At 55.7% G+C, this 56590-nt stretch carries 57 protein-coding genes and 1 tRNA gene (2 of these 58 cut by a window edge); 38 read left to right on the top strand and 20 right to left on the bottom strand.

The annotated features are described in order from the left end of the window. Window positions 1–850: the end of a sensor domain-containing phosphodiesterase gene (locus SP99_RS15980; RefSeq protein ID WP_047959171.1), read on the top strand. 1340 nt of this gene lie to the left of the window's left edge; 850 of the gene's 2190 nt are visible here — the last part of the coding sequence; the start codon falls outside the window, past its left edge; it ends in the stop codon at window positions 848–850. A 44-nt stretch (window positions 851–894) separates the two neighbouring features. Here the strand turns inward: SP99_RS15980 and SP99_RS15975 are convergent, their stop codons facing one another. Beyond that, on the bottom strand, window positions 895–2082 hold the full coding sequence (locus SP99_RS15975) for a NupC/NupG family nucleoside CNT transporter (protein ID WP_008501591.1): 1188 nt from the start codon (window positions 2080–2082) through the stop codon (window positions 895–897). Between the two features lie 349 nt (window positions 2083–2431). Here SP99_RS15975 and SP99_RS15970 point away from each other — a divergent pair, with 349 nt between their 5' ends. After that, complete coding sequence (locus tag SP99_RS15970; RefSeq protein WP_025758760.1) at window positions 2432–3670, top strand: Nramp family divalent metal transporter; 1239 nt, start codon at window positions 2432–2434, stop codon at window positions 3668–3670. A 29-nt stretch (window positions 3671–3699) separates the two neighbouring features. On the opposite strand, the gene SP99_RS15965 is transcribed toward SP99_RS15970, so the two are convergent. Continuing rightward, window positions 3700–4053, bottom strand: coding sequence for a DUF2502 domain-containing protein (locus tag SP99_RS15965; protein ID WP_045285811.1), 354 nt, complete (start codon window positions 4051–4053; stop codon window positions 3700–3702). 126 nt (window positions 4054–4179) lie between these two features. Continuing rightward, window positions 4180–5178 carry an L-glyceraldehyde 3-phosphate reductase gene (gene mgrA, locus SP99_RS15960; protein WP_047959170.1) on the bottom strand — a complete coding sequence of 333 codons (999 nt, stop codon included), beginning with the start codon at window positions 5176–5178 and terminating at the stop codon, window positions 4180–4182. 185 nt (window positions 5179–5363) lie between these two features. Here mgrA and ipdC point away from each other — a divergent pair, with 185 nt between their 5' ends. Then, the gene (ipdC, locus tag SP99_RS15955; RefSeq protein ID WP_047959169.1) at window positions 5364–7022 is read left to right on the top strand and encodes an indolepyruvate decarboxylase; all 1659 of its coding nucleotides are present in this window, start codon (window positions 5364–5366) and stop codon (window positions 7020–7022) included. Here the strand turns inward: ipdC and SP99_RS15950 are convergent, their stop codons facing one another. Further along, complete coding sequence (locus SP99_RS15950; RefSeq protein WP_047959168.1) at window positions 7023–8258, bottom strand: ion channel protein; 1236 nt, start codon at window positions 8256–8258, stop codon at window positions 7023–7025. Window positions 8259–8464: 206 nt separating this feature from the next. Between SP99_RS15950 and glk the strand changes: the two genes are divergently transcribed. Beyond that, window positions 8465–9430 carry a glucokinase gene (gene glk / locus SP99_RS15945; protein ID WP_045285807.1) on the top strand — a complete coding sequence of 322 codons (966 nt, stop codon included), beginning with the start codon at window positions 8465–8467 and terminating at the stop codon, window positions 9428–9430. Between the two features lie 32 nt (window positions 9431–9462). Here the strand turns inward: glk and SP99_RS15940 are convergent, their stop codons facing one another. Together SP99_RS15940 and SP99_RS15935 are read right to left on the bottom strand one after the other, a co-directional pair. Beyond that, window positions 9463–10194: a LytR/AlgR family response regulator transcription factor gene (locus SP99_RS15940; protein WP_025758755.1), complete on the bottom strand. Its 732-nt coding sequence runs from the start codon at window positions 10192–10194 to the stop codon at window positions 9463–9465. A 1-nt stretch (window position 10195) separates the two neighbouring features. Continuing rightward, complete coding sequence (locus SP99_RS15935) at window positions 10196–11902, bottom strand: sensor histidine kinase (RefSeq protein ID WP_047959167.1); 1707 nt, start codon at window positions 11900–11902, stop codon at window positions 10196–10198. A gap of 386 nt (window positions 11903–12288) precedes the next feature. Here SP99_RS15935 and alaC point away from each other — a divergent pair, with 386 nt between their 5' ends. Beyond that, window positions 12289–13527, top strand: coding sequence for an alanine transaminase (gene alaC / locus SP99_RS15930; RefSeq protein WP_025757135.1), 1239 nt, complete (start codon window positions 12289–12291; stop codon window positions 13525–13527). Between the two features lie 52 nt (window positions 13528–13579). Here the strand turns inward: alaC and ypdK are convergent, their stop codons facing one another. Both ypdK and lpxP read right to left on the bottom strand, forming a co-directional pair. Continuing rightward, window positions 13580–13651, bottom strand: coding sequence for a membrane protein YpdK (ypdK, locus tag SP99_RS24735; protein ID WP_099458937.1), 72 nt, complete (start codon window positions 13649–13651; stop codon window positions 13580–13582). A 358-nt stretch (window positions 13652–14009) separates the two neighbouring features. Continuing rightward, window positions 14010–14930, bottom strand: coding sequence for a kdo(2)-lipid IV(A) palmitoleoyltransferase (gene lpxP, locus SP99_RS15925; protein ID WP_025757136.1), 921 nt, complete (start codon window positions 14928–14930; stop codon window positions 14010–14012). Between the two features lie 12 nt (window positions 14931–14942). Between lpxP and SP99_RS24730 the strand changes: the two genes are divergently transcribed. Together SP99_RS24730 and SP99_RS23910 are read left to right on the top strand one after the other, a co-directional pair. After that, entirely contained in the window at window positions 14943–15080 is a 138-nt protein-coding gene (locus SP99_RS24730; protein WP_154219997.1) for a hypothetical protein, read from the top strand. 178 nt (window positions 15081–15258) lie between these two features. Then, on the top strand, window positions 15259–15930 hold the full coding sequence (locus tag SP99_RS23910; RefSeq protein ID WP_071994035.1) for an ECs1377 family protein: 672 nt from the start codon (window positions 15259–15261) through the stop codon (window positions 15928–15930). Here the strand turns inward: SP99_RS23910 and SP99_RS15920 are convergent. Next, window positions 15890–15964 (bottom strand) — tRNA-Arg (locus SP99_RS15920). The two genes, SP99_RS23910 and SP99_RS15920, sit on opposite strands and share 41 nt — an antisense overlap. Window positions 15965–16039: 75 nt before the next feature. Next, complete coding sequence (locus SP99_RS15915) at window positions 16040–16969, bottom strand: formate/nitrite transporter family protein (RefSeq protein ID WP_047959166.1); 930 nt, start codon at window positions 16967–16969, stop codon at window positions 16040–16042. Between the two features lie 315 nt (window positions 16970–17284). Between SP99_RS15915 and mlaA the strand changes: the two genes are divergently transcribed. Continuing rightward, window positions 17285–18037 (top strand): phospholipid-binding lipoprotein MlaA, encoded by a 753-nt coding sequence (gene mlaA / locus SP99_RS15910; protein ID WP_025757137.1) that lies wholly within the window; start codon window positions 17285–17287, stop codon window positions 18035–18037. Between the two features lie 44 nt (window positions 18038–18081). On the opposite strand, the gene fadL is transcribed toward mlaA, so the two are convergent. Then, a complete protein-coding gene (gene fadL, locus SP99_RS15905; RefSeq protein ID WP_032672454.1) occupies window positions 18082–19404 on the bottom strand; it encodes a long-chain fatty acid transporter FadL in 1323 nt (440 codons plus the stop codon). A 372-nt stretch (window positions 19405–19776) separates the two neighbouring features. Between fadL and SP99_RS15900 the strand changes: the two genes are divergently transcribed. The 4 genes from SP99_RS15900 to sixA all read left to right on the top strand — a co-directional run bounded on the left by SP99_RS15900 (window position 19777) and on the right by sixA (window position 24433). Beyond that, the gene (locus tag SP99_RS15900) at window positions 19777–20061 is read left to right on the top strand and encodes a YfcZ/YiiS family protein (protein ID WP_014832805.1); all 285 of its coding nucleotides are present in this window, start codon (window positions 19777–19779) and stop codon (window positions 20059–20061) included. Between the two features lie 219 nt (window positions 20062–20280). Next, complete coding sequence (gene fadI / locus SP99_RS15895; RefSeq protein WP_047959165.1) at window positions 20281–21591, top strand: acetyl-CoA C-acyltransferase FadI; 1311 nt, start codon at window positions 20281–20283, stop codon at window positions 21589–21591. Then, window positions 21591–23738, top strand: coding sequence for a fatty acid oxidation complex subunit alpha FadJ (gene fadJ, locus SP99_RS15890; protein WP_047959164.1), 2148 nt, complete (start codon window positions 21591–21593; stop codon window positions 23736–23738). The genes fadI and fadJ overlap by 1 nt, the downstream gene beginning before the upstream one ends. 209 nt (window positions 23739–23947) lie before the next feature. After that, window positions 23948–24433: a phosphohistidine phosphatase SixA gene (gene sixA / locus SP99_RS15885; protein ID WP_025757141.1), complete on the top strand. Its 486-nt coding sequence runs from the start codon at window positions 23948–23950 to the stop codon at window positions 24431–24433. A gap of 49 nt (window positions 24434–24482) precedes the next feature. Here the strand turns inward: sixA and smrB are convergent, their stop codons facing one another. Next, window positions 24483–25034: an endonuclease SmrB gene (smrB, locus tag SP99_RS15880; RefSeq protein WP_045285802.1), complete on the bottom strand. Its 552-nt coding sequence runs from the start codon at window positions 25032–25034 to the stop codon at window positions 24483–24485. 145 nt (window positions 25035–25179) lie between these two features. On the opposite strand from smrB, the gene prmB reads away from it, so the two are divergent. From prmB to SP99_RS15850, 6 genes are read left to right on the top strand one after another with little or no spacing between them, the layout of a single operon-like run. After that, window positions 25180–26112: a 50S ribosomal protein L3 N(5)-glutamine methyltransferase gene (gene prmB, locus SP99_RS15875; RefSeq protein WP_025757143.1), complete on the top strand. Its 933-nt coding sequence runs from the start codon at window positions 25180–25182 to the stop codon at window positions 26110–26112. Between the two features lie 60 nt (window positions 26113–26172). Further along, complete coding sequence (gene aroC, locus SP99_RS15870) at window positions 26173–27258, top strand: chorismate synthase (RefSeq protein WP_025757144.1); 1086 nt, start codon at window positions 26173–26175, stop codon at window positions 27256–27258. 2 nt (window positions 27259–27260) lie between these two features. Further along, window positions 27261–28085: a penicillin-insensitive murein endopeptidase gene (gene mepA / locus SP99_RS15865; RefSeq protein ID WP_008502610.1), complete on the top strand. Its 825-nt coding sequence runs from the start codon at window positions 27261–27263 to the stop codon at window positions 28083–28085. Then, window positions 28085–28894, top strand: a complete 810-nt coding sequence (locus SP99_RS15860) for a sulfite exporter TauE/SafE family protein (protein ID WP_025757146.1) — start codon at window positions 28085–28087, stop codon at window positions 28892–28894. Before mepA ends, SP99_RS15860 begins: the two co-directional genes overlap by 1 nt. Then, window positions 28894–29439, top strand: coding sequence for an elongation factor P hydroxylase (locus tag SP99_RS15855; RefSeq protein ID WP_047959163.1), 546 nt, complete (start codon window positions 28894–28896; stop codon window positions 29437–29439). The genes SP99_RS15860 and SP99_RS15855 overlap by 1 nt, the downstream gene beginning before the upstream one ends. 13 nt (window positions 29440–29452) lie before the next feature. Beyond that, window positions 29453–29731 (top strand): YfcL family protein, encoded by a 279-nt coding sequence (locus SP99_RS15850; protein ID WP_047959162.1) that lies wholly within the window; start codon window positions 29453–29455, stop codon window positions 29729–29731. A 455-nt stretch (window positions 29732–30186) separates the two neighbouring features. On the opposite strand, the gene SP99_RS15845 is transcribed toward SP99_RS15850, so the two are convergent. Then, the gene (locus tag SP99_RS15845) at window positions 30187–31329 is read right to left on the bottom strand and encodes an IS481 family transposase (protein ID WP_047957603.1); all 1143 of its coding nucleotides are present in this window, start codon (window positions 31327–31329) and stop codon (window positions 30187–30189) included. A 185-nt stretch (window positions 31330–31514) separates the two neighbouring features. Next, a complete protein-coding gene (gene mnmC / locus SP99_RS15840; RefSeq protein ID WP_047959161.1) occupies window positions 31515–33512 on the bottom strand; it encodes a bifunctional tRNA (5-methylaminomethyl-2-thiouridine)(34)-methyltransferase MnmC2/FAD-dependent 5-carboxymethylaminomethyl-2-thiouridine(34) oxidoreductase MnmC1 in 1998 nt (665 codons plus the stop codon). A gap of 158 nt (window positions 33513–33670) precedes the next feature. Between mnmC and fabB the strand changes: the two genes are divergently transcribed. Next, window positions 33671–34888: a beta-ketoacyl-ACP synthase I gene (gene fabB / locus SP99_RS15835; protein ID WP_047959160.1), complete on the top strand. Its 1218-nt coding sequence runs from the start codon at window positions 33671–33673 to the stop codon at window positions 34886–34888. 207 nt (window positions 34889–35095) lie between these two features. Next, on the top strand, window positions 35096–36274 hold the full coding sequence (locus tag SP99_RS15830) for an MFS transporter (RefSeq protein ID WP_047959159.1): 1179 nt from the start codon (window positions 35096–35098) through the stop codon (window positions 36272–36274). 90 nt (window positions 36275–36364) lie between these two features. Here the strand turns inward: SP99_RS15830 and flk are convergent, their stop codons facing one another. Further along, window positions 36365–37369, bottom strand: a complete 1005-nt coding sequence (gene flk / locus SP99_RS15825) for a flagella biosynthesis regulator Flk (RefSeq protein WP_045285799.1) — start codon at window positions 37367–37369, stop codon at window positions 36365–36367. A 113-nt stretch (window positions 37370–37482) separates the two neighbouring features. On the opposite strand from flk, the gene pdxB reads away from it, so the two are divergent. From pdxB to hisP, 15 genes are all read left to right on the top strand, one after another. Beyond that, window positions 37483–38619 (top strand): 4-phosphoerythronate dehydrogenase PdxB, encoded by a 1137-nt coding sequence (gene pdxB, locus SP99_RS15820; protein WP_025757153.1) that lies wholly within the window; start codon window positions 37483–37485, stop codon window positions 38617–38619. 67 nt (window positions 38620–38686) lie between these two features. After that, a complete protein-coding gene (locus SP99_RS15815; RefSeq protein ID WP_025757154.1) occupies window positions 38687–39700 on the top strand; it encodes an aspartate-semialdehyde dehydrogenase in 1014 nt (337 codons plus the stop codon). Further along, window positions 39700–40512, top strand: coding sequence for a tRNA pseudouridine(38-40) synthase TruA (truA, locus tag SP99_RS15810; RefSeq protein ID WP_025757155.1), 813 nt, complete (start codon window positions 39700–39702; stop codon window positions 40510–40512). Before SP99_RS15815 ends, truA begins: the two co-directional genes overlap by 1 nt. A gap of 28 nt (window positions 40513–40540) precedes the next feature. After that, window positions 40541–41200, top strand: coding sequence for a DedA family protein (locus tag SP99_RS15805; protein WP_045402676.1), 660 nt, complete (start codon window positions 40541–40543; stop codon window positions 41198–41200). A 154-nt stretch (window positions 41201–41354) separates the two neighbouring features. After that, window positions 41355–42260 (top strand): acetyl-CoA carboxylase, carboxyltransferase subunit beta, encoded by a 906-nt coding sequence (gene accD, locus SP99_RS15800; protein WP_025757157.1) that lies wholly within the window; start codon window positions 41355–41357, stop codon window positions 42258–42260. Window positions 42261–42330: 70 nt separating this feature from the next. Beyond that, a complete protein-coding gene (folC, locus tag SP99_RS15795; protein WP_047959158.1) occupies window positions 42331–43599 on the top strand; it encodes a bifunctional tetrahydrofolate synthase/dihydrofolate synthase in 1269 nt (422 codons plus the stop codon). Then, on the top strand, window positions 43589–44287 hold the full coding sequence (dedD, locus tag SP99_RS15790) for a cell division protein DedD (RefSeq protein ID WP_025757159.1): 699 nt from the start codon (window positions 43589–43591) through the stop codon (window positions 44285–44287). Before folC ends, dedD begins: the two co-directional genes overlap by 11 nt. 165 nt (window positions 44288–44452) lie before the next feature. Further along, window positions 44453–44941, top strand: coding sequence for a colicin V production protein (cvpA, locus tag SP99_RS15785; protein ID WP_000262116.1), 489 nt, complete (start codon window positions 44453–44455; stop codon window positions 44939–44941). A gap of 36 nt (window positions 44942–44977) precedes the next feature. Next, window positions 44978–46495 carry an amidophosphoribosyltransferase gene (gene purF, locus SP99_RS15780; RefSeq protein WP_045285794.1) on the top strand — a complete coding sequence of 506 codons (1518 nt, stop codon included), beginning with the start codon at window positions 44978–44980 and terminating at the stop codon, window positions 46493–46495. 88 nt (window positions 46496–46583) lie between these two features. Continuing rightward, window positions 46584–47153, top strand: a complete 570-nt coding sequence (locus SP99_RS15775; protein WP_047959157.1) for a UbiX family flavin prenyltransferase — start codon at window positions 46584–46586, stop codon at window positions 47151–47153. Window positions 47154–47444: 291 nt separating this feature from the next. Further along, window positions 47445–48227: a lysine/arginine/ornithine ABC transporter substrate-binding protein ArgT gene (argT, locus tag SP99_RS15770; RefSeq protein WP_025757162.1), complete on the top strand. Its 783-nt coding sequence runs from the start codon at window positions 47445–47447 to the stop codon at window positions 48225–48227. A gap of 226 nt (window positions 48228–48453) precedes the next feature. Further along, the gene (gene hisJ, locus SP99_RS15765; RefSeq protein WP_023336423.1) at window positions 48454–49236 is read left to right on the top strand and encodes a histidine ABC transporter substrate-binding protein HisJ; all 783 of its coding nucleotides are present in this window, start codon (window positions 48454–48456) and stop codon (window positions 49234–49236) included. Between the two features lie 88 nt (window positions 49237–49324). Continuing rightward, complete coding sequence (locus tag SP99_RS15760; RefSeq protein ID WP_008502591.1) at window positions 49325–50011, top strand: histidine ABC transporter permease HisQ; 687 nt, start codon at window positions 49325–49327, stop codon at window positions 50009–50011. Next, on the top strand, window positions 50008–50724 hold the full coding sequence (locus SP99_RS15755) for an ABC transporter permease (RefSeq protein WP_008502590.1): 717 nt from the start codon (window positions 50008–50010) through the stop codon (window positions 50722–50724). Before SP99_RS15760 ends, SP99_RS15755 begins: the two co-directional genes overlap by 4 nt. 8 nt (window positions 50725–50732) lie before the next feature. Beyond that, window positions 50733–51506, top strand: a complete 774-nt coding sequence (hisP, locus tag SP99_RS15750) for a histidine ABC transporter ATP-binding protein HisP (RefSeq protein WP_014832781.1) — start codon at window positions 50733–50735, stop codon at window positions 51504–51506. A 128-nt stretch (window positions 51507–51634) separates the two neighbouring features. Here hisP and SP99_RS15745 read toward each other — a convergent pair whose 3' ends face one another. The 4 genes from SP99_RS15745 to yfcG all read right to left on the bottom strand — a co-directional run bounded on the left by SP99_RS15745 (window position 51635) and on the right by yfcG (window position 54169). After that, a complete protein-coding gene (locus SP99_RS15745; RefSeq protein ID WP_047959156.1) occupies window positions 51635–52144 on the bottom strand; it encodes a GNAT family N-acetyltransferase in 510 nt (169 codons plus the stop codon). 44 nt (window positions 52145–52188) lie between these two features. After that, on the bottom strand, window positions 52189–53082 hold the full coding sequence (locus tag SP99_RS15740; RefSeq protein ID WP_047959155.1) for a TIGR01777 family oxidoreductase: 894 nt from the start codon (window positions 53080–53082) through the stop codon (window positions 52189–52191). Window positions 53083–53095: 13 nt separating this feature from the next. Next, a complete protein-coding gene (gene folX / locus SP99_RS15735) occupies window positions 53096–53464 on the bottom strand; it encodes a dihydroneopterin triphosphate 2'-epimerase (RefSeq protein ID WP_025757165.1) in 369 nt (122 codons plus the stop codon). 75 nt (window positions 53465–53539) lie between these two features. Continuing rightward, entirely contained in the window at window positions 53540–54169 is a 630-nt protein-coding gene (gene yfcG, locus SP99_RS15730) for a GSH-dependent disulfide bond oxidoreductase (protein WP_047959154.1), read from the bottom strand. 141 nt (window positions 54170–54310) lie between these two features. On the opposite strand from yfcG, the gene yfcF reads away from it, so the two are divergent. From yfcF to yfcD, 3 genes are read left to right on the top strand one after another with little or no spacing between them, the layout of a single operon-like run. After that, complete coding sequence (gene yfcF / locus SP99_RS15725) at window positions 54311–54955, top strand: glutathione transferase (RefSeq protein ID WP_025757167.1); 645 nt, start codon at window positions 54311–54313, stop codon at window positions 54953–54955. Window positions 54956–55011: 56 nt separating this feature from the next. After that, window positions 55012–55563: a phosphodiesterase gene (yfcE, locus tag SP99_RS15720; RefSeq protein ID WP_047959153.1), complete on the top strand. Its 552-nt coding sequence runs from the start codon at window positions 55012–55014 to the stop codon at window positions 55561–55563. Between the two features lie 55 nt (window positions 55564–55618). Then, entirely contained in the window at window positions 55619–56173 is a 555-nt protein-coding gene (gene yfcD / locus SP99_RS15715; protein WP_025757169.1) for an NUDIX hydrolase YfcD, read from the top strand. Window positions 56174–56176: 3 nt separating this feature from the next. On the opposite strand, the gene SP99_RS15710 is transcribed toward yfcD, so the two are convergent. Then, window positions 56177–56590, bottom strand: the 3' portion of a protein-coding gene (locus SP99_RS15710) for a LacI family DNA-binding transcriptional regulator (protein WP_045285787.1). The gene runs 606 nt beyond the window's last position; 414 of the gene's 1020 nt are visible here — the last part of the coding sequence; its start codon lies off the right edge, out of view — the gene reads right to left on this strand; its stop codon occupies window positions 56177–56179.

Raw genomic sequence — 56590 nt, 5'->3', positions numbered from 1 at the left:
GCTGCATCACACGCTGGGCCAGCTGAGCTGGCTGGCAGAACAGGCCTGCGGCGCGCACAACGTGCTTGCGCTCACTAACAGCCTGGAAGCGGCATCAGGGCAAACGACCGAACGCGTACTCATGCTCGCGCGGATTAAGCATGCGCTGGATGCTGGGCAGTTCCATTTATACGCGCAGCCCATCCAGAAGGCGGACGGTAGCGGGTACAACGAGATCCTGGCGCGCATGGAAAGTGAAGGGGAGATCATTACCCCCGATCGCTTTATTCCATTAATTGCCCAGTTTAACCTGAGCCATCGGTTCGATATGTGCATTATGGAAAAGCTACTGATGTGGCTGCGCGCTAATCCTGAAACGCAGGCCGGTGCCCGCTTCTCGGTCAATCTGATGCCGCTGACGCTGATGCAAAAAGAGGTCGCTGGCGAGATTTGTGCGCTCTTTGAACGGTATGGCGTCGCGCCGCAGGCTGTCGTTATTGAAATTACGGAGGAACAGGCTTTCTCAAATTCAGGCAGCAGCATTAACAATATTCAGCAACTGCGGGATTACGGTTTCCGGATTGCGATTGATGATTTTGGTACCGGCTATGCTAACTATGAGCGTCTGCGACGTCTGCAGGCGGACATCATTAAAATTGACGGCTGTTTTGTGAAAGATATTTGTACAGATGACATGGATGCGATGATCGTGCAGTCAATGTGTAATCTGGCGAAGACCAAATCACTGTGCGTCGTCGCGGAATACGTCGAAACACCGGCGCAGCGGGAGATGCTGCTTCGCTGCGGTGTGGATTACCTGCAGGGCTATCTGATCGGCAAACCCAGACCACTGGAAGAGTTACAGGCATAAAAAAACCGGGAGCAGGCTCCCGGTTTTTTGTTTAACACTAAAGGTTACAGTACCAGTGCTGCGATAGACGCAGACAGAACGCTCACCAGGGTAGAGCCGTAAACCAGTTTCAGGCCGAAGCGAGAAACCACGTTACCCTGTTCTTCGTTCAGACCTTTAATCGCACCGGCGATGATACCGATAGACGAGAAGTTCGCGAAGGAGACCAGGAACACGGACAGGATGCCTTCCGCGCGTGGAGAAAGCGTGCTGGCAATTTTCTGCAGATCCATCATCGCAACGAATTCGTTAGAAACCAGTTTGGTCGCCATGATACTGCCCACCTGCAGCGCTTCGTGAGCAGGAACACCCATTACCCATGCAACCGGGTAGAAAATGTAGCCCAGAATGCCCTGGAAGGAGATACCCAGCACCGCGGCGAACAGGGCGTTCAGTGCAGAAATCAGCGCAATAAAGCCGATCAGCATGGCGGCAACGATAATCGCCACTTTGAAACCAGCCAGAATATATTCACCCAGCATTTCGAAGAAGCTCTGACCTTCGTGCAGGTTTGACATCTGGATGTTCTCTTCGCTGGCGTCAACGCGGTACGGGTTGATCAGCGACAGCACAATAAAGGTGCTGAACATGTTCAGAACCAGCGCAGCAACCACGTATTTTGGCTCCAGCATGGTCATATACGCGCCCACGATAGACATGGATACGGTAGACATTGCGGTGGCCGCCATGGTGTACATGCGGTTGCGGGACATCTTGCCGAGAATATCTTTATACGCGATGAAGTTTTCAGACTGACCGAGGATCAGGGAGCTCACGGCGTTGAACGATTCCAGCTTACCCATGCCGTTGACTTTGGATAACAGGAAACCAATGCCACGAATCACAAACGGCAGAACGCGGATGTGCTGCAGAATACCGATCAGCGCAGAGATGAAGACGATAGGGCACAGTACCTTCAGGAAGAAGAATGCCAGACCTTCATCGTTCATCTTACCGAAGACAAAGTTCGTTCCTTCATTGGCGAATCCGAGCAGTTTTTCGAACATTTCGGAGAAGCCTTTCACGAAGCCAAGGCCTACGTTGGAGTTCAGGAAGAACCACGCAAGTAAAACTTCAATGACCAGCAGTTGGACAACATAACGAATACGAATTTTTTTGCGGTCTGTGCTGACCAGCAATGCGAGTGCAGTAACGACAACAAGTGCCAGGACAAAATGAAGGACGCGGTCCATATTTGCTCCAAATATGAGGCAGGTTTAATTTTCGTGCACATTCTATGTAACAAGGGAAAAGAAAACGAGATCAAGGGCACACTATAGTTACATCCTGTGACGAGTCTCAAAAATAGTGATCCACAATACATTTTCGTTATGTTAGGTAAATGAGTGAAAAGTTAAGTTTGTGTGCTAGTCTTCACAAAAGAGCGCGCGATTTCAGTTTCTGTTAGATCGCCCCCGATTACCCGCCCGTCTATCGTTCAAAGCTATCAGAGAAATCACTGTAAACGTCATAAATGATCTTGATAATCATTCTCATTTTGGTAGCATTAAACATAGCAAAGGCTATATTTCAGAGGCAGACATGACAAACAGTCGCGTAGAGGGTAGCAGTGGCAGAGCAGCGCGCAAGTTGCGGTTCGCATTAATGGGACCTGCGTTCATTGCTGCCATTGGCTATATCGATCCAGGTAACTTTGCGACCAATATTCAGGCCGGGGCCAGCTTCGGCTATAAACTGCTGTGGGTGGTCGTCTGGGCGAACCTGATGGCGATGCTGATTCAAATGCTCTCCGCAAAACTGGGCATTGCCACCGGTAAAAACCTGGCGGAGCAAATTCGCGACCACTACCCGCGCCCGGCCGTCTGGCTTTACTGGGTGCAGGCAGAAATCATCGCCATGGCAACGGACCTCGCTGAATTTATCGGCGCGGCAATCGGGTTCAAACTGATTCTGGGCGTGTCGCTGCTACAGGGGGCGGTGCTGACAGGGATCGCCACGTTCCTGATCCTGATGCTGCAGCGTCGTGGCCAAAAACCACTGGAGAAGGTCATCGGCGGTCTGCTGTTGTTTGTCGCGGCGGCGTACATTGTCGAGCTGATTTTCTCCCAGCCGAATCTGGCGCAGCTCGGTAAAGGGATGTTGATCCCAGATTTGCCAACCTCGGAAGCGGTGTTCCTCGCCGCCGGGGTGCTGGGCGCGACCATCATGCCGCATGTGATTTACCTTCACTCCTCATTAACGCAGCATCTGCATGGCGGGACGCGGAAAGAGCGTTACTCTGCGACAAAATGGGATGTGGCCATCGCCATGACCATCGCCGGGTTTGTGAATCTGGCGATGATGGCGACCGCCGCTGCCGCTTTCCACTTTAACGGCCATACCGGCATTGCCGATCTCGACCAGGCTTATCTCACCCTGGAGCCGTTACTGAGCCATGCTGCCGCGACGATATTTGGACTGAGCCTGGTGGCTGCCGGTCTCTCTTCCACCGTTGTGGGCACCCTGGCAGGCCAGGTGGTCATGCAGGGGTTTGTCCGGTTCCATATTCCGTTGTGGGTGCGTCGTACTGTCACCATGCTGCCGTCATTTATCGTGATTCTGATGGGGCTCGATCCTACGCGAATTCTGGTGATGAGCCAGGTGCTATTGAGTTTTGGGATTGCGCTGGCGCTGGTGCCGCTGCTGATCTTTACCAGCAACAAAACCCTGATGGGTGAGCTGGTTAACTCAACGCTGGTGAAAAGGACCGGGTGGGCTATTGTGGTTGTGGTGGTCGCGCTGAACCTGTGGTTGTTGATAGGGACGGCACTAGGGTTATAAAAAAAGGAGCCGGGAGGCTCCTTTTTAGATTAGTGACGGCCATGACCGTGGCCATGACCGTGACCTTTACCGCCGCGATCCCAGCCGCCACGGCGGTCATCACGGTCGTTCCAGCCTTCGCGATAACCGCGCTCATAGGCGTTGTTTTTATACCAGCCGCGATGCAAACCATTATCATGTTTCCACCAGCGATCGCCGCGCCACTCATAGTGACGATGCCAGTAATCACGGTCGCGCCAGTAGCCACCGTCCCAGTATCTGCCGTAGTCGTCACGATCGCCAATTTGTAATTTTACTGATGGCAACAGGGTGATTTCGCCAGCAGTGGCGACCAGCGGGGCCGAAGCCAGTAATACCGCTGCAAGAATCAGTGACCTGAACATACTCTTTCTCCTTCACGATCGGGGCCTTGTGGGGCCTGTTAACGCAATTTTACGAGTTGGTAAAGACTCGTTTCATCGCCTCAACTCCGAATTCAAAAGGGATAGCACTTTTTGCTAAAAGTGTATCTATTTTGAGCCGTTCAGGATCCCGTCAATGGTGGCCAGCTCTTCTGCGCTGAAATGGCGATTCACGAGCATGCCCACCGCATCCTCTATCTGTGTGGTTTTACTGGCACCAATCAGAACAGACGTGACCGCGTCGTGGCGTAATATCCAGGCCAGCGCCATCTGCGAGAGCTTCTGACCACGGCCTTCCGCCATGGCATTGAGCTTTCTTACCGTTTCCAGTTTCTCTTCGGTGATCTGCTCAGGGTTAAGGAACTTACTGTCGCTTGCCGCGCGTGAATCTGCGGGAATACCGTTCAGATAACGGTTGGTCAGTTGCCCGCCGGCGAGCGGCGAGAAGGGAATGCAGCCGACCCCTTTTTCCTGCAGCACCTCCAGCAGCCCCGCTTCCGGCGCACGTTCAAACATGGAGTATTTTGGCTGGTGGATAAGACAGGGCGTACCGAGATCGTTGAGGATATCAATCGCCTTGCGAGCCAGAACAGCCGGATAGTTGGATAACCCGACATACAGGGCTTTTCCCTGACGCACCACATGGTCAAGCGCTTTCATGGTTTCCTGCAGCGGCGTTTGGGGGTCTGGACGGTGGTGATAGAAGATATCCACATACTCCAGCCCCATGCGCTTCAGACTTTGATCGAGGCTTGCCAGCAGATATTTACGTGACCCCCAGTCGCCGTAAGGGCCTTCCCACATCGTATAACCTGCTTTGGTTGAGATAATGAGCTCATCGCGCCAGGGCAGGAAATCTTCCTGCAAAATACGGCCGAAATTACGTTCGGCGGATCCGGGTGGCGGACCATAGTTGTTGGCAAGGTCGAAATGCGTAATGCCCAAATCGAACGCACGCTGTAAAAGTTGACGGCTGTTTTCCAACAGCGTGGCATCGCCAAAATTATGCCACAGCCCAAGCGAGATGGCGGGCAACGATAGCCCGCTTCGTCCGCAGCGGCGATATTCCATTGTCTGATAACGATTTTGGTCCGGCTGATAACCCATTCTGGTGACCTCTGGCGCTGGAGAGAAGAATCAGTGTATGCGTTTACATTTACCTGAAAAAAAACAGCATAGCGCAGCCATTTTTGTAAAGCATTCTTTCCATGCTCTTCTTACTGCCGATTCTGGACAGTCATCACGCTTCTTTAATACTCAAAGTGAGGTCAACATTAGAAGGATACCTGTTCATGCGTACCCCATACTGCGTCGCCGATTACCTGCTGGACCGTCTTACAGAGTGTGGAGCCGATCATCTGTTTGGCGTGCCAGGCGACTACAACCTGCAGTTTCTCGACCACGTGATAGACAGCCCGGATATCTGTTGGGTGGGCTGTGCCAATGAATTAAACGCCTCTTATGCCGCTGACGGCTATGCCCGATGTAAGGGCTTCGCCGCGCTGCTGACGACGTTCGGCGTAGGAGAGTTAAGCGCCATGAACGGCATCGCTGGCAGCTATGCTGAGCACGTTCCGGTATTACATATTGTGGGCGCGCCGGGGACGGCGTCGCAGCAACGAGGGGAACTGCTGCACCATACGCTGGGTGATGGCGAGTTCCGTCACTTTTACCATATGAGCGAGCCGATCACTGCCGCCCAGGCGATCCTGACCGAACAAAACGCCTGTTATGAGATAGACCGGGTACTGACCACCATGCTCCGGGAGCGCCGCCCAGGCTACCTGATGCTGCCTGCTGATGTGGCTAAAAAGGCTGCCACCCCGCCTGTAAACGCTCTCACTCTCAGACATGCGCATGCCGATAGTGCCTGCCTGAAGGCGTTCCGCGATGCCGCTGAGAACAAGCTGGCCATGAGCAAGCGTACCGCGCTGCTGGCTGATTTCCTTGTCCTGCGCCATGGCCTGAAACATGCCCTGCAGAAGTGGGTCAAAGACGTGCCGATGGCGCACGCCACCATGCTGATGGGTAAGGGCATTTTTGACGAGCGTCACGCGGGTTTTTACGGTACGTACAGCGGTTCGGCGAGCGCCGGCGCGGTGAAAGAGGCCATTGAAGGGGCGGACACGGTGCTGTGCATCGGGACGCGATTTACCGATACCCTGACCGCCGGCTTCACCCACCAGTTAACCCCGGCGCAAACCATTGAAGTCCAGCCTCATGCCGCCCGCGTCGGTGATATCTGGTTTACCGGCATTTCTATGCATCAGGCGATTGAGACGCTGGTGGACCTGTGCAAGCAGCACGTACACGGCACGCCTGCACCGTCGTCTCAAAGCGCGATGGCCTACCCGCAGCCGGACGGCTCGCTGACGCAGGAGAATTTCTGGAGAACGCTACAGACGTTTATTCGACCGGGGGACATCATTCTTGCCGATCAGGGGACATCGGCCTTCGGCGCGATCGATCTTCGCCTTCCGGCCGACGTGAATTTTATCGTTCAGCCGCTGTGGGGGTCGATTGGCTACACGCTGGCGGCGGCATTTGGTGCGCAAACGGCCTGCCCGAACCGGCGCGTAATCGTGCTGACCGGGGACGGCGCGGCGCAGCTCACCATTCAGGAGCTCGGCTCGATGCTGCGGGATAAACAGCACCCCATCATTCTGGTGCTTAACAACGAAGGGTACACGGTGGAAAGGGCGATCCACGGGCCTGAGCAGCGGTATAACGACATTGCGCTCTGGAACTGGACGCAAATTCCGCAGGCACTGAGCCTCGATCCTCAGGCCCAGTGCTGGCGGGTCAGTGAAGCGGAGGAACTGGCGGACGTCCTCGAAAAAGTGGCGCACCACGAGCGGCTCTCGCTGGTTGAAGTGATGCTGCCGAAAGCGGACATCCCGCCGCTGCTGGGGGCGATTACCAGGGCGCTGGAGGCGCGCAATAGCGCCTGATTACCTGTCGTTTCGCCAGGCCATCATCATCGGTTTGCCCGCCAGCAGGAGCCAGGCGGGCAACATCACGATGCACAGTAACGGGATAAGGGTAGTATCCGGCACCACCACGGCGGCCATAAACAGACTCAGCCAGGCATCGCGTGTCACCACCAGCACCAGCCCCAGAATCGAACAGGAGACGGTAATCGCCGCCGGCACGGCATCGACATGTTCATGCAACATCAGCCCCAGCGCAACGCCGATAAACACCGCCGGGAAGATGCGTCCACCGCGGAAACCACAGGCAGCAGCCACCACCAGCGCGGCGAGTTTTATCAGCGCAAACAGCAGATAATCGGATACGCTAAACACCTGGCTGAAAGCCAGCTGCTGCATTTCATCCAGACCTTTAAACAGCGTTACCGTCCCGCCGATGGCACCTAAAATACCGAGAATCAAACCGCCGGTTCCCAGAATCAACACCGGGTGTTTGAGCTTATGCACCAGACGGTGCAGGCGTGGAAGGCACCATACCGCCACCATTCCCAGTGCGATGGCAATGGCGACCACGATGGCGCCGCTGAAAATATCGGCGATCTGCATCTGGCCATAGTGGGGCAGGGAGAGTGAAAAATGGGGATGGAAAAACAGGCTGGTCGTCAACGCCCCGGCGGCGGCGGCCATCAGCGGGGCGAAGAGTTTATCCCAGAGCGGAACATCATTATTGCTGCTGAGCGTCTGAGAAAAGATCAGCGCGGCGGCAACAGGCGTGCCGAAAAGCGCCCCGATGGTGCCTGCGGAGGCGAGAATGGTCCAGTCCAGCGCGCTTACGCGGGGCAAAATGCGTGAGCCGAGGAACACCGCCATCCCAATATTCACCGCCATGATGGGGTGCTCAGGGCCCAGGCTGACGCCGCCTGCCAGGCCCATAATCAAGGCAATAATAAGCCCTGGCAGCGCTGAAGGGGGCACCGGGGCACCAATCAGAGGCTCCTGCGCCGGGTCAGGCCCGGCATGCCCGGGGCTGAAACGGATCACCAGGCCTACCGCAACACCGGTCAGCGTTAGCATGATGACGATCCACGCAGGCGAATCAGCGGCGACCCCCAGTTTTACTGGAAGCGCCGTCCATAACATGGTTTGCAGCACCGACGCGACTTTCATCACGACAATGAGCACCAGACTTGAGACCACACCAATGATTAACGCCGGAATGGCCAGCAACAGCATGGTTCTGGCTCGCGGGTGGAGCATGATGATTTCCTTGTACAAAACGCAATGACGTTACTTTGCACATTAAGCCTTATGGCAATAGTGCAAAAGGTGCTGAAACGGTAAAGTTATTCTGTGACGAAGATCGATAATCCACGGGCATTCACCTTCCGGTCGTTGTTGTTATCACGCCTTGAATTTACAGTGTCCCAAAAGATTTATTCTGACTTTAGCGGAGCAGTAGAAGAATGACAAAGTATGCTTTGGTAGGTGATGTGGGCGGCACGAACGCACGCCTCGCATTGTGCGATGTAAGTAGCGGTGAAATTTCCCGGGCGAAAACCTACTCGGGGCTGGATTATCCCTCCCTTGAGGCCGTTGTCCGCGTCTATCTGGAAGAGCATCAGGTCAGCGTCGAAGATGGCTGCATCGCGATTGCCTGCCCGATAACCGGCGACTGGGTCGCCATGACCAACCATACCTGGGCATTCTCCATCGCTGAGATGAAAAAAAACCTCGGTTTTGCGCATCTTGAAATCATCAACGACTTCACCGCGGTCTCCATGGCGATCCCGATGCTGAAGCCTGAGCATCTGATCCAGTTTGGCGGCGCTGAACCGGTCGAAGGCAAGCCGATTGCGGTTTACGGGGCTGGTACGGGCCTGGGCGTTTCGCATCTGGTGCATGTTGCCCAGCGCTGGGTGAGCCTGCCGGGTGAAGGCGGTCACGTGGACTTTGCGCCAAACAGTGAAGAAGAGGGGATTATTCTCGAAGAGTTACGTGCGGAGATCGGCCACGTTTCTGCTGAGCGCGTCCTCTCCGGTCCGGGGCTGGTGAACCTGTACCGGGCGATCGTGAAATCGGATGGTCGTCTGCCGGAAAATCTGCAGCCGAAAGACGTCACCGAACGCGCGCTGGCTGATAGCTGCATTGACTGCCGTCGCGCGCTGTCGCTGTTCTGTGTAATCATGGGACGTTTTGGCGGCAACCTGGCGCTGACGCTGGGCACCTTTGGTGGCGTTTACATTGCCGGCGGCATCGTGCCGCGCTTCCTGGAGTTCTTCAAAGCATCCGGCTTCCGCGGCGGGTTTGAAGATAAAGGGCGTTTCAGAAGCTACGTACAGGACATTCCTGTTTATCTTATTGTGCATGACAACCCTGGCCTGCTTGGCTCGGGTGCCCACCTGCGTCAGGTTCTCGGTCAAATCCTCTGACGACACAGCCCTCTCCCCCCGGAGAGGGGCTTTTACAGATGCATCAGCTGACGGAACTCTTTCACCTTGCTGCGGCTCACCGGCACCTGAAAATCCAGATCCTTTAAGCGCAAAATATAGGTGTTGTTAAACCACGGTTCGATCTCGCGGATCTTGTTTAAATTCACACAGAACGATCGGTGACAGCGGAAAAAGTGTGCCGCGGGCAACTTGCTGCAAAACTCGGTGATGTTCATCGCCATCACGTACGATTCCCGCCGCGTATAGACAAACGTCATTTTTTCATGGGCTTCAGCGTAATAGATATCGTTGACTGGCGTCACGATGATGCGCTCGTCTTTCACCAGGTTGATGGTGTCGTTTTCCCGCACCGTTGGGCTGGCGTTGGCGGGGGCGCTCTGCTGCTGCCATGCGGCTTCCAGTTTTTGCAGCATGCTGACTATTCGCGACTCCTGGTAAGGCTTGAGGATATAGTCAAACGCCTCCAGCTCGAAGGCCTCCACGGCGTGCTCTTTCCAGGCGGTGACGAAAACAATAAACGGCTTATGAGCAAACTGATTGATGTTCTGCGCCAGCAATACGCCGTCCAGCGACGGGATATTGATATCCAGGAAAATGGCGTCGACCCGGTTATGCTGCAGAAATTTCAGTACGTCCAGACCATCATCAAAGGTCCCCACAATCTCCATCCGGCTGTGGGTTTTGATAAGCCAGCTTAGCTCCTGTTGAGCCAGAATTTCATCTTCTACGATGATGACTTTCATATTACTCACCCAACGGTAACAGTGATGGTGATGTATGAACGGGAGTGCGTTCATTCGGGACGTAAAAAGCAATTTCGGTGCCCGGTTCAAGACGGTGAATATGCAGTCCATCGCCATAAAGCAGTTTCACCCGGTGGTGCACATTCAGCAGGCCGATTTTATTTCCGGGCATCTCGTTAGACTCCACGCGCTCAATGACCTTTGGATCAATCCCGTGGCCGGTATCGCGCACGGCAATGCGCACGCGGTTACCGCTTTCGGTGACGCTGATGGTCACAACGCCTTTGCCTTTACAGGGCTGAATACCGTGAACAATCGCGTTCTCGACCAGCGGCTGAATAAGCAGGCTTGGGATCACGCAGTTGACCTCTTCATCAATATCGTAAATAACCGTGAGTTTGTCGCCAAAGCGTGCCTGCTCAATCGCGATGTAGTCTTTGATCTGATACAGCTCTTTTTTGATGTCGATCTGCTCGTCATCTTTCAACTCGATGTTGTAACGCAGGTAACGCGACAGATTGAAAATCAGCTGGCGGGCAGTGTCCGGATTAAGACGTATGGAAGAGGAGATGGCATTCAGGGCGTTAAACAGGAAATGAGGATTGATTTTGCTCTGCAGCGCGCGCAGCTCTGCCTTATTTGCCATTTCACGCAGTTGTTCTGCCCGCGAGACCTCAAGCTGGGTGGAGATAATCTGCGACAGGCCAATGGCCATCTCCTGCAGCGAGGAGGTGATCTGATGCGCGTGACAGTAATAAATTTTCAGCGTGCCCGTCACGACACCTTTCTCCCACAACGGGATCACCAGCATGGAGTGTATTTCCGGCGTTCGGTGGGCTTCATCATTGTTTTTAATAATGATTTTACCGTAGTTGATCGCCTGCCTGGTGGTGGGGCTGATGGTGTCATCATTGTCGCGATAGTTGTGCTCCCCCACGCCGACATAGGCCAGCACCTGGTCGGTATTGGTGATGGCGACAGCATCGGCATGAATGTCGTGGCGGATAATCTCACAGACCTGACGCAGCGATTGGGCATTAACGTGGCGGAAAAGCGGCAGCGTTTTGTTGGCAATATCCAGCGCCAGCTTGGCCTGACGCGCGGCACTGGCCTCTTTTTCCCCTTCAACGCTCTGCACCAGCAGCACGATAAAACCGATGCAGACGCTGCCGAGGATCATAGGAATACCGATTTTCGAGACGATATCCAGCCCCAGCGCGGTGGTGGGGGCCCAGACGACCACCAGGATCATGGTCAGCGTTTCACACACCATGCCCGCGACAATCCCGGCGCGCCAGCGCTGTTTTTTCGGGATTTTGCGGCTGATCCAGCCGGACAGTATCCCGGCGATAATGCTGGTGATAAAGCACGGCACCGCCGTTACGCCGCCGATATCAATCAGGTAGCGATGGGTCCCGGCAATCAGACCGGTGATAACGCCCACCCACGGGCCAAACAAAATTCCGCCTGACATCACGGCGATAATGCGCACGTTAACCAGCGAGCCCTCTACCGGCACGCCGGACCAGGTACTGAACAGGGCGAACAGCGAAAAGATGGCGGTAACGGCCAGCAGCTCCTTAGGCGAGTGTGCAGACTTGTGCAACAGCTCGCGGAACAGGCGAATGCGAATAAGGAAGAACAGGCAAATCAGCATTAATGCCGCACGGTCAAATACCGCCAGCAGCATAGTGAATATTTCGTGCACGAGCAGACCTGGGAAAACGGGAAAGAACCATGATAAAAAACCTGGCGCGTATTGACCAGCTATCCGTCAGGTTTATCAAATGAGGAAAAACCATAATTTGCAAAGGGGATTATCGGGTGAGGATTGACGCGTCCTGACTTGCGATTGTTGGGCCGGCGTCAGGTAACTGTTTTGATATCATTGTGTTAAATAACAGCTATCAGAAAGACAGTCCTGAAACAAAGGCTTCCGCTTTTAGCCACAGCAATGTTCCGGTTTTTGTGCGAACGCTTTTTTTTCATTTCCCTCTCGACAGCATGATTTTTTTCAGGTTATTTTCTAAACACGCCACATCAGTGGCAGCGTCGCTCGGACGGTCCGGGCGCTAACGTTAATCTGAGGAATCTATGGCTGAATTCAGTCCTGAACGCCGTTTTACGCGTATCGATCGTCTCCCCCCTTATGTTTTCAATATCACCGCTGAACTGAAGATGGCTGCACGCCGGCGCGGCGAAGATATTATCGATTTCAGTATGGGTAACCCTGATGGCCCAACGCCAGCGCACATTGTCGAGAAACTCTGCACGGTAGCACAGCGTCCGGATACTCATGGGTACTCCACGTCTCGCGGTATTCCTCGGTTACGTCGCGCGATCTCGCGCTGGTATCAGGATCGCTATCAGGTTGATATCGATCCTGAAAGTGAAGCCATTGTGACCATCGGCTCGAAAGAGGGGCTGGCACACCTGATGCTGGCTACCCTGGATCATGGCGATACGGTGCTGGTACCGAATCCCAGCTACCCAATCCACATCTACGGCGCGGTGATTGCCGGGGCGCAGGTCCGTTCGGTGCCGCTGGTGGAAGGTGTCGATTTCTTTAACGAACTGGAACGTGCGATTCGCGAAAGCTATCCGAAACCCAAGATGATGATCCTCGGTTTCCCGTCGAACCCAACGGCTCAGTGCGTGGAGCTCGATTTCTTCGAGAAAGTGGTTGCGCTGGCGAAGCGTTATGACGTGCTGGTGGTGCACGATTTAGCCTATGCTGACATCGTCTATGATGGCTGGAAAGCGCCATCCATTATGCAGGTCCCGGGCGCGCGTGACGTGGCGGTAGAGTTCTTCACCCTGTCGAAAAGCTACAACATGGCGGGCTGGCGTATTGGCTTTATGGTGGGTAACAAAACGCTGGTGAGTGCACTGGCGCGCATTAAGAGTTACCACGACTACGGTACCTTCACGCCGCTACAGGTTGCGGCTATCGCTGCCCTGGAAGGCGATCAGCAATGCGTTCATGATATTGCTGCCCAGTATAAGCGCCGTCGCGACGTGCTGGTCAAAGGGTTACATGAAGCGGGCTGGATGGTAGAAATGCCGAAAGCGTCCATGTACGTCTGGGCTAAAATTCCGGAGCCGTATGCGGCGATGGGGTCGCTGGAGTTTGCCAAAAAACTGCTCCAGGATGCAAAGGTCTGTGTGTCACCGGGCATTGGCTTTGGTGATTATGGCGATACCCATGTGCGATTTGCCCTGATTGAAAACAGCGACCGTATTCGTCAGGCGGTAAGAGGCATCAAGAGTATGTTCCGCGCCGACGGTCTACTCTCCTCAAAGAGCGTTGCTGAAACCCCCGCGTCGTCATGACATAAAAAAACAGGAGCCAATGGCTCCTGTTTTTTTGACAGCATGTTCTTCACTAGATCATCAGGGCGAAGGTTCCGGCCCAGACTAAAACAATCACCGAAATGCCCATAAAGAAATATTTCACGTTTCATCGCTCCGCGTATCTTGTGGTACGCATTTAAAAACAGAGTCCACCTGATTATAGAGAACTGAAATCCGGTCAAAACGGAAATGAGAATTTTCCCGTTACGCCGCCAACTCCAGTTCAGAATTCTGTGCTTTCCTGATGCCAGACGGCGCTAATGTACGCCTAAAAATGGGGGGTGGCAAGAGGGATTTTTTTAAATAAATTCCGATAGTTACGAGTGTCGTGGAACGGCGACAGTTTGATTTCGCCGCGCAATAAAATCACTTTGAGCGACGCAATGAACGCGGGGAGTGCGGTGTGATGACAGGTGTTTGAAAAGGTTAGTTTCTTAGCGAAACTAACCTTTATAAAGCGATCAAATATAGAGCGAGGCTTCGCCAAGAGGACGCGTTTTGAATCGACGATGCATCCAGAGATACTGCTCTGGCGCACGCATGATTTCAGTTTCAATGACTTTATTGATAAACGCCGCGGCTTCGCACTCGTTTTGTGGATAGTTAGCCATTTCAGGAGAGATGTGCAGGCGGTAGCCTGAATTATCCGCTTTTCTCACCATGGTCACGGTCAGCATGGAGGCACCCGACAGACGCGAAATCACAAAGGTGCCGTTGGTCGTCGCAACGTCTTTAACCGCAAAGAACGGTGCGAAGCTGCTGCCCTTGCGTCCATAATCCTGATCGGGGGCGAACCAGACAGCCTCACCTTTCTTCAGCGCTCCGACCATACCGCGCAGGTTGTTACGGCTGATCATCGCCTTATTGGAACGCATGCGGCCACGCGTCTGCACCCACTCCATCAGCGGACTATTGTGAGGACGATAAGTGGCCATCATGGGCTGACAAAGTCCCATCACGCGGCCACCCAGCTCCAGCGACATAAAATGAACGCCAACAACCATTACGCCGCGTTTTTGCATCTGTGCGTGTTTAAGGTTATCCAGCCCTTCCACGTCAAACCATTTACGGACACGTTCATCCGGCCAGAACCAGGCCATACCGGTTTCAAGCAGCGCCATGCCGATAGACTTGAAGTTTTCAGCGATGAGTTTCTCGCGCTCTTCGGCATTGTACTGTGGAAAGCAAAGCTCAATATTTTTACGCGCGATGGATTCGCGACGTTTCAGGAAATAGCGGGATGCGCTGCCCAGCTTCGACCCCAGCAAACGCAGAACGGGGTAGGGAAGCTGAACCAGCAGCCAGAGAACGCCAAGACCAAACCAGGTAAACCAGTAACGCGGGTGTAAGAACGCACGTTGAAATTTGGATTGAGACAAAATAGTGAAACCTATATGAAGCCTGTAAAGGTAGCGCAGAGTTTGCGATACGACGTGCCGATAAGACCGTTCTTCAAGGTGATGGTTGCAGGCTTTACCGAACTTTACGGCGTTACCTGGCCACTGCTGATTTGGGTGGGCGGCGTAATGTAGCACCGTTATACGATATGTGCTATTACTCGTTTTTGATTAAAAAAGCGGCAGAATGAAAGGTGCTTGATTTTGCAGTTTTTATCGTTCTCAACATTGTCTTGCGTCAGCTCTGGAGCGTAACAATAGAGGCTGGTAAAGTCTGTTTCAGGACGACAACGTAACTGACAGGAATAACCGGGTGACTGAGCGGATCGATTATCAGATTGAAAAGTACAGTTTTACGGAAGTAAATGAATCCCCTCGCCTTACAGAGCAGTGGAGTGATGTTTTGCGCGAGTGCAGGGAGAGTAAAGCCGGGGCAGAGGAGCGCTTGCGTATTGCTTTGCTCAATGTCGATTACGTGACCAGCTTTGAGCTGCCATTCCGCTTGCTGCTTGTTCGCACGCCCCAGTTAATTGCTGGACTGCGTCATGAGCTCCAGCTCAGCCAGAAAAATGTCCTGTTTAACGGGAAACGCTTCGGCTGTGTCTGGAGCGTGAAAACCGATCTGAGCGATGTTCCGGAAAGTTTTCAGTACCGTCTGTCTACCCGTATCCGGCGACTGGGGGCGGCCCGGCAGACCGCGGAACCTTTTTTACTTATTGCGAAAGAGATTAAGTCTCCCGTCGAACGTCTGAAGCGGGCGCTGTTGAGCGGGCTGGACGTGACCGCCCTGGATGCGCTTTTCTGGTTTGGCATTCAGAGGATTGCCGCCGAGGTGTCGCGTCTGAGAAAGTCGGGGATGAGGATTGCAACGGCTGAAACAGAGGTATTTGACAATCTGACCGGAACGACACGGCGCGTGCCGGTTTATCGTTGTGCGGAAAAGATGGTGTCCCCTGCAGGAATCGAACCTGCAACTAGCCCTTAGGAGGGGCTCGTTATATCCATTTAACTAAGGGGACGAGGCGGCACGAGTATAGCGTTATTTACACTTTGCGTTAAGCGCATCGCCGCCTGACTGCTCAAAGAGTCACCATTCAGGTCGATTTTTTTGTCGATTTATCATCGTTTTCCCGCGCCTTAAGCTCAGCTTTGCGTTTGTTAGACATGTCGTTACGGATTTGAGCATGGCTTAACAGCGCGAAGATAAACGTCCCACCGCAGATATTTCCCGCCAGCGTCGGCAGGGCGAACGGCCAGAAAAAATCGCTCCAGTGCAGCGTACCGTTAAAGACCAGATAGAGGATCTCCACGGTACCGACCACAATGTGCGTGGTGTCGGCCAGCGCGATCAGCCAGGTCATCAGGATGATCACCACAATTTTTGCGCTACCGGCAGAAGGAAACATCCAGACCATCGTGGCGATAATCCAGCCGGAGATGATGGCGTTAGAGAACATTTCGACGGGCGTGTTTTTCATCACGTCCATGCCGATTTTCACAAATGCGTCCCGGGTGGGTTCATCAAAAATGGGCATATATTCAAACGCCCAGGCCGCGATGCCGGTACCGATGATGTTGCCCAGCAGCACCACGCTCCACAGACGCATTAACAGACCGAAATTGCCGAGGGTAGGGTTTTGCATCACCGGCAGAACGGCGGTGACAGTGTTTTCGGTAAACAGCTGCTGGCGAGCCATAATGACGATAATAAAACCAAAGGTATAGCCGAGGTTCTCCAGTAAAAAGCCTCCGGGCACACCTTCCAGCTGAACATGAAATATCCCTTTTGCGAGCAGGGACGCCCCCATTGACAGACCCGCAGCGATAGCCGACCAGAAGAGGGCCATAGCATCGCGCTCCATCTCTTTTTCGCCATCCTGGCGTATATGTTCGTGGATGGCCATCGCGCGGGAAGGGAGGCGATCCTCATCAATTTCTATCTTCTCGCCGCGCGCTTTCTCCTCGCTTTCAATTTCAATCTCCTCATTACTCTCGCCAATTTTTTCTTCACCCACTTCTTTCATATCTGCTCCCGGAGGTTGATCTTTCTTTAAAGCGTAGCGGCTTTTATCCGGATGCCTGTGGGGATGGTCTTAAATTGGTGGCAATGACAACAAAGGTGATACATCTCTTTCAAAGACATTATAAAATTGCCAGCGAAACGAATTCCAAAAGCCAGGCTATGCTGAGATCAGAGTCACGGTGGTTACTGCCCGTAATTGTGCTCATAGACATCGGTAAACGTGCTGTTACAATCGCTTGCACGTTTACAGACGGAGCGTCAACGGCTCCGTTACGGATGGCAATCAATGATAGCCATACTGAACAGGGAGATTTTTATGAAACTTCGGCTGTCGGCGCTTGCGCTGGGCGCGACGATGCTTGTGGGCTGCGCCAGCTCCGGGGAGCAAACGGGACGCTCCGATCCTCTCGAAGGATTTAACCGCTCCATGTATAACTTCAACTACAACGTGCTGGACCCGTATGTGGTTCGTCCGGTGGCTGTAGCATGGCGCGATTATGTTCCACAACCTGCGCGTAATGGGTTAAGTAACTTTACCAGCAACCTCGAAGAACCTGCGGTCATGGTGAACTACTTCCTGCAGGGTGACCCGTATCAGGGGATGGTCCACTTTACCCGCTTCTTCCTGAACTCCATATTGGGGATGGGTGGCTTTATCGATGTTGCCGGCATGGCTAACCCGAAACTGCAGCGTGAACAGCCGCACCGTTTCGGCAGCACGCTGGGACATTATGGCGTCGGGTATGGTCCCTACGTGCAATTACCGTTCTACGGTAGCTTTACTCTCCGTGATGACGGCGGCGATATGGTGGATACGCTGTATCCGGTCCTGTCGTGGCTGACCTGGCCGCTGTCGGTGGGTAAATGGACGGTGGAAGGGATTGAAACCCGCGCACAGCTGCTCGACTCCGACGGTCTGCTGCGTCAGTCTTCTGACCCGTACATTATGGTGCGTGAAGCGTACTTCCAGAATCATGACTTTATTGCTAACGGCGGTAAGCTGAAACCGGAAGAGAATCCAAACGCGAAGGCGATCGAGAACGAACTAAAAGATATCGATTCGGAGTAAATAAAAAAGGTGAGCGATGCTCACCTTTTTCAATTCCTGCGCGATTAGAACGCGTAGTTGAAGTTCATACCATACAGCCAGGCCTTACCTTCGGAAGAGAACTCATACGGACCTTCTTTGAAGGAAACTTTTTGACCGTGCATATAAGAGATACCGGCGTCAATTGAGGCATCCTTATTGAAGGCATAGGTCGCACCTGCGCTCAGCCAGAAACGGTCCTGATCAGGAATAGAGATGGAGCGCTTGTCGGCAGGAACCGGGCTGTCATCGAAGGCAATACCGGTACGGAACGTCCAGTTATCATCCATATAATAGGTGGTCCCCAGCGCGATGCGGTAAGCGTCGCGGAAGCTTTCATCTTTATAGAAGAGCGTGTCGCCCTTGCTGTTGGTCGCCTTCAACTCCTGGAACTGGCTCCAGCTGGTGTAGGTCAGGCTATAGTGGATCGCCCACTGCGGTGCCACGCGGTTATAACCGGACAGCTCCCACATTTCCGGCAGGTGCAGGCTCAGAGAACCACCCGTGGTACTGCCGTTGGTACCCAACGGCAGGCCGAAGTTGCCGAGGATCTGGTTATAGGCGGAAGGCAGGCTGCTCTTGTAATCGCCATCAAAGTCGATTTTTACTTCGGAACGGTAGGTAAAGCCGTAACGGTTGTTCTTATCGAGTTCGTACAGGATACCGGCGTTCCAGCCGAAGCCCCATTCGTCACCCTTCAGATAGGCAATCTGGGTGTCTGCCGGGATTCCCGCGACTTGCTGCGCCAGTGGTGGTGGCAGTGCGCCTGAACCCGCGACGATTTTGCCCAGATCACCTGCATAGCGCTCGATTTTCGCTTTGGCGTACACCGCATCAAAGCCCACGCCGAAGCTCCAGTGGCTGTCCAGACGGTAAGCGCCACTCAGGTTCAGGTTCAGGGTTTCAAGGTCAGTTTTACCACCGTAGGCACCTGCTGCGTAGTTATCACCAAACTCGGTCGCTAAACCGTAGTTAGAGGTCACGGAGGCACCCCAGCCAAACTGGTCATTTATAGGCGCCACGAAATGCAGGTTTGGCACCCACGCCGTTGGCGCGATGTTATCTGAATTCAGGCTGGCACCCGTAGGGGAACGGCCCGTAATATCAACGCCCGGGTCGACGAAAATCGCCCCGGCGGAGAAGGTTGGACGATCAAACATCATGATCAATGCCGGGTTACGACTCGCGTTACCCGCATCATCAGCAATAGCACCTTCCCCTGAATACGCGCGGCCAAGGCCAGAGGAAGAAAATTCGTTTAACTGAAAGCCCGCTGACCAGGCGGAAGTAGAGACGATTGCCACTGCGACTGCCAGCGCAGTTTTGTTGAACAGGGTTTTCTGGCTCATGACCATAACCTCATTGAGTTATTTTTATTCAATAATTGTTACATACCGTAACAGGAGCGCGAAGTGTAGGGTCTGAGGTATGACAGACAAATCAGACCAGTGGCGTGAGTATAGGTCCGACCAGCATGAATGTTGCAAGTTTGTTTATTAATATTTTCAAACATGTTTCACGAAACGAGATCTGGTTGGCAAAATTGTGACCATCACAACTCACCCAAAAGGGTGGTTTTTGTTTTAGATCATTTTTTAGTGTGATATTGGTCACTTATCCGCTTTTACGCCATTAACGGCTGGAGAGCGCCCGCGCCGGGGCGTAAAATATCAGCATCGTGTTTATCTCGCGCGCTGCGCGAATACAGAGGAAATTGAGCTATGAGTAAATGCAGTGCTGATGAAACCCCGGTTTGCTGCTGTATGGATGTTGGCACCATCATGGACAACTCCGATTGCACCGCCTCTTACAGCCGTGTATTCACCAATCGTGCCGAAGCGGAAGAGACTCTGGCCGCGCTGAGCAAGCGTGCCCGTGACGTTGAATCCGATCCGTGTGAAATCAAGTCTACCTTCACTGAAGTAGACGGCGGCGTGAAGCTGGATATTGATTTTGTCTTCGCCTGCGAAGCCGAAACGCTGATCTTCCAGCTGGGTCTGCGTTAATTTCTGCGGCCTGATGCCCTCACCCCGACCCTCTCCCGTGGGAGAGGGCGCAAACATTGCACAAATGCCCCTGCCATGCAGGGGCATTTTTCTTTTTCTTCTCTGTGTCTTAGCTCGCACTTTTTCGTTTCCCCGATTGGCTGAATGTAAAAAAATGGTTAAGACTATTATCAGGTCAGACCACTTAACGTTTGCGAAAATTTTTTACAGGGGAGTGTTATGAGTCAGGCATTACCGCTTATTACCCGTCAGGGCGACCGTATTGCCATCGTCAGTGGGTTGCGCACGCCATTTGCTCGTCAGGCTACGGCGTTTCACGGCATACCGGCTGTTGACCTGGGGAAAATGGTAGTGGGGGAGATGCTGGCTCGCAGCGAAATTCCGCCTGAGGTCATCGAACAACTGGTTTTCGGCCAGGTAGTGCAGATGCCGGAAGCCCCCAATATTGCACGAGAAATTGTTCTCGGGACCGGGATGAACGTTCATACCGATGCCTACAGCGTCAGCCGCGCCTGTGCAACCAGTTTCCAGGCCGTGGCTAACGTCACAGAAAGCCTGATGGCGGGTACGATCCGCGCCGGGATTGCAGGTGGGGCGGACTCCTCTTCGGTACTGCCGATTGGGGTCAGCAAAAAGCTGGCGCGCATCCTGGTGGATGCCAACAAAGCCCGCACGACCGGGCAGAAACTGAAACTTTTCTCGCGTTTACGCCTGCGCGATCTCCTGCCTGTGCCACCTGCCGTCGCGGAATATTCCACCGGCCTGCGCATGGGCGATACCGCCGAGCAGATGGCCAAAACGTACGGCATTACCCGCGAACAGCAGGATGCCCTGGCGCATCGTTCACATCAGCTTGCGGCAAAAGCCTGGTCGGAAGGGAAACTCACCGACGAGGTCATGACCGCCTATATTCCTCCTTTCCGTGAACCGCTCGCGGAGGATAACAATATTCGCGGCACCTCGACGCTGGCGGATTACGCAAAACTGCGCCCAGCATTTGACCGTAAACACGGTACGGTAACGGCGGCTAACAGTACGCCACTGACGGACGGGGCCGCAGCCGTGATCCTGATGACCGAATCCCGCGCGAAAGAGCTTGGGATCACGCCTCTGGGCTATTTACGCAGCTATGCTTTCACCGCCATTGATGTCTGGCAGGACATGCTGCTGGGCCCGGCATGGTCCACGCCGCTGGCGCTGGATCGCGCGGGGCTGACGCTGGCGGATTTAACCCTGATTGACATGCACGAAGCGTTTGCCGCGCAAACCCTGGCTAACGTACAGCTGCTGGCAAGCGAGCGTTTTGCGCGCGACGTGCTGGGCCGCGCGCACGCCACCGGTGAAGTGGACCAGAGTAAATTCAACGTGCTGGGGGGCTCTATTGCCTACGGTCATCCGTTTGCGGCGACCGGGGCGAGGATGATCACCCAAACACTCCATGAGTTACGCCGTCGTGGCGGCGGTTTTGGTCTCGTCACCGCCTGTGCGGCGGGCGGGCTGGGTGCAGCAATGGTTCTGGAGGCTGAATAATGGAAATGACATCTGCATTTAACCTGACGGTTCGCCTCGATAACGTCGCTGTGATAACCATTGATGTCCCTGATGAAAAGATGAATACCCTGAAGGCCGAGTTTGGCACTCAGGTGCGCGCGATGCTAAAGCAGATCCGCGAAAACAAGGCCATTCGCGGTCTGGTATTTATCTCTGCCAAGCCGGACAACTTTATTGCCGGGGCCGACATTAACATGATCGCCCGGGCGCAAAGCGCGCTGGATGCTGAAGAGCTGGCGCGTCAGGGCCAGCAGGTGATGGCGGAGATCAACAGCCTGCCAATCCCGGTTATTGCTGCGATCCACGGCGCGTGTCTGGGCGGTGGGCTGGAGCTGGCGCTGGCCTGCCATAGCCGCATCTGTACCGACGATGCGAAAACTGTTTTAGGCCTTCCTGAAGTGCAGCTTGGCCTGCTGCCTGGCTCTGGCGGAACGCAGCGTCTGCCGCGCCTGGTGGGCGTCAGCACGGCGCTGGAGATGATCTTAACCGGTAAACAGTTACGTGCTCGCCAGGCGCTAAAAGCCGGTCTGGTGGATGACGTCGTGCCGCACGCCATTTTGCTGGAGGCCGCCGTTGAGCTTGCGCTGAAAGGGCGTCAGGCAAAACGTCCTCTGCCGGTACGCGAGCGCGTGCTCGCCGGGCCACTGGGGAGAACGCTGCTGTTCAGGATGGTGGGCAAAAAGACCGAACAGAAAACCAAAGGCAACTATCCGGCGGCAAAGCGGATCCTGGAGGTTATTGAAACCGGGCTGTCCCAGGGAACCAGTAGCGGCTATGCCGCTGAGGCCAAAGCCTTTGGCGAACTGGCGATGACGCCACAGTCACAGGCATTGCGCAGCATCTTTTTCGCCAGCACCGACGTGAAAAAAGATCCCGGCAGCGAGGCGCAGCCCGCGCCGCTGCATGCCATTGGCGTACTGGGCGGCGGCCTTATGGGCGGCGGTATCGCTTTTGTTACCGCAAGCAAAGGCAAATTGCCTGTAAGGATCAAAGACATCTCAGCGAAAGGGATCAACCACGCGCTGCAGTACAGCTGGCAGAACCTTGATCAAAAGGTAAAACGTCGCCATATCAGAGCCAGCGAGCGTGATAAAACCCTGGCGTTGATCTCCGGCACGACGGATTACCGCGGTTTTGCCCACCGCGATGTCGTGATTGAAGCCGTGTTTGAAGACCTGGCGCTTAAGCAGCAAATGGTCGCTGACGTTGAGCAACATTGCGCGCCGCATACCATTTTCGCCTCAAACACGTCGTCTTTACCGATTGGCGATATTGCGGCAAAGGCCGGGCGTCCGGAGCAGGTGATAGGCCTGCACTTTTTCAGCCCGGTAGAAAAAATGCCGCTGGTAGAGGTGATCCCGCATGCCGCAACCAGCCCGCAAACCATCGCCACCGTCGTGAAACTGGCCAAAATGCAGGGTAAGACGCCGATCGTCGTCGCAGACAAAGCCGGTTTTTACGTCAACCGCATTCTGGCACCCTATATTAATGAAGCGATGCGGCTGCTGACGGAAGGCGAGAAAATCGAGCATGTCGACGAGGCGCTGGTGAAGTTTGGTTTCCCCGTTGGCCCAATCCAACTTTTGGATGAGGTGGGAATAGACACCGGCACTAAAATTATACCTGTGCTGGAAGCGGCCTACGGAGATCGTTTTAGCCCACCTGCAAACATTGTTTCTGCAATTTTGAAGGACGATCGCAAAGGCAGAAAAAATGAACGCGGTTTCTATCTTTACGGTGCGAAAGGGCGTAAAAGCAGAAAACAGGTCGACCCTTCGGTTTATGGGCTTATTTCGACCACCGGTCAGGGAAAATTGTCCGCCGTTCAGTGTGCTGAACGCTGCGTGATGATGATGCTCAATGAAGCGGCGCGCTGCTTCGGTGAGCAGGTGATCAAGAGCGCGCGCGATGGCGACATCGGCGCGGTATTTGGCATAGGTTTCCCGCCGTTCCTTGGTGGCCCGTTCCGTTACATGGATACGCTCGGCGCGGGTGAAGTGGTTGCAATCCTGCAACGTCTGGCTTCGCAATATGGCCCCCGGTTTACACCGTGTGACGAATTATTGCAGATGGCGGAGCGGGGCCAGACATTTTGGTCCGCAAGGGAAACTGACCTCGTAAACTGAGGTCAAAGAAGGGTAAATCCTGAAGTGAATGAACCTGTTCTGGCGATTTTGTAAACAGAGATTGACTATACTTACGCCATTGAGGTAAAAAACAGCGTTTCATTCACCGAATGGATCAGGCACAATGCCCGGCCATCGGGTTTTCTACCTCTCAGCATTTATCGCGGGTAGTTAACGCCGGTGATTCTGGTTAACAAAAGCGGTGCAATATGCAAGTTTTTATCATGCGTCACGGCGACGCGGCACTCGATGCCGCCAGTGACTCAGTACGTCCTTTGACCGTCTGTGGCTGCGACGAATCTCGTCTGATGGCGACCTGGCTTAAAGGTCAAAAAGTGGACATCGAACGCGTTCTGGTGAGTCCGTTCCTGCGTGCAGAACAGACGCTGGAAGTGGTAGGGGAGTGTATGAACCTGCCAGCCAGTGTGGATGTTCTTCCTGAACTCACCCCATGTGGCGATGTCGGCCTTGTCAGCGCTTATCTTCAGGCGCTGTGCAATGAGGGTGTCGCCTCCGCGCTGGTCATTTCCCACCTGCCACTGGTTGGCTATCTGGTATCTGAACTGTGCCCGGGCGAAACCCCGCCGATGTTCACGACATCTGCCATTGCCAATGTTTCTCTCGACGAAACGGGTAAAGGTGTCTTCAACTGGCAAATGAGTCCGTGCAACCTGAAGATGGCAAAAGCCATCTGACGTGACGTGCGATAGCGCGGGGGCGCAAACTCTGCCTCCCGCCGTCCTGTCAGGGTAATTCTGGCGGTTGCCACTCTTCCACTTCAATCAACACCAGTAATGCGGCATCACCGCCGTACTCTTTGGGTGCCTGATGAAATGCCATCACGTGTGGATGCTGAGCCAGCCACAGCGGTGTCTGTTGCTTCAGAATATGTTTACCGTGGCCATGCATCACGCAGGCGCAAAACACATGTTCGCGGCGACAGGCTGCGATCAGTGCGCCCAGCTCCTGTTTGGCCTGCATCTGCGTTAATCCGTGCAGATCGAGAAACAGCTCAGGCGAATAATCCCCACGGCGTAATTTTTTCAGCTCAAAATGGCTGACGTCTTCACGTACATACTTCACAGCCCCTTGCGTGTTGAGCAGTGGCTGAAATTCATCTGAAAAATAGTGGCTGTTATCGGCCTGCTCCTGCAACAGTCTTTTGACCGGCACTTCGGAAATTTTCTTGCGCATCGGACGGTGGACGAGGGTGTCCTGCTTGATTTGGCGCGTGCCGGTCATCAGCTGGCGGAAGAGCGCCTGATCCTCCTCGCTGAGCGATGTTTTCTTTTTCATTCGTCATTCTCATATCGTATTTCCAATAGTGTACCCGACTAAACGCATTTTTTAACCTCAAGCGCGACGCGTCATTGCTGATTTATCGCCGTCTTCATGGCAAACTAGCCGCCGAAAATTATGCGAGCATGCCCTGGAGGAAAGAGTGGATAAAATATTTGTCGATGAAGCAGTAAACGAGCTGCATACCATACAGGACATGTTGCGCTGGTCGGTTAGCCGCTTCAGCGCCGCCAATATCTGGTACGGTCACGGTACCGATAACCCGTGGGATGAGGCCGTGCAGCTGGTACTGCCATCCCTCTACCTGCCGCTGGATATTCCGGAAGATATGCGCACCGCGCGTCTGACCTCCAGCGAAAAACACCGTATCGTTGAGCGCGTGATCCGCCGCGTAAACGAGCGTATTCCGGTCGCCTACCTGACCAACAAAGCCTGGTTCTGCGGTCACGAGTTCTATGTCGATGAACGCGTGCTGGTGCCGCGCTCGCCGATTGGTGAGCTGATCAACAACCACTTTGAAGGCCTGATCGGCCATCAGCCGCAGCACATTCTGGATATGTGTACCGGCAGCGGCTGCATTGCCATTGCCTGCGCTTACGCCTTCCCGGAAGCGGAAGTGGACGCCGTCGATATCTCCACCGACGCGCTGGCCGTGACCGAGCACAACATTGAAGAGCACGGCCTGATCCATCACGTTACGCCAATTCGCTCTGACCTGTTCCGCGACCTGCCGACGCTGCAGTACGATCTGATCGTCACCAACCCGCCGTACGTTGATGCGGAAGATATGTCCGATCTGCCGAGTGAATATCGTCACGAGCCGGAGCTGGGCCTGGCGTCAGGCTCTGACGGCCTGAAGCTGACCCGTCGCATTCTGGCCTGCGCGCCGGATTATCTCACCGACGACGGCGTTCTGATTTGTGAAGTGGGCAACAGCATGGTACATCTGATAGAGCAGTATCCGGATGTGCCGTTCACCTGGCTTGAGTTCGACAACGGCGGTGACGGCGTCTTTATGCTGACCAAAGCGCAACTGCTCGACGCGCGCGAACACTTCAGCATCTATAAAGATTAATCCAGCGGGCTTCGGCCCGTTTCACAACGCTCAAACACAAACAACAACATCGGAGCCGTGATGGCAGGAAACAGTATTGGACAGGTATTCCGGGTGACCACGTTTGGTGAGTCGCACGGGCTGGCACTGGGCTGTATCGTTGATGGCGTACCGCCAGGTATAGAACTGACCGAAGCAGATTTACAGCACGACCTTGACCGTCGTCGTCCGGGCACCTCTCGCTACACCACGCAGCGTCGCGAGCCGGACCAGGTCAAAATTCTCTCCGGCGTTTTTGAAGGCCGCACCACCGGCACCAGCATTGGTCTGCTGATCGAAAATACCGATCAGCGCTCCCAGGACTACGGCGCCATCAAAGACGTCTTCCGTCCGGGTCACGCTGATTACACCTACGAACAAAAATACGGCTTTCGCGACTATCGCGGCGGCGGACGCTCATCGGCACGCGAAACCGCGATGCGCGTGGCGGCAGGGGCCATTGCCAAGAAATACCTGCAGCAGAAATTCGGCATCGTTATTCGCGGCTGTCTGACCCAGATGGGCGACATTCCGCTGGCGATCAAAGACTGGGATCAGGTCGAGCAAAACCCGTTCTTCTGTGCTGACGCCGACAAGCTTGAAGCGCTGGATGAACTGATGCGCGGCCTGAAGAAAGAGGGCGACTCCATTGGCGCGAAAGTGACCGTGGTGGCCGATGGCGTCCCGGCGGGCTGGGGCGAGCCGGTATTTGACCGCCTCGACGCCGACATTGCTCACGCGCTGATGAGCATCAACGCGGTGAAGGGCGTTGAGATTGGCGACGGTTTTGACGTGGTCTCCCTGCGCGGCAGCCAGAACCGCGATGAAATTACTGCACAGGGCTTCCAGAGCAACCACGCGGGCGGCATTCTGGGCGGGATCAGCAGCGGGCAGCAGATTATTGCCAATATCGCGCTGAAGCCAACCTCCAGCATTACCGTGCCGGGCCACACGATTAACCGCGATGGCGAAGAAGTTGAGATGATCACCAAAGGACGTCACGATCCGTGCGTGGGGATCCGCGCGGTACCGATCGCAGAAGCGATGCTGGCGATCGTGCTGATGGATCACTTCCTGCGCCAGCGCGCGCAGAACGCGGATGTGACGACCACCATTCCACGCTGGTAAACATGAAAAAAACCGCAATTGCTCTGCTGGCGCTGCTGGCCAGTGGAGCCAGTCTGGCCGCGACGCCATGGCAAAAAATCACCCACCCGGTGGCGGGGAGCGCCCAGTCTATTGGCGCTTTTTCGAACGGATGTATCGTCGGTGCTCAGGAGCTGCCTCTGCAGTCCGATACCTACCAGGTGATGCGCACCGATCAGCGACGCTATTTCGGCCACCCGGACCTGGTGCTGTTCATCCAGCGTCTGGGAAATCAGGTGCATAACCTGGGGCTGGGCACGATGCTGATTGGCGATATGGGGATGCCTGCCGGCGGTCGTTTTAACGGTGGACACGCCAGTCACCAGACCGGGCTGGATGTCGATATCTTCCTGCAGCTGCCGAAAGCGCGCTGGAGTTCAGCCCAGTTGCTGAAACCGCAGGCGCTGGATCTGGTGTCGAGCGACGGTAAGCGCGTTGTGCCCTCACTGTGGACGCCGGATATCTTCAGCCTGATTAAGCTGGCGGCAAAAGATAACGACGTTACGCGGATCTTCGTCAACCCGGCTATCAAGCAACAGCTGTGCCTCGATGAGGGAACCGATCGCGACTGGTTGCGCAAAGTGCGCCCGTGGTTCCAGCATCGCGCGCATATGCACGTTCGTCTGCGTTGCCCGGCAAACAGCCTGGAATGTGAAGATCAGCCGTTGCCTCCGCCAGGCGATGGCTGTGGTGCGGAACTGCAAAGCTGGTTTGAACCGGCAAAACCTGGAACCTCTAAGCCTGAGAAGAAGACACCGCCTCCGTTGCCGCCTTCCTGCCAGGCGCTACTGGATGAGCATGTACTTTAATGGATAATTTCGTCGATCTGTTTATGGTGTCACCGCTGCTGCTGGTGGTGCTGTTCTTTGTGGCTATGCTGGCCGGTTTCATTGATGCTCTTGCGGGCGGGGGCGGGTTGTTAACCGTACCCGCGCTGCTGGCGGCGGGCATGAGTCCGGCGCAGGCGCTGGCGACCAACAAGCTCCAGGCCTGTGGCGGCTCGCTTTCCGCGTCGCTCTATTTTATTCGCCGCAAGGTCGTCAATCTTGCCGACCAGAAGCTCAATATTCTGATGACCTTTATCGGCTCGACGTCGGGCGCGCTGCTGGTTCAGCACGTGCAGTCCGATATTCTGCGCCAGATCCTGCCGGTTCTGGTCATCTGCATCGGCCTTTACTTCTTGCTGATGCCAAAGCTCGGGGAAGAAGATCGTCAGCGTCGTCTGCACGGTTTGCCGTTTGCCCTGATTGCCGGCGGCTGCGTGGGGTTCTACGACGGTTTCTTTGGCCCGGGCGCAGGCTCGTTTTACGCGCTGGCGTTTGTGACGCTGGCCGGGTTTAACCTCGCCAAATCTACCGCCCATGCCAAAGTGCTCAACGCCACCTCGAACGTCGGCGGCCTGCTGCTGTTTATCATTGGCGGCAAGGTCATCTGGGCAACCGGCTTTGTGATGATGGCAGGGCAGTTCCTCGGGGCGCGTGCAGGCTCGCGTCTGGTGTTAAGCAAAGGACAAAAACTGATTCGCCCGATGATCGTTATCGTCTCGGCGGTAATGAGCGCCAAACTGCTTTATGACAGCCATGGACAGGAGATCCTCACCTGGTTGGGGATGAACTAATGAACAGTACGCATAAATACGAACAGCTGATTGAGATTTTTGACGGCTGTTTTGCTGAAGATTTTAATACCCGTCTGATTAAAGGCGACGACGAACCGATCTATCTTCCTGCTGATGCCGAGGTTCCGTATCACCGTATCGTGTTCGCGCACGGCTTCTACGCCAGCGGTCTGCACGAGATTTCGCACTGGTGCATCGCAGGGAAAGCGCGTCGCGAACGGGTGGATTTCGGTTACTGGTACTGCCCGGACGGACGTGACGCCGCTACGCAGGGGCAGTTTGAAGATGTGGAAGTGAAACCGCAGGCGCTGGAGTGGCTGTTCTGCGTGGCGGCGGGTTTCCCGTTCAACGTCAGCTGCGACAACCTTGAAGGCGACTTCGAGCCGGACCGTATTGCTTTCCAGCGCCGCGTACACGCGCAGGTGATGACATATCTTGAGAACGGCATTCCGGAACGTCCGGCACGCTTAATCAAGGCTTTACAGAATTATTACCACACGCCGGAGATCACGGCGGAATGCTTCCCTTGGCCGGAAGATCTTTAACAGAGGAAAGAAGATGATCGCAGAATTTGAATCACGCATTCTGGCGTTAATTGATGACATGGTGGAACACGCCAGCGATGATGAGCTGTTCGCCAGCGGTTATCTGCGTGGTCACCTGACGCTGGCTATTGCTGAGCTGGAGGCCGGGGACGATCACTCTGCCGAGGCCGTTCACGATGAAGTCACCCGTAGTCTGGAGAAAGCTATTCAGGCAGGAGAACTCTCTCCGCGCGACCAGTCTCTGGTGCTGGGCATGTGGGATAACCTGTTCCAGCAGGCGAAAGCGAAGTAAGTGTTTCACCAACCTCTCCCTTTGGGGTGAGGAATGCTCAGTAATTTTTTTTACCGAAAGCGACGAAGGTTGTTTCAGGAAAATGAATGAATGACAGCGATGCCCTGGTCCGGCTGTAAATCGCCGAGGCGTTTCCGTAAGGCCGGGGCGAGGCGCAGGGATGCGCCGAGAGGGCGTGGCCTGCAGGGATGCAGGCTCATGCCCGACCCGATAGCCTGAAGGAATAAGCTGAGGGAACCGCGAAGCGGCGATTTACCGCCGGGAGCCCGGGTCGCCAGGGCGGCGGCGATTGAGCCGCCATGGCACGTTCACAGGCCATGCCGTTACAAAGTAGCAAGGAACATAAAGTGAACGGAATAACCTCCACAGCCGTATGTTCCCCCTCACCCCAGCCCTCTCCCTTGTACGGTCCGGGGACATGGTAGACAGGTGTTCGGGGACATGGTGAACACTTTTTAACATCCTTTACCCATGGTGATCGACTTTTTCTTCAGGTCGATCACCCCCACTTTCGTGCTGTACCACCACACTTCATAGCAGCCATCCTCCTGCGTCTCCTTCAGTCCGACCCGCTCTCCCCTGAACGCTTTACCCGCGCTCAGACTTACCCCTTTCACGCTCAGCTTTCCGCTGATATCCACTTTCCTGACCATCACGCCCTCGTCGTATTCCGGGGGCGTTGTGTTGCCGCTGTACCGTCGCGATGACGGCTGATACCGCGAGCCCGGTACCGCCATATCCAGCGCCTCATGCGGGCGTTCAAGGTTATAGACCGTCCGCCAGTGGTCGAAGGCGCGCTGCAGTTCACCGCTGTCCGCGAACCACTTCCCCTGCAGCACTTCCGCCTTCAGGCTGCGGTGAAAACGCTCCAGCTTGCCCTGCGTCTGCGGATGATACGGCCGGGAGTGCCCCACCCGGATACCCTGGCGCATCAGCCACAGCTCCAGCGCCGTCCAGGTGCCGGTGGTGTCTCCCCACGGTGAGCCGTTATCCATCGTCATCCTGTCCGGCAGGCCGTAGCGTTCAAACACGCTGACCAGCTGCTGCTGCACGGTCTCACAACGTTCATCGTTACAGTGCACCAGGCACAGGGAAAAACGGGAGTGGTCGTCCAGCAAAGTGAGCGGATGGCAGCGGCCACCGCCAAAGGGAAAGTGACCCTTAAAATCCATCTGCCAGAGCCGGTTGGGCGCGTCATGTTCGAACCGTCCCGTGGCGGGAATGCCCGGTGAAGTGCCCGGCAGCAGGCCGTGACGGGCCATCAGGGTATGAACGGTGCTGAAGGCGGGCATGGTGTGCCCCTGGTCTTCCAGCCAGCGTTTAATCTTGCGGGCTCCCCAGCGTTGATGACGGTCATGGGCCATGCGCAGCAGGGCAGTGATGTCGTCAGATGAGCGGTTCGGGGAATGGTGCGGTATGCGCGGGCGGTCCTGAAGGCCGGAGGCCCCTTCCTCCGTCCAGCGACGAAGCCACTTGTAGCCGGTGGCAGGTGAAATGCCGAAGCGACGGCAGAGGGAACGGATATTCGCCCCGTCCTGCGAGGCGAACAAAACAAACTCGGTACGTAATGACATGGTATCTCTCGCATCCCAGGGCATAAGCGACTCCATAAACGGGTTCTTATGCCTTAGTTGTAAGTGTCTACCATGTCCCCGAACAAGCGTTCACTATGTCCCCGGACCGTACACCCTCAAGGGAGAGGGGGTCGTCTGTGCAGACACTATTTTGTGGGGATCCCTCAGCCCACAGGGAGAGGGACGGGGTGAGAGCACCAGGCCGCACTTTACTTAACCATTTTCCCCTTCAGCAGCTTCCGCACCCACAAGCGATTCGGATTCAGTCCCGCAAGCGTAACCCTGTCCAGCGGAAGCGGCTCGTCGCTCATTTGCGCGGCTAGTACTTCAGCCAGCAGCGGTGCAGAACAGAGCCCGCGCGAACCCAGCCCGCCCAGCATAAACAGTTCCGGGTAGACCGGTGAAGTCACCGCCGTTTCCTGATGTTCAGCCAGATCCGAATAGACCGCAAGCGTGGCGTCGTAGTCCGGCACGTTTCCCGCCATCGGCAGATGATCGCGGGTGGCACAGCGCACGCCGCAGCGCGCGTCTCCGGCACTGACGTCAACCGTTTTCGCCCACGCTGCATCCGGGAAACAGTCAACCAGGCGCTGACGATTTTGCGCCTGATCCGCCTCACTGTAGCGCATATCCGTTTCACCGCGATGATAGCTGGCCCCGATGCAGTGGTGACCGTTAGACGGATTCTGCGGCGTCAGGTAGCCGTCATAGCACAGTACCTGGCGCAGTTTGCCCAGCTCAGGCGTCGAAGGGATATGGCTCACCTGACCGCCGACCGGATACACCGGCAACGTCGCTGTCTGGATAAACTGGCTGATGTGGTGCCCGTTGGCGAGAACGACGCTGGCATGGTGCGCCGTGTTGCCATCGGCAAAATGCAGATCCCACTGTTCTGTCCGGCTGAGTGATTCCACGGTGTGGGCATAGTGCACCGTCAGTCCGCGCGACTGCGCCAGAGCAATGGCCGCGGTGGTCAGTTCTGCCGGGCACAACCAGCCGCCGAGGGGGTACTGAATGCCGCCGCAGTGCGTCTCTACGCCAGCGCTTTCTGCCACCTGCGGTGCGCTCACCGGGCGGGCAATCTCGTCAGGCAGGCCCAGCGACAGCATTTGGGTGATTTTTTGCTGGCTCTTCTCATCCCAGGCGAGCTGCGTGACGCCGCACCAGTCGTGGTCGAATGCCACTGGAAGGGCGTCATACAGGCGACGGGCGAAGGTAAACGCCGCCGGGAAAAACTGGAACAGCGCCGGGTCATGCGCGCTTAAAAGTGGATAGAGCGCGCCCTGGCGGTTGCCGGAGGCGCCGTTTGCAGGCGCGTCGTCAGCACAGTAGAGCGTGACTTGCCAGCCACGGTGGATAAGCGCGAGCGAGAGCAGGGCACTGGCAATCCCCCCGCCAATGATGGCAACCTCACGGGATGCGCTGGCACGGCGTGCAAACCAGGGCGTACTGGCCGGGATATCCAGCGAGTGCTCCATTCTGCCGACCAGCATGTCACGCTTGCGGCCGAAACCTTTGGTCTTCTGCATGGTAAAGCCCGCCTCCTGCAACCCGCGGCGGACAAAGCCTGCCGAGGTGAAGGTGGCGAGCGTCGCGCCAGGGCGCGCCAGTCGCGCCATCGCGTTAAACAGATGCTGGCTCCACATATCCGGGTTTTTGGCGGGAGCAAAACCGTCAAGGAACCATGCGTCCACCTTCTGATTCATCGAATCATCAAGCTTGTCGGTCAGATCGTTGATGTCGCCCAGCCAGAGGTCCAGCGTGACGCGTCCACCATCCAGGATCAGGCGATGGCAGCCGCCGATGTGGGGCGGCCACTGCGCCTGAAGCTGCTCTGCCCAGGTTGCAAGCTCCGGCCAGCGCTGATGGGCAAGCCGCAGGTCGTGCGCGGTGAGCGGGAATTTTTCAAAACTGATGAAATGTAATCTTTGTAGCGTAGCCTCAGGATGTGCAGCGTGAAACCGATCGAACGCCTGCCAGAGGGTTAAAAAATTCAGCCCGGTGCCGAACCCGCTCTCCGCCACCACAAACAGGCTCCGCGGATGGGCCGGGAAGCGGGTATTGAGCTGGTTTCCGTCGAGGAAAACATAACGGGTTTCTTCCAGTCCGTTATCATTAGAAAAATAGACGTCATCAAAATCTCGGGAAACAGGTGTACCCTCAGCGTTGAATTCGAGGTTGGCGGGTTGTATAGCGTTTTGTTTCACGTAAGTTACTCGTCTGACAGGCAGTGGCACGATCTTAACGATGTGAGTCCATCGGTGCAAATTTCCGCAGAAAATGTCTGATCGGACTTGTTCGGCGTACAAGTGTACGCTATTGTGCGACTCGAAACTTACTATAGTGCGACTTACAGAGGTATTGAATGAAACGTGCAGTGATTACTGGCCTGGGCATTGTTTCCAGCATCGGTAATAACCAGCAGGAAGTCCTGGCATCTCTGCGTGAAGGACGCTCCGGGATCACTTTCTCTGAAGAGTTTAAAGATTCAGGTATGCGTAGCCACGTATGGGGTAACGTCAAACTGGACACCACCGGTTTGATTGACCGCAAAGTGGTTCGTTTCATGAACGATGCCTCTATTTATGCTTATCTCTCCATGCAGGAAGCGATCAAAGATTCCGGCCTGAGTGAAGAGGTTTATCAGAACAACCCGCGCGTGGGTCTGATCGCCGGCTCCGGCGGCTCCTCAAAAGCGCAGGTATTCGGTGCTGACGCAATGCGTAGCCCGCGTGGTCTGAAAGCGGTAGGTCCGTACGTGGTGACCAAAGCCATGGGTTCTGCGGTTTCCGCGTGCCTGGCGACCCCGTTCAAAATTCACGGTGTGAACTACTCCATCAGCTCCGCGTGTGCGACTTCCGCGCACTGCATCGGTAATGCGGTTGAGCAGATCCAGCTGGGTAAACAGGACATCGTTTTTGCTGGCGGCGGCGAGGAGCTGGGCTGGGAAATGGCCTGTGAATTCGACGCTATGGGCGCACTGTCCACCAAATACAACGAGACGCCAGAAAAAGCCTCCCGTACCTATGACGCACACCGTGACGGTTTCGTTATCGCAGGCGGCGGCGGTATGGTTGTGGTTGAAGAGCTGGAGCACGCGCTGGCACGTGGCGCGCACATCTACGCTGAGATCGTGGGCTACGGTGCCACATCTGACGGTGCCGATATGGTTGCGCCATCCGGCGAAGGCGCGGTACGTTGCATGAAGATGGCGATGCACGGCGTTGATACCCCAATCGACTACCTGAACTCCCACGGTACCTCTACGCCTGTAGGCGACGTGAAAGAGCTGGGTGCGATCCGCGAAGTGTTCGGCGACAACAGCCCGGCGATCTCCGCGACCAAAGCCATGACCGGTCACTCTCTGGGTGCGGCGGGCGTGCAGGAAGCGATCTACTCTCTGCTGATGCTGGAAAATGGCTTTATCGCCCCAAGCATCAACATTGAAGAGATGGATGAGCAGGCGGCTGGCCTGAACATCGTGACCAAACCAACGGAAGCGACACTGACCACCGTCATGTCCAACAGCTTCGGTTTTGGTGGTACTAACGCCACGCTGGTGATGCGTAAGTACAAAGCATAAGTTTTATGTTTGATTCGAAAGGGGAGCCATAAGGCTCCCTTTTTTATGCATTGACAAGCGGCTGATTGCACAGGCAAACTTCACACCTCAACATTATCCTCACGATAATGCGTAAGCGTTTAACGTCAACCAACGCACCTTAATCCTGGTAAACAGGTAGAGGGGGCGTGGCATTTCCCCGCCTTACTCTTCATTTCGGAGTAAAGCATGACTGCAGTCACTCAAACAGAAACAACCTCTTCAGCGAATATCTCGCTGTTCCGTATCGCTTTTGCGGTATTCGTGACCTATATGACCGTTGGCCTGCCGCTGCCGGTGATCCCGCTGTTCGTTCATCAGGAGCTCGGGTATGGCAACACCATGGTTGGCATCGCTGTAGGTATTCAGTTTTTAGCCACGGTATTAACCCGCGGCTACGCCGGGCGGCTCGCAGATCAGCACGGTGCGAAACGTTCAGCGCTCCAGGGAATGTTTGCCTGCGGGCTGGCGGGCGGCGCATGGCTACTGGCCGCGCTCCTGCCGGTAGACGCGGCGTATAAATTTGCTCTGCTGGTGCTGGGCCGTTTAATCCTCGGTTTTGGTGAAAGCCAGTTGCTGACCGGCACCCTGACCTGGGGAATGGGGCTGGTGGGGCCCGCCCGTTCCGGCAAGGTGATGTCCTGGAACGGCATGGCTATCTATGGCGCCCTGGCCGCCGGTGCGCCGCTTGGGCTGCTCATCAATAGCCAGTTTGGGTTTGCGACGCTTGCGGCCACCACCATGCTGCTGCCGCTGCTGGCGTGGGCCTTTAACGGCTCGGTGCGTAAAGTGCCCGCGCACAAAGGTGAGCGTCCTTCCCTGTGGAGCGTGGTCGGCCAAATCTGGCAGCCGGGTCTTGGCCTGGCGCTGCAGGGCGTGGGCTTTGCGGTAATTGGTACTTTCGTCTCGCTCTATTTTATGAGCCGTGGCTGGGCGATGGCCGGCTTTACGCTCACCGCGTTTGGCGGTGCGTTTGTGCTGATGCGCGTATTCTTCGGCTGGATGCCGGATCGCTTTGGCGGTGTGAAGGTGGCGGTGGCGTCGCTGGTCATTGAAACTATCGGTCTTCTGCTGTTGTGGAATGCACCCGTGGCATCCGTTGCGCTGCTTGGCGCGGCGCTGACCGGCTGCGGCTGTTCTCTGATTTTCCCGGCACTTGGTGTGGAAGTGGTGAAGCGCGTGGCCCCGCAGGTGCGCGGTACGGCGCTCGGCGGTTATGCGGCGTTTCAGGATATCTCATACGGCGTAACCGGGCCGCTGGCCGGGCTGTTAGCGACGTCGTTTGGCTATCCGTCCGTCTTCCTGGCCGGTGCGGTTTCCGCAGTGGTGGGGATTGTGGTGACGCTGGTGGCGTTTCGTAGAACGTGAGCCGTTGTTGCCGGGTGGCGGCTGCGCCTTACCCGGCCTACGGTTCGGGGCGTTGTAGGCCCGGTAAGCGTAGCGCCACCGGGCAAATCCTCAGGCAACCAGCCAGAAAATCGCCAGTGCAATCAGTAACGCAATAAACAGCAATCCCGGACGCGCAGAGAGGGTTCTGAACGTCTCCACAACCGGCGCAAACAGCGGGCTGTAGATCGGCTGAATATCTCTCACCTCCGGTACGCCGCCTTCGCGCTCGGCGCGGCGAACGAAGATCTGATTGAGCACATCCTGCACCTGCGCGGTGGTCAGAACCGTTTGCGGGGTGGCCTGCCAGTTTTGCTGGGCATAGTCCCTAATCATCTCAAACTCATGCGGTTCCAGCGGCTGTTTAAGCGCAGCCTGAACGGTATGCAGGGTAGGGGCGCTCTGGGTGCTGAGCGTCTGGCGCGCCTGCAGCCAGGTTACCAGATGGGTAAACTGTTTTGCGGGGATCAGCTCGCCCGCCTTCACGCCGGACAACTCCAGCATGGATTGCCAGATAAGCTTCGTCGGTTCGCCGGTGGCCGCGGCAAGCTTGGTCACCATCTGCTTAAGCGTGTTGTGCTCGGCAGGCAGCAGCGAGCGTTCGGTCGACGGACGCACCTGAGGCTGTGGAATAGAGAGCTCATTATTCTGCAGCAGCGTCAGCACCGTTTTAAGCTGCTCCGGCGTCAGCTGACCCAGAGCGGTCTGACCATACTGCTGGCGAATAAAATCACTCACCGCCTGGCGGTTATTCCCCTGGCCCAACAGCTCCGTCAGCTGCGCGACAATCTGGCGCGTGGTGTGGTTCTGCTGCGCGGTGGTAATACGCTGGTTCAGGTTTTGCTCAGCGGCAGGGAAGTGGCGCGACTGGAGCGGCGCGTCGTTTCTCATACCCAGGTCATGCTTTACCCCGGCCCAGACTTCCGCATTTTGCTGCGAAGTCAGCGCAATCAGGCGCGTGATCAGGCGCTCCAGCACGGTGCGCTGTTGCGTGGATAGCGGTTGTTCACCGGCAACGTTTTGCGTGACAGGGCCTTCACCCGGAGGGCGCGGCGGCGTACCTGAAATGGGCTGCATCGTCAAAAATCCTTAAAGTCAAAACTCAGCGTAAACCTGGCATACGTATATGCCTGGCGGCCAGATTATGGCACACTTGGCAGGTTTTCTTCCTCTCAAACAGGTACTCAGACGTGAAAATCCTCGTTGATGAAAATATGCCTTATGCCCGTGAGCTGTTTAGCCGCCTGGGTAACGTGAAGGCTGTCCCTGGTCGCCCGATCCCGGTCAACGAACTGGATGACGCAGACGCGCTGATGGTGCGCTCGGTGACCAAAGTAAATGAGGCACTGCTCGCCGGTAAAGGGATCAAGTTCGTCGGGACCGCAACGGCAGGGACCGATCATGTGGATGATAAATGGCTTGCGCAGGCCGGGATCGGTTTTTCCGCCGCGCCGGGCTGTAACGCCATTGCCGTCGTGGAATATGTTTTCTCCTCGCTGCTGATGCTGGCCGAGCGCGACGGTTTTGCGCTGAAAGACCGCACGGTGGGGATTGTCGGCGTGGGCAACGTTGGCGGACGCCTGCAAAAGCGCCTGGAAGCGTTAGGGATCCGCACGCTGCTGTGCGATCCGCCGCGCAAAGACAACGGCGAGGAGGGGGATTTCCGCTCGCTGGATGAGCTGGTTGAACAGTGCGATGTCCTGACGTTCCACACACCGCTGTTTAAAGAGGGGCCGTATAAGACTTTGCATCTGGCTGACGAGGCGCTGATCCGCCGTCTGAAGGCTGGCACTATTCTGATAAATGCCTGCCGTGGTCCGGTGGTGGATAACGCCGCGCTGCTGAAATGTCTGGAAGCGGGACAGGATCTCAGCGTGGTGCTGGACGTCTGGGAACCAGAGCCGGAACTCAACGTTGCGCTGCTGAACAGGGTGGACGTTGCGACCGCACATATCGCGGGTTATACGCTTGAGGGGAAAGCGCGCGGTACGACGCAGGTCTTCGAGGCCTACAGCGCCTTTATTGGCCACCCGCAGCAGGTGGCGCTGGATACCTTACTCCCCGCACCTGAATTTGGCCGTATTACCCTGCACGGTCCGCTCGATCAGGCAACGCTGAAAAGGCTGGTGCATTTGGTGTATGATGTGCGCCGCGATGATGCGCTGCTGCGTAAAGTGGCGGGGATCCCGGGTGAGTTTGATAAGCTGCGCAAGCACTACGTTGAGCGTCGCGAGTGGTCTTCCCTGTATGTGATGTGCGATGACGCCCCGGCGGCGACGCTGCTGCACAAGCTGGGTTTTAACGCCGTTCATCACCCGGCGCATTAATGTCTTCTTAATGCTCCCTGTCGGATACTCCGACAGGGACGCTTTTTTATTTCTGGAGTAAACCACCATGTCTGAAGGCTGGAATATTGCCATTTTAGGTGCCACGGGTGCCGTGGGCGAAGCCCTGCTCGAAACCCTTGCTGAGCGTCAGTTCCCGGTGGGCGATATCTATGCGCTGGCGCGTACCGACAGCGCGGGTGAGCATCTGCGTTTTAACAGTAAATCCGTCATGGTCCAGGATGCCGCCGCGTTCGACTGGACGCAGGCGCAGCTGGCGTTTTTCGCCGCGGGCGCTGAAGCCACGGCGGCGTACATTGAAGAGGCGACCAACGCCGGCTGTCTGGTGATCGACCTGAGTGGCCTGTTCGCTCTGGAGCCGGACGTGCCGTTGGTGGTGCCGGACGTGAACCCGTTCGTGCTGGCCGACTACCGTAACCGCAACATCATCGCGGTACCTGACAGCCTGACCAGTCAGCTGCTGACGGCCCTGAAACCGCTGATCGACGACGGTGGCCTGTCGCGCATTGCCGTCACCAGCCTGCTTTCCGTGTCCGCGAACGGCAAAAAGGCCGTCGATGCGCTGGCAGGGCAGAGCGCGAAGCTGCTGAACGGCATCCCGATTGACGAAGATGATTTCTTTGGTCGCCAGCTGGCGTTCAACATGCTGCCGATGCTGCCAGATAATCAGGGCTCCGTGCGCGAAGAGCGCCGTATCGTGGACGAAGCGCGTAAAATTCTGCAGGACGATGGCCTGATGATCTCCGCAAACGTTGTGCAGTCCCCGGTCTTTTACGGTCACGCGCAGATGGTGAGTTTTGAGGCGCTACGCCCGCTGGCGGCGGAAGAGGCGCGTGATGCGTTTGGCCGCGGTGAAGATATTGTGCTTTCCGAAGAGCGCGAGTTCCCGACCCAGGTGGGTGACGCTACCGGAAGCGCGCACCTCTCTGTCGGCTGCGTGCGTAACGATTACGGTATGCCGGAGCAGGTTCAGTTCTGGTCTGTTGCCGATAACGTCCGCTTTGGCGGCGCGCTGATGGCGGTGAAGATCGCTGAAAAACTGGTGCAGGAGTACCTGTACTGATGTCCGCAGTGGATCAAAAGCCGGTTCATAAAATTGCCCTCGGTATTGAGTACGACGGCAGTAAATATTATGGCTGGCAGCGTCAGAATGAGGTGCGTAGCGTCCAGGAAAAGCTGGAGAAAGCGCTTTCTCAGGTGGCAAACGAGCCGATCAACGTCCTGTGCGCGGGGCGCACTGACGCTGGTGTCCACGGGACGGGGCAGGTGGTGCACTTTGAAACCACCGCGGTGCGTAAAGATGCCGCCTGGACGCTGGGTGTAAATGCGAATTTACCTGGTGACATTGCGGTGCGCTGGGTGAAAGCTGTACCGGATGATTTTCATGCGCGCTTCAGCGCCACGGCGCGTCGTTACCGTTATGTCATCTACAACCAGCGTCTGCGTCCGGCGGTGTTAAGCCAGGGCGTGACGCATTTTTATGAACCGCTCGATGCGGAACGCATGCATCGTGCGGCGCAGTGTCTGATTGGTGAAAATGACTTTACCTCATTTCGTGCGGTGCAGTGTCAGTCCCGCACGCCGTGGCGTAACGTCATGCACATAAACGTCAGCCGTTTTGGCGCGTATGTGGTGGTGGATATCAAAGCCAATGCCTTTGTACATCATATGGTGCGGAATATTGTGGGCAGCCTGATGGAAGTGGGTGCCGGACACCAGCCGGAGAGCTGGATTGCAGACCTGCTGGCAGCGAAGGACAGAACGCTTGCGGCAGCCACGGCGAAAGCGGAAGGGTTGTATCTGGTCTCGGTAGACTATCCGGATCGGTTTGACCTGCCGAAACCGCCAATGGGGCCGCTCTTTTTAGCGGACTAAACAAAGGTGCAATTAAGGCTTAGACAATATGGACGTAATTCGTTTTTTGATTGATTTCATCCTGCATATTGATGTTCACCTGGCAGAGCTGGTCGCGCAGTATGGCGTCTGGGTTTATGCCATTCTGTTCCTCATTCTGTTTTGTGAAACCGGTCTGGTCGTTACCCCCTTCCTGCCAGGCGATTCACTGCTGTTTGTCGCCGGGGCATTGTCGGCGTTACCCACCAACGATCTGAACGTGCACCTTATGGTGATACTGATGGTGATTGCCGCGATTGTCGGTGACGCGGTCAACTACACCATTGGTCGCGTGTTCGGTGAGCGGCTGTTCAGTAATCCTGATTCGAAAATTTTCCGTCGCAGCTATCTGGACAAAACCCATGCGTTTTATGAACGCCATGGTGGAAAAACCATTATCCTTGCGCGATTTGTGCCTATTGTGCGTACATTCGCACCGTTTGTGGCGGGAATGGGGCATATGTCCTATCGTCATTTTGCGGCCTATAACGTGGTGGGCGCGCTGCTGTGGGTACTGCTGTTTACCTATGCTGGCTATCTGTTTGGCGATCTCCCGGTGGTTCAGGAAAATCTTAAGCTACTGATTGTAGCGATAATTGTGCTTTCCGTACTGCCAGGGGTTATCGAAATTATTCGTCACAAACGTGCGGCGGCAAAACAAGCGAAGTAAATGCACACTGGCGGTTCGACCACTTTTTTATCCAAAGTTTCGGGCTGTTATGTTTTAATGTGCAACATTCATGGTCTGTTGGAGGCAAAAATGGCATTATTCGCCTCTTATAGCAAAACTGGCATACGACCAGGTTCAGGCAGAAAGGTTATCAATGAGCTGGATTGAACGAATTAAAAGCAACATTACCCCAACGCGCAAAGCGAGCATTCCTGAAGGGGTATGGACGAAGTGTGATAGCTGCGGCCAGGTTCTGTATCGCGCAGAGCTGGAACGCAACCTTGAGGTGTGTCCGAAGTGTGACCACCATATGCGTATGTCGGCGCGCAACCGCCTGCATAGCCTGCTGGACGAAGGTTCTCTGGTAGAACTGGGCAGCGAGCTTGAGCCAAAAGATGTGCTGAAGTTCCGCGACTCCAAAAAATATAAAGATCGTCTGGCCTCTGCACAGAAAGAGACCGGCGAGAAAGACGCGCTGGTGGTGATGAAAGGCACCCTGCATGAGATGCCGGTTGTTGCCGCCGCGTTTGAGTTCTCCTTTATGGGCGGCTCAATGGGCTCCGTGGTTGGTGCGCGCTTTGTGCGTGCCGTTGAGCAGGCGCTGGAAGATAACTGTCCGCTGATCTGCTTCTCTGCCTCCGGCGGGGCGCGTATGCAGGAAGCCCTGATGTCTCTGATGCAGATGGCGAAAACCTCTGCTGCGCTGGCGAAAATGCAGGAGCGCGGTCTGCCGTATATCTCCGTGCTGACCGACCCAACCATGGGCGGCGTCTCTGCAAGCTTCGCGATGCTGGGCGATCTGAACATCGCTGAGCCAAAAGCGCTGATCGGCTTTGCGGGTCCTCGCGTTATCGAACAGACCGTTCGTGAAAAACTGCCGCCTGGCTTCCAGCGCAGTGAGTTCCTCATCGAGAAAGGCGCCATCGACATGATTGTCCGCCGTCCGGAAATGCGCCTGAAGCTGGCGCGCATCCTGGCGAAGCTGATGAATCTGCCAGCGCCGAACCCGGATGAACCGCGCGAAGGCGTGGTGGTACCGGATCAGGAACCCGAGGCCTGATAACTGAAAAGGGCAGGGCCAGCTGGCGCTGCCCTTTTGCTTTCTAATCTGTTAATGACAACCGGGCATTATGGAAAATAAAAGCATTCCCCAAGCCACGTCGCCCCTGGCCGCGTGGCTTTCTTATCTGGAAAACCTGCACAGTAAAACCATCGATATGGGCCTTGAGCGCGTAAGCCAGGTTGCTGCGCGTCTTGATGTGCTAAAACCGGCGCCTTTCGTATTCACCGTCGCAGGCACCAACGGCAAAGGCACCACCTGCCGTACGCTGGAATCTGTTCTGATGGCTGCGGGTTACAGGGTTGGTGTTTACAGCTCTCCACACCTGGTACGCTACACCGAGCGCGTTCGCGTGCAGAACAGCGAACTGCCGGAATCGGCGCATACCGCGTCCTTCGCGGAAATTGAAGCCGCACGCGGTGAGATCTCATTAACCTATTTTGAATACGGCACCCTGTCGGCGCTGTGGCTGTTCAAACAGGCGCAACTGGATGTGGTGATCCTGGAGGTCGGCCTCGGCGGACGTCTTGATGCCACCAATATGGTCGATGCGGATGTGGCGGTTGTCACCAGCATTGCGCTGGACCATGTCGACTGGCTGGGGCCGGATCGTGAAAGCATTGGCCGCGAGAAGGCCGGCATTTTCCGGGCGAATAAGCCGGCGGTTGTCGGCGAACCGGATATGCCGCACACCATTGCGGATGTCGCAAACGAGAAGGGCGCGCGTCTGCTGCGTCGCGGCGTGGACTGGCAGTATGAAGTTCAGGACAACGGCTGGCGCTTTAGCGATGCACAGGGCACGCTTGAGCACCTGCCACTGCCGCAGGTGCCGCAGCCGAACGCGGCAACGGCTCTTGCAGCACTTCGCGCCAGCGGGCTGGCGGTAAGCGAGCAGGCGATCCGCGACGGTATACAGCAGGCGATTCTGCCCGGGCGGTTCCAGATTGTCAGCGAGTCACCGCGCCTGATTCTGGATGTGGCGCATAATCCGCATGCGGCGGCGTATCTCGCGGGACGTCTCAAATCGTTACCAAAAACCGGGCGCGTGCTGGCGGTTATCGGTATGCTTCATGATAAAGATATCGGCGGGACACTGGCCTGCATGGAGAGTGTGGTCGATAGCTGGTATTGTGCTCCTCTGGAGGGGCCACGCGGCGCGACGGCTGAGCAACTGATGGAACATCTCGGCAAAGGCGCAATCTACACTAGCGTGGCGCAGGCCTGGCATGCCGCGATGGCGGATGCTAAACCAGAAGATACCGTGCTGGTGTGTGGTTCATTCCACACGGTGGCACATGTCATGGAAGTGATGGACGCGGGGAGAACCGGTGGCGAGTAAGTTTCAGAACCGTTTAACAGGAACCATTGTGCTGGTCGCGCTCGGGGTGATTATTCTTCCGGGGTTGCTCGACGGGCAGAAAAAGCATTACCAGGATGAGTTTGCCGCTATTCCGCTGGTCCCTAAACCGGGCGACCGGGATGAGCCGGATATGCTGCCCGCGGCGACGCAGGCGCTTCCCGCTCAGCCACCGGAAGGTGCGGCGGAAGAGGTACGGGCGGGCGATGCCGCAGCACCGTCGCTCGATCCGTCTCGTCTGGCGGCCGCGAGCAACAACGATATCGATCCTGTGCCGGTAGAGCAGCCTAAACCGGTAGAAAAACCGAAGCCGGTCGACAAACCACAGCCGAAACCGCAGCGGGATAAAACGGCAGAACAGCTTGCCGCGGCGTCAGAGACGCCTCCGCCAGCAAAACCGGCTCAGCAGGACGCGGCGGCCCCAACGGGTAAAGCTTACGTTGTGCAGCTTGGCGCGCTGAAAAATGCGGACAAGGTCAATGAGGTGGTGGGTAAACTGCGCAGTGCGGGATACCGTGTTTACACTTCACCTTCCACGCCGGTGCAGGGTAAAATTACCCGTATCCTCGTGGGGCCAGAAGCGTCTAAAGACAAACTGAAAGGTTCGCTCGGCGAGCTGAAGCAGATCTCCGGTCTGAGCGGCGTCGTGATGAGCTACAGCGCGAACTAAGTACGACCTGCTCCTTATAGAGAGAGGCGATAAGCCACGGCGTTGAACATTTTTTCAGCGCCTTTTTTATTTACGCGCGGGAAGGAAATCCCTACGCAAACGTTTTCTTTTTCTGTTAGAATTCGCCCCGAACTGGATGACAGGGCGTTAAATCGTGGGACACATATGGTCTGGATTGATTACGCCATCATTGCGGTGATTGGTTTTTCCTGTCTGGTTAGCCTGATCCGTGGCTTTGTTCGTGAAGCGTTATCGCTGGTGACCTGGGGTTGTGCTTTCTTTGTCGCCAGTCATTACTACACTTACCTGTCTGTCTGGTTCACGGGCTTTGAAGATGAACTGGTCCGAAATGGAATCGCCATCGCGGTGCTGTTTATCGCGACGCTGATTGTCGGCGCTATCGTGAATTATGTGATAGGTCAGCTGGTCGAGAAAACTGGTCTGTCAGGAACGGACAGGGTACTCGGGATCTGTTTCGGGGCATTACGAGGCGTGCTGATTGTGGCCGCGATCCTGTTCTTCCTGGATACCTTCACCGGGTTCTCCAAGAGTGAAGACTGGCAGAAATCGCAGCTCATTCCGGAGTTCAGCTTCATCATCAGATGGTTCTTTGACTATCTGCAAAGCTCGTCGAGTTTTTTGCCCAGAGCGTAATCCGTTCTGAGATGTGGCTTAACGAGGAAAAGACGAATGTGCGGTATTGTCGGTATCGCCGGTTTCATGCCGGTAAACCAGTCGATTTATGACGCGTTAACGGTGCTTCAGCACCGTGGGCAGGATGCTGCGGGTATCATCACCATTGATGCAAACAACTGCTTCCGTTTACGCAAGGCGAATGGCCTGGTAAATGATGTGTTTGAAGCCCGCCATATGCAGCGTCTGCAAGGTAATATGGGGATCGGTCACGTTCGTTATCCTACTGCTGGCAGTTCCAGCGCCTCTGAGGCTCAGCCTTTCTACGTCAACTCACCGTATGGCATTACCCTGGCGCATAACGGTAACCTGACCAACGCACACGAGCTGCGTAAAAAGCTGTTCGAAGAGAAACGTCGCCACATTAACACCACCTCTGATTCTGAAATCCTGCTCAATGTGTTCGCCAGCGAGCTGGATAACTTCCGCCACTATCCGCTGGAAGCAGACAACATCTTTGCTGCGATTGCCGCGACAAATCGCCAGATCCGCGGTGCTTACGCCTGCGTGGCGATGATCATCGGTCACGGTATGGTGGCCTTCCGCGATCCAAACGGCATTCGTCCGCTGGTGCTCGGCAAGCGCGACCTCGGCGATGGTCGTACCGAATATATGGTTGCCTCTGAGAGCGTGGCGCTGGACACCCTGGGCTTTGAGTTCCTGCGTGACGTGGCGCCGGGCGAAGCGGTGTACATCACCGAGAAAGGCCAGCTGTTTACCCGCCAGTGTGCCGATAACCCGGTCAGCAACCCGTGCCTGTTTGAATACGTTTACTTCGCCCGCCCGGACTCCTTCATCGACAAGATTTCCGTCTACAGCGCGCGCGTGAACATGGGTACCAAGCTTGGCGAGAAGATTGCCCGCGAGTGGGACGATCTCGATATCGACGTCGTGATTCCTATCCCGGAAACCTCCTGCGATATCGCGCTGGAAATCGCCCGTATTCTCGATAAGCCATACCGTCAGGGCTTCGTGAAGAACCGCTACGTTGGCCGTACCTTTATCATGCCTGGCCAGCAGCTCCGCCGTAAATCCGTGCGCCGCAAGCTGAACGCCAACCGCGCGGAGTTCCGCGACAAGAACGTGCTGCTGGTGGATGACTCCATCGTCCGCGGCACCACCTCAGAGCAGATTATCGAGATGGCGCGCGAAGCCGGGGCGAAGAAAGTCTACCTGGCTTCTGCGGCTCCAGAGATTCGCTTCCCGAACGTGTACGGGATCGATATGCCAACCGCCAACGAGCTGATTGCTCACGGTCGCGAAGTGGATGAAATTCGCCAGATCATCGGTGCCGATGGCCTGATTTTCCAGGATCTGAACGATCTCATCGACGCGGTGCGCGCCGAGAACCCGGATATTCAGCAGTTTGAATGCTCCGTGTTCAACGGGGTATATGTCACCAAAGACGTTGACCAGCAGTACCTCGACTATCTGGATTCGCTGCGCAATGACGACGCAAAAGCCGTTCAGCTGCAAAACGATCTCGAAAGTTTAGAGATGCACAACGAAGGGTGATCTTCGGCAGGTGAGGGCGTTCGCCCTCACTTGCAACTCCCCGCAAAATCCTGCACAGTCTGCCCTGAAATCAGTAAGGGCGAAAATCATGAAACGACTCATTGTTGGGCTCAGCGGCGCCAGTGGCGCGATTTACGGCGTACGTCTGTTACAGGTTCTGCGTGACGTGGCGGACGTCGAGACCCATCTGGTCATGAGCCAGGCGGCGCGACAGACCCTCTCTCTGGAGACCGATCTCTCCCTGCGCGATGTGCAGGCCCTGGCGGATGTCGTTCACGATGCCCGGGATATCGCTGCCAGTATCTCTTCCGGCTCGTTTAAAACGGCTGGCATGGTTATCCTTCCCTGTTCGATTAAAACCCTCTCCGGCATTGTGCACAGCTATACCGACACCCTGGTCACCCGCGCGGCGGATGTGGTGCTGAAGGAGCGTCGTCCTCTGGTGCTCTGCGTGCGGGAAACGCCGCTGCACCTGGGCCATTTGCGTTTAATGACCCAGGCCGCCGAACTCGGCGCGGTGATCATGCCCCCGGTCCCGGCGTTTTATCATCGCCCGACCTCGCTGGATGACGTGATTAACCAGACCGTTAACCGCGTGCTCGATCAGTTCGACATTGACCTGCCGACCGATCTCTTCACCCGCTGGCAGGGAGCCTGAATTTGTGCACAAACAGTGTGCATGAAAAAAGACGTTGCCCTGTTTCAGGGCAATTATGCAACGGCGATCATATCCTCGACATTTAATTCGTTTTTTCCCTTTTTCTCTCTCCGGTTCGTTCGGCAGACCTGCTATCTTTCACCATTAAGGCAGTATCGCAACGTTTTATTAACATATTTAACGTCGAAGTTTTAACCAGACGGCAATGTGGCATAAGACCTGCAAGATGAAGCCTGCAACACAACACACAACACAATACATAATAAAATCACGGTACTTGAGGGTAAATGTATGAAGAAGACGGTTCTGGCTCTGTCTTTGCTGGTGGGGTTAAGTGCGGCAGCAGGTAGCTACGCAGCGCTTCCACAGACAGTTCGTATCGGTACAGACGCAACCTACGCGCCATTCTCTTCCAAGGATGCGAAAGGCGATTTCGTGGGGTTTGATATCGATCTGGGTAATGAAATGTGCAAACGCATTGCGGTGAAATGCACATGGGTGGGCAGCGACTTTGACGCGTTAATCCCGTCGCTGAAAGCCAAGAAAATCGACGCCATTATCTCTTCTCTCTCCATCACCGAAAAACGTCAGCAGGAGATTGCCTTCTCAGACAAGCTCTACGCCGCGGATTCTCGCCTGATTGCGCCTAAGGGTTCCCCGATTCAGCCCACCATCGACTCGCTGAAAGGCAAGCATGTAGGTGTGCTGCAGGGGTCGACGCAGGAAGGCTATGCCAATGCTAACTGGCGTGAGAAAGGCGTAGACGTGGTGGCTTACCAGAACCAGGATCTGATTTACTCTGATCTGGCGGCAGGCCGTCTGGATGCGGCATTCCAGGATGAAGTCGCGGCAAGCGAAGGCTTCCTGAAACAGCCTGCGGGTAAAGAGTTCGCCTTTGCAGGCCCGTCTGTGAAAGATAAAAAATACTTTGGTGACGGCACCGGTATTGGCCTGCGTAAGGATGATACCGAGCTGAAAGCCGCCTTCGACAAAGCCTTTGCTGAGCTGCGTAAAGACGGTACTTACGACAAACTGGCGAAGAAATACTTCGACTTCAACGTCTACGGTGACTAAGACCTGACGATAACGCACCGCAAAGGTGCGTTACGGGTGGGATTGACCCAATGCAGTGCATTTGTTGCACTGTATTGGATCGCTGTGTGCATACTTACGCATTTAAAATGCAAAAAATCCCGGCTGAAAGGCATTAATCTTTGCCTGACTAAGGGGATTAATGGCACATTAGCACCACCCCGTCGTCGTAAAAATCCCGTATGAAGACAGTTTGTTGAGGATAAATATGAAAAAGCTCGTGTTGTCATTATCTCTGGTGCTGGCCTTTTCCAGCGCCACCGCGGCATTCGCAGCCATTCCGCAGAAAATTCGGATTGGTACCGATCCAACCTATGCACCGTTCGAATCAAAGAATTCAAAGGGTGAACTGGTCGGTTTTGACATCGATCTGGCCAATGAGCTGTGCAAACGCATCAAAGCACAGTGTACCTACGTTGAGAACCCGCTGGATGCGCTGATCCCCTCTCTGAAAGCGAAAAAAATCGACGTGATTATGTCCTCGCTCTCCATTACCGAAAAACGCCAGCAGGAGATTGCCTTCACCGACAAACTCTACGCGGCCGATTCTCGTCTGGTGGTGGCTAAAGCTTCTGACATTCAGCCAACGCTGGAATCCCTGAAAGGCAAACGCGTCGGCGTGCTGCAGGGCACCACGCAGGAAACCTACGGCAACGAACACTGGGCGCCGAAGGGGATTGAAATCGTCTCCTATCAGGGCCAGGAAAATATCTACGCTGACCTGACGGCAGGCCGAATTGATGCCGCTTTCCAGGATGAAGTTGCCGCGAGCGAAGGCTTCCTGAAAACGCCGGTGGGTAAAGATTACAAGTTTGGCGGTCCGTCCATTAAGGATGTTAAGTTGTTTGGTGTAGGGACCGGTATGGGCCTGCGCAAGGAAGACAACGAATTGCGTGAAGCGCTGAACAAGGCGTTTGCTGAAATGCGCGCGGACGGAACGTACGACAAACTGGCGAAAAAATACTTCGATTTTAATGTTTACGGCGGCTAATCGCCCCGTCATATAACGTGCGGCCCCTCCCGCTGAGGGAGGGGAAAAGACACGGTTCCACCACTCACGATACGACAGGGCTCGCGGTATGCTGTACGGATTTTCTGGCGTTATTTTACAGGGCGCGCTTGTCACCCTTGAGCTGGCTATCAGCTCCGTGGTGCTGGCGGTGCTGATAGGTCTGGCAGGCGCAGGGGCGAAGCTTTCGGCTAACAAACCGCTGGCGCTGATCTTTGAAGGCTATACCACACTCATTCGCGGCGTTCCCGATCTGGTGCTGATGCTGCTGATCTTTTACGGTCTGCAGATTGCGCTTAACGGCATAACAGACGCGATGGGTATGGGACAAATTGATATCGACCCGATGGTGGCCGGTATTATTACCCTCGGTTTTATCTACGGTGCCTACTTCACTGAAACTTTCCGCGGGGCTTACATGGCCGTGCCGAAAGGTCACATTGAGGCGGCAACCGCATTTGGTTTTACCTCTTCACAAACGTTTCGTCGGATTATGTTCCCCGCCATGATGCGTTATGCGCTGCCTGGCATCGGTAATAACTGGCAGGTCATCCTCAAAGCCACCGCGCTGGTCTCGCTGCTGGGCCTGGAAGACGTGGTGAAAGCCACGCAGCTGGCAGGCAAAAGCACCTGGGAGCCGTTCTACTTTGCGGTGGTCTGTGGCGTTATCTATCTGGTCTTTACGACTGTCTCCAACGGGGTGCTGCTTCTGCTTGAGCGTCGCTATTCCGTGGGTGTGAAGAGGGCTGACCTGTGATTGAGATTATTCAGGAATACTGGAAATCGCTGCTGTGGACAGATGGTTACCGCTTTACCGGCGTGGCGATCACGCTCTGGCTGCTGATCTCCTCGGTGGTGATGGGCGGTATTCTGGCGGTGTTTCTTGCCATTGGCCGCGTGTCGAACAATAAATTTATCCAGTTCCCGATCTGGCTGTTTACCTATGTGTTTCGCGGTACGCCGTTGTACGTGCAACTGCTGGTCTTCTATTCGGGGATGTACACGCTTGAGATCGTCAAAGGCACGGAGATGCTGAATGCGTTCTTCCGTAGCGGTCTGAACTGTACGGTACTGGCATTGACGCTCAACACCTGCGCTTATACCACCGAGATTTTCGCGGGGGCCATTCGCTCCGTCCCTTACGGTGAAATTGAAGCGGCGCGTGCGTACGGTTTTTCTTCTGTGAAACTCTACCGTTGCATTATCCTGCCGTCGGCGCTGCGTATCGCGTTACCGGCATACAGTAACGAAGTGATTTTGATGCTGCACTCCACCGCGCTCGCCTTTACCGCGACGGTACCGGACCTGCTCAAAATTGCGCGCGATATTAACTCCGCGACCTATCAGCCGTTTACCGCGTTTGGCATTGCGGCGGTGCTCTATTTAATTATCTCTTATGTATTGATTAGCCTGTTCCGTAAGGCTGAAAAACGCTGGTTGCAGCATATAAAACCTTCTTCGACGCACTGAGAAAGATGATGGCTGAGAACAAATTAAACGTAATTGATTTGCACAAACGCTACGGCGAACATGAAGTGCTGAAAGGGGTGTCGCTGCAGGCGAATGCGGGCGACGTGATCAGTATTATCGGCTCATCCGGCTCGGGTAAAAGTACCTTCCTGCGCTGCATCAACTTCCTCGAAAAGCCGAGCGAAGGCTCAATTGTGGTGAGCGGGCAGAATATTAACCTGGTGCGTGACAAAGACGGCCAGCTGAAGGTGGCCGACAAGAACCAGCTGCGCCTGCTGCGTACGCGTCTGACGATGGTGTTCCAGCACTTTAACCTCTGGAGCCATATGACGGTGCTGGAGAACGTGATGGAAGCGCCGGTGCAGGTGCTGGGCCTGAGCAAGCATGAAGCCCGCGAGCGGGCGGTGAAATACCTTGCAAAGGTGGGGATCGACGAGCGCCAGCAGATGAAATACCCGGTGCACCTCTCCGGTGGCCAGCAACAGCGTGTCTCTATCGCCCGCGCCCTGGCAATGGAACCTGAGGTACTGCTGTTTGACGAACCGACCTCAGCGCTGGACCCGGAACTCGTTGGCGAAGTGCTGCGGATCATGCAGAAGCTGGCCGAAGAGGGCAAAACGATGGTGGTGGTGACGCACGAGATGGGCTTCGCCCGTAACGTCTCGAACCATGTGATTTTCCTGCATCAGGGGAAAATTGAAGAGCAGGGGCACCCGGATGAGGTGCTGGCGAACCCGCAAAGCCCGCGTTTGCAGCAGTTCCTGAAGGGTTCTTTGAAGTAGGTTTTGCCTTTTTCCCTCTTCCTGTGGGAGAGGGCATCAGGCCGCGGTGCAGCTCAATCGCCCGGTGGCGCTTCGCTTACCGGGCCTACAAAAACCGTAGGCCGGGCAAACGCAGTGCCGCCCGGCATTCAGACCGCACCGCACTCCAGCCGATACACCCAGTCGTCATAGCGTACGCCGTCAATCTCATACGCCTTTTCCAGCACCTGGGTACGCACAAAACCGGCTTTCTCCAGCACCCGCACCGACCCGCCGTTGTCCGCCAGCACGTAGGCGTTAATCGCCTTCACGCCGGTCTGGTTAAAGGCGTATTCACACACCGCGCGCAGCGCCTCGCTGGCGATACCTTTTCCCTGCGCGGCTGGCACAACCGTATAGCCGATATCGGCCTCTTCACGATTCTCAGGGCTGATTTGCAGGCCGATGTCGCCAAGCGGTGTGTCATCATTACGAAAGCGGATCACAAAAACATGTGCAGCCGTAAGCCGCGCGGCAAACACGCGTCGGGTCTCTTTTTCCGGAGCGATGGCGGCCATATAGCGCATGATGCTGCGATCTTCGCGCAGCGAGCGAAAGAAGGCCCAGTCAGTGGGTTTGAAGGGAGTGAGATGAAGCCGGGGGGTAGTGAGGGTTGCCATTGTTACGCCATTTCATCGGAACATGGCGTACGACTGTAGCATATTCACCGCACCACATCCCCCAGCGCTTCCTCTAAGTCATACCAGCGGAACGCGAACCCGGCCGCTTCCAGCCGTTTGGGCAGCGCCCGTTGCCCGCCTAATACCAGCACCGCGGCTTCACCCATCATCAGGCGGATCACCGTAGCGGGCACCCGCAAAATCGCCGGGCGGTGCAGGGCATGTCCCAGCGCATGGGCAAACTGCTCATTACGCACCGGATACGGCGCAACCATGTTAAACGGCCCGCGCAGATCGTTATCCAGCAGCCAGAGAATACCGTTGACCATATCGTCTATATGGATCCAGGCCAGATACTGACGCCCATTACCGATGGGCCCGCCAAGTCCAAGCCGGAAAGGGGGAAGCATTTTCGCCAGAATGCCGCCTTTCGGTGCCAGGACAACGCCGGTCCGCAGCAGGCAAACGCGGGTCCGATCGCTCTGCGCCGCGCAGGCAATACGCTCCCACTGGGCGCAGAGTTTATGGGTGAACTCGTTATGGGGCGGCTCTTCCTCAGTGACCACCACCTCGCCGAGATCGCCGTAGTAGCCCACAGCGGAGCCTGAAATCAGCACCGAAGGCGGCGTCTGACTGTTGCGGATAAGCTCGACCAGCTTTTCGGTGATGTTCCACCGGCTGCTGCATAACAGCTGTTTTTGCTCTTCCGTCCAGCGCTTATCGGCGATGGGTTCACCCGCGAGGTTAATGACGGCGTCGAAGCCGTCGAGATTTTGCTGATCGGCGAGATTTTTCCAGATGTCGACACCAGCACCCAGCACCTGGCGTGCCTTCTCAGGGCTGCGCGTGACCACGGTAATGTCGTGATGCAAGGCCTGCAGACGCGCAATAAGGTGACGACCAATGAGGCCTGTACCGCCGGTCAGCAAAATCTTCATACAACCTCCAGGTTTACGCCTGGCGTTTCCAGCTTAGCGTCATAGAGACGGAGTCGGCGTAACGCAGGGCGTGAAGTTTATCGATCTCAACTTCAGCATAAGTGACCCAGTGATGTTCGCGTGCGATATCGAGCACATCCTGAGTTAATTTTTCCAGCAGAGAGAAGCGGTTATTCTCCACGTACTGGATGATATTTTTGGTGATGGTGCGGTAGTTCAGCGCGTCATTGATGTCTTCACTGGCCCGCGCTTTGTCTGCGGGATAGTGAATCACCACGTTAATGACAATATCCTGACGGTTGGCGATCTCTTCCTCTTTGATACCGATGAAGGTACGCAAGCGTAAATTTTTTATACGAATAATGGCGTCTGGCTGTGACATTGCAGGTCTTCTCCGTGTCAGTATTTCCCGCTCATCATACATGAGTGGCTCACAGGCACCCAGCCTCATACCGGGTTAAATTTGCTGGATTTTTTGCATCGCGCGTTCGGTCGCCGGGCGGGTACGGATGCGCTCGAACCAGTTGTTTACCGCCGGGTAAGCGCCTAAGTCAATTCGGTGTTTTTCATGCGTATTCACCCACGGCCAGCAGGCAATGTCGGCAATACTGTAATGATCGCCCCCGAGCCACGGCGTCTTCTCCAGCCGACGGTTCAGAACGCCATAGAGCCGCTGAGTTTCAACCTGATAGCGCTCTATCGCATAAGGAATGGGCTGCGGGGCGTAGGCGGTAAAATGGTGATTTTGCCCAAGCATGGGCCCCAGCCCGCTGGCTTGCCAGAAGAGCCACTGCAGGGTGTGATGACGCTCGCGTAACTCCCCGCTCAGCAGCTTGCCGGTTTTCTCCGCCAGGTAGAGCAGAATTTCACCGGATTCAAACAGGCTCAACGGCCTGCCCCCGTCCGTCGGCTGGTTATCAATAATGGCCGGAATTTTATTGTTCGGCGAAATAGCCAGAAAGAGAGGGCTGAACTGATCGCCTTTGCTGATATCCACGCGAATGATCCTGTAATCCAGTTCGGCCTCCTCGAGAAAAAGGGTGATCTTGTGGCCGTTTGGGGTAGGGGCATAATAAAGGTCGATCATTCTCAACTCCTGTCCATGCGAAGAGTGGTGCCATATCAAATGAGTATAGGTGGTTGTTGTAAATCGTGAGTTTTCATCAAGTGACAGCGAGGCAAAGAGATTATATGTTGAGTCAAAACCCGATCAGCCAATGAGGATGTTATGAACCAGCCCGTAATCACGTTGTGGTCCGATGCGAATTTCTTTTCTCCCTATGTCATGAGCGTATACGTTGCGCTGGCCGAAAAAGGACTCACATTTACGCTGAAGACCGTCGATCTTGACGGTGGTGAACATCTTAAACCGCAGTGGCAGGGATACGACCTGACCCGACGCGTGCCGGTGCTGGAAATAGAGGGGTTTGCCCTGAGCGAATCGTCGGCGATCGATGAATATCTGGAAGATCGGTTTTCGCCGCCAGAGTGGGAGCGGATCTATCCTCACGATCTGCAAAAGCGCGCCCGGGCGCGGCAGATTCAGGCGTGGCTGCGCAGCGATCTGGTGCCGATTCGCGTGGAACGCCCGACGGATGTCGTGTTTGCCGGGGTAAAAAAGCCCGCCCTGAGCGCAGAAGGCCAGGAAAGCGCCCAAAAACTGATTGATACCGCCACCTTACTGCTCGCTCATGGCAACCCGAACCTGTTCGGTGAGTGGTGTATTGCTGACGCAGATCTGGCGTTAATGCTAAACCGTTTGATCCTCAACGGTGATGCGGTACCGCAGCTGCTGGTCGATTATGCCGCGTTTCAGTGGCAGCGAGCCTCCGTGCAGCGCTATGTGGCACTCTCCGCTAAGCATGCGGGCTGATAAGACCTGACGCTTCAGGTATGATGGGGGCAGTCTGTTTTCCCGAGGAGTGACTGATGAAACTGATGTTTGCGTCGGATATCCATGGATCGCTGCCCGCGACCGAGCGTGTCCTCTCCCTGTTTGCACAAAGCGGCGCGCAGTGGCTGATCATTCTGGGCGATGTGCTTAATCACGGCCCGCGCAATGCGCTGCCGGAAGGCTACGCCCCTGCGCAGGTGGCTGAAAAACTGAACGCGTATGCCTCGCGCATTATCGCCGTTCGCGGCAACTGCGACAGCGAAGTGGACCAGATGCTGCTGCATTTTCCCCTCACCGCGCCGTGGCAGCAGGTGCTGCTGGAACACAGCCGACTGTTCCTGACGCATGGCCATCTTTTTGGCCCGGATAATCTCCCGGCGCTCGCGGCTGGCGATGTCCTGGTTTACGGTCATACTCATATTCCGGTTGCTGAAAAACGCGGTGATACTTATCACTTTAATCCGGGGTCGGTCAGCATACCGAAAGGCGGATATCCTGCGAGTTATGGCATGCTGGAGGGTAATACCCTGAGCGTTATCGCACTTAATGATCAGCAAGTTATTGCGCAGGTAACGATTAATCCGTAAGTTACACCTCAACTGCAAACGCGCCGACAGAGCGCTTAGACGAGAAGGTTTCCCGATGGTGGAGCAGAGTCATTTGGCAAGTACAGAGTGGGTTGACATTGTCAACGAAGAGAATGAAGTGATCGCGCAGGCCAGCCGCGAACAAATGCGTGCGGAGCGCCTGCGTCACCGTGCGACATATATCGTTGTCCATGACGGTATGGGTAAAATTCTGGTTCAGCGCCGCACGGACACCAAAGATTTTCTCCCGGGTATGCTGGATGCCACTGCAGGCGGCGTTGTCCAGGCGGATGAGGTGCTGCTGGATTCCGCGCGTCGTGAAGCGGAAGAAGAGTTAGGTATTGCCGGTGTGCCGTTTGCCGAACATGGTCAGTTCTACTTTGAGGATGAACATTGCCGCGTCTGGGGCGGGCTGTTCAGCTGCGTTTCTCATGGCCCGTTCGCCCTGCAGGAAGAAGAAGTCAGCGAAGTAAACTGGATGACGCCGGAAGAGATTACCGCGCGTTGCGACGAGTTTACGCCGGATTCGTTAAAAGCGCTGGCGCTCTGGATGAGCCGTAACGCCAATAACGAATCGACTAAATCCGAGAAAGAGGAAGAGGCCGAGTAAGCGCTAGCAACTCTCCCTCAGACACAGACTGGACGCGATGGGTTTTTGGTCGCGCCAGTCTCCGCCATTCAGACGCTCCAGTAACGCTTTTCCGGCTTCAATCCCAATCTTACGATGCGGTACCGCCATGGTGGTCAGCGGCGGCTGACAGACCCGGCTGACGTCGCTATCCCCAAAACCCACTATCGCCAGATCGTCCGGTACTTTGATGCGCCTGCGCTGGCATTCGTACAGCGCCCCGCAGGCCAGTTCGTCAGAAACGCACACCAGCGCATCCAGCTCCGGCCAGGCCAGCAGGAATTCAGGCAGTTGCGCCGCACCGGTCGAGAAACTCGGCGACATGGCCGCGTTAATGACCCGGTTTGGCGACATGTGGTGGCGCAGCATGGCTTTGTACCAGCCCTGCAGATGCTGCTG

Origin of the sequence: Enterobacter sp. BIDMC92 (assembly GCF_001030225.1) — a bacterium.
GTDB lineage: Bacteria > Pseudomonadota > Gammaproteobacteria > Enterobacterales > Enterobacteriaceae > Enterobacter > Enterobacter sichuanensis.
Note: the sequence above shows the minus strand (reverse complement) of the source record. Positions and strands in the feature narration are given on the sequence as shown.

What these genes read in the sequence shown, in the direction of transcription:
- SP99_RS15815 (WP_025757154.1), top strand. Translation starts at nt 38,687, where the DNA reads ATGTCTGAAGGCTGGAATATTGCCATTTTAGGTGCCACGGGTGCCGTG.
- hisP (WP_014832781.1), top strand. Translation starts at nt 50,733, where the DNA reads ATGGCTGAGAACAAATTAAACGTAATTGATTTGCACAAACGCTACGGC.
- SP99_RS15760 (WP_008502591.1), top strand. Translation starts at nt 49,325, where the DNA reads ATGCTGTACGGATTTTCTGGCGTTATTTTACAGGGCGCGCTTGTCACC.
- hisJ (WP_023336423.1), top strand. Translation starts at nt 48,454, where the DNA reads ATGAAAAAGCTCGTGTTGTCATTATCTCTGGTGCTGGCCTTTTCCAGC.
- alaC (WP_025757135.1), top strand. Translation starts at nt 12,289, where the DNA reads ATGGCTGAATTCAGTCCTGAACGCCGTTTTACGCGTATCGATCGTCTC.
- sixA (WP_025757141.1), top strand. Translation starts at nt 23,948, where the DNA reads ATGCAAGTTTTTATCATGCGTCACGGCGACGCGGCACTCGATGCCGCC.
- folC (WP_047959158.1), top strand. Translation starts at nt 42,331, where the DNA reads ATGGAAAATAAAAGCATTCCCCAAGCCACGTCGCCCCTGGCCGCGTGG.
- mlaA (WP_025757137.1), top strand. Translation starts at nt 17,285, where the DNA reads ATGAAACTTCGGCTGTCGGCGCTTGCGCTGGGCGCGACGATGCTTGTG.
- SP99_RS15915 (WP_047959166.1), bottom strand. Translation starts at nt 16,969, where the DNA reads ATGAAAGAAGTGGGTGAAGAAAAAATTGGCGAGAGTAATGAGGAGATT.
- fadL (WP_032672454.1), bottom strand. Translation starts at nt 19,404, where the DNA reads ATGAGCCAGAAAACCCTGTTCAACAAAACTGCGCTGGCAGTCGCAGTG.
- glk (WP_045285807.1), top strand. Translation starts at nt 8,465, where the DNA reads ATGACAAAGTATGCTTTGGTAGGTGATGTGGGCGGCACGAACGCACGC.
- SP99_RS15740 (WP_047959155.1), bottom strand. Translation starts at nt 53,082, where the DNA reads ATGAAGATTTTGCTGACCGGCGGTACAGGCCTCATTGGTCGTCACCTT.
- yfcF (WP_025757167.1), top strand. Translation starts at nt 54,311, where the DNA reads ATGAACCAGCCCGTAATCACGTTGTGGTCCGATGCGAATTTCTTTTCT.
- SP99_RS15970 (WP_025758760.1), top strand. Translation starts at nt 2,432, where the DNA reads ATGACAAACAGTCGCGTAGAGGGTAGCAGTGGCAGAGCAGCGCGCAAG.
- truA (WP_025757155.1), top strand. Translation starts at nt 39,700, where the DNA reads ATGTCCGCAGTGGATCAAAAGCCGGTTCATAAAATTGCCCTCGGTATT.
- fadI (WP_047959165.1), top strand. Translation starts at nt 20,281, where the DNA reads ATGAGTCAGGCATTACCGCTTATTACCCGTCAGGGCGACCGTATTGCC.
- SP99_RS15855 (WP_047959163.1), top strand. Translation starts at nt 28,894, where the DNA reads ATGAACAGTACGCATAAATACGAACAGCTGATTGAGATTTTTGACGGC.
- SP99_RS24730 (WP_154219997.1), top strand. Translation starts at nt 14,943, where the DNA reads ATGAAGCCTGTAAAGGTAGCGCAGAGTTTGCGATACGACGTGCCGATA.
- SP99_RS15940 (WP_025758755.1), bottom strand. Translation starts at nt 10,194, where the DNA reads ATGAAAGTCATCATCGTAGAAGATGAAATTCTGGCTCAACAGGAGCTA.
- folX (WP_025757165.1), bottom strand. Translation starts at nt 53,464, where the DNA reads ATGTCACAGCCAGACGCCATTATTCGTATAAAAAATTTACGCTTGCGT.
- flk (WP_045285799.1), bottom strand. Translation starts at nt 37,369, where the DNA reads ATGCAGCCCATTTCAGGTACGCCGCCGCGCCCTCCGGGTGAAGGCCCT.
- purF (WP_045285794.1), top strand. Translation starts at nt 44,978, where the DNA reads ATGTGCGGTATTGTCGGTATCGCCGGTTTCATGCCGGTAAACCAGTCG.
- smrB (WP_045285802.1), bottom strand. Translation starts at nt 25,034, where the DNA reads ATGAAAAAGAAAACATCGCTCAGCGAGGAGGATCAGGCGCTCTTCCGC.
- SP99_RS15805 (WP_045402676.1), top strand. Translation starts at nt 40,541, where the DNA reads ATGGACGTAATTCGTTTTTTGATTGATTTCATCCTGCATATTGATGTT.
- yfcG (WP_047959154.1), bottom strand. Translation starts at nt 54,169, where the DNA reads ATGATCGACCTTTATTATGCCCCTACCCCAAACGGCCACAAGATCACC.
- yfcD (WP_025757169.1), top strand. Translation starts at nt 55,619, where the DNA reads ATGGTGGAGCAGAGTCATTTGGCAAGTACAGAGTGGGTTGACATTGTC.
- SP99_RS15775 (WP_047959157.1), top strand. Translation starts at nt 46,584, where the DNA reads ATGAAACGACTCATTGTTGGGCTCAGCGGCGCCAGTGGCGCGATTTAC.
- SP99_RS15850 (WP_047959162.1), top strand. Translation starts at nt 29,453, where the DNA reads ATGATCGCAGAATTTGAATCACGCATTCTGGCGTTAATTGATGACATG.
- mgrA (WP_047959170.1), bottom strand. Translation starts at nt 5,178, where the DNA reads ATGGGTTATCAGCCGGACCAAAATCGTTATCAGACAATGGAATATCGC.
- aroC (WP_025757144.1), top strand. Translation starts at nt 26,173, where the DNA reads ATGGCAGGAAACAGTATTGGACAGGTATTCCGGGTGACCACGTTTGGT.
- ipdC (WP_047959169.1), top strand. Translation starts at nt 5,364, where the DNA reads ATGCGTACCCCATACTGCGTCGCCGATTACCTGCTGGACCGTCTTACA.
- SP99_RS15830 (WP_047959159.1), top strand. Translation starts at nt 35,096, where the DNA reads ATGACTGCAGTCACTCAAACAGAAACAACCTCTTCAGCGAATATCTCG.
- SP99_RS15845 (WP_047957603.1), bottom strand. Translation starts at nt 31,329, where the DNA reads ATGCCCTGGGATGCGAGAGATACCATGTCATTACGTACCGAGTTTGTT.
- accD (WP_025757157.1), top strand. Translation starts at nt 41,355, where the DNA reads ATGAGCTGGATTGAACGAATTAAAAGCAACATTACCCCAACGCGCAAA.
- cvpA (WP_000262116.1), top strand. Translation starts at nt 44,453, where the DNA reads ATGGTCTGGATTGATTACGCCATCATTGCGGTGATTGGTTTTTCCTGT.
- fadJ (WP_047959164.1), top strand. Translation starts at nt 21,591, where the DNA reads ATGGAAATGACATCTGCATTTAACCTGACGGTTCGCCTCGATAACGTC.
- mepA (WP_008502610.1), top strand. Translation starts at nt 27,261, where the DNA reads ATGAAAAAAACCGCAATTGCTCTGCTGGCGCTGCTGGCCAGTGGAGCC.
- SP99_RS15975 (WP_008501591.1), bottom strand. Translation starts at nt 2,082, where the DNA reads ATGGACCGCGTCCTTCATTTTGTCCTGGCACTTGTTGTCGTTACTGCA.
- argT (WP_025757162.1), top strand. Translation starts at nt 47,445, where the DNA reads ATGAAGAAGACGGTTCTGGCTCTGTCTTTGCTGGTGGGGTTAAGTGCG.
- SP99_RS15745 (WP_047959156.1), bottom strand. Translation starts at nt 52,144, where the DNA reads ATGGCAACCCTCACTACCCCCCGGCTTCATCTCACTCCCTTCAAACCC.
- SP99_RS15860 (WP_025757146.1), top strand. Translation starts at nt 28,085, where the DNA reads ATGGATAATTTCGTCGATCTGTTTATGGTGTCACCGCTGCTGCTGGTG.
- SP99_RS15950 (WP_047959168.1), bottom strand. Translation starts at nt 8,258, where the DNA reads ATGCTCCACCCGCGAGCCAGAACCATGCTGTTGCTGGCCATTCCGGCG.
- SP99_RS15965 (WP_045285811.1), bottom strand. Translation starts at nt 4,053, where the DNA reads ATGTTCAGGTCACTGATTCTTGCAGCGGTATTACTGGCTTCGGCCCCG.
- fabB (WP_047959160.1), top strand. Translation starts at nt 33,671, where the DNA reads ATGAAACGTGCAGTGATTACTGGCCTGGGCATTGTTTCCAGCATCGGT.
- yfcE (WP_047959153.1), top strand. Translation starts at nt 55,012, where the DNA reads ATGAAACTGATGTTTGCGTCGGATATCCATGGATCGCTGCCCGCGACC.
- SP99_RS15900 (WP_014832805.1), top strand. Translation starts at nt 19,777, where the DNA reads ATGAGTAAATGCAGTGCTGATGAAACCCCGGTTTGCTGCTGTATGGAT.